This is a genomic window from Paenibacillus agaridevorans (genome assembly GCF_018604145.1).
Taxonomy (GTDB): domain Bacteria; phylum Bacillota; class Bacilli; order Paenibacillales; family Paenibacillaceae; genus Pristimantibacillus; species Pristimantibacillus agaridevorans.
The window spans coordinates 5,924,184-5,981,854 of the sequence record NZ_CP075889.1; the positions used below are offsets into that span (position 1 = coordinate 5,924,184).

The window sequence follows — 57,671 nt, forward strand, 5'->3', positions numbered from 1 at the left end:
TAATCGGCCGTTTCCCCAAATTATTTTTGGATCGATACCAACAGTTCATAAAGAAGTGAATGCCATGCTCTAAAGCAAATTTGATCTCCCAATCAATGATGGAAGGGTCCGCCTCATCATACCAACCAAGTACAGGCTTTCGATTTGCGAAAGGTTTGATTTTCTCCCATGCGGAAGAGCTGTTCCACAGATTGCATACTTGTGCCCCGACCAGGTATTTACCCGTTTCAATCCGAATAGGTTGTGTAGGCTGGCTGCTGTAATCCCGAATCCCGTCGCTTGCCAAATGTACCGCCCCCCTTATTGGGAGAACTCCGCCTTTTGTAAGGGGGAGTTCTCATTTTGCCTATCTTTATATGGAGGTTAATGACTAGTTAAGCTCCGAGAGGGCCTTCTGCATTTCCCCGTCCCAGAAAGTGTAAACCTTGTCAATCCCCATCTTCTCAAGTTCCTTGATGATCTTTGCTTTGTGAGCGCCGAAGTCATCCGCAAGAATCAGCTTGATGACCTCCTGGTTCAGATAATTGACGATACGGTCCGAAATCAGCTTAATCTCGTCCGGCTCGCTAGGCGGCAGCAACGGAGAAAGCTCCGCTATGCGTGTTTTGCCGTATTCTTGGCCCTTGGGCGGTATCTTGTTCGGAAATTCCGCATTGTAGTAAGAAGTAATTTCCTTTTTTAGCGCATTTTCAGGCTTTTCCAGCTGGATCTCCATGTAGGATTGATTATTTCTGAAATCAAGTGGATTCTTGGTGCCAGGGACGAATCCCGTAATATCCAGTCCGGATTGGTTCGCATATTTCCGATATCCGAACTTCAAGGCGTTTTCAGCGTCTTTCTCGTTTTCGAAATAAGTATCTGTATACTTATACTCACCGTTCTCGTTTACCCAATCCTGTCCCTCGATTCCATTAATAATCGTGAGTACGCCTTCAACAGAATAGAAGTAGTTGATCAATTCCATTGCTCTTTCCGGATTTTTTGAGTCTTTGCTGATGGCATACACAAAGTTCTGTCCTTTATTTTCCGTATTATAATAATAGTTTTCTCCACTCATAGGAATGGGGTTGTCTGCGGTCCAACCTTTGTCGTAGATCTGCTTGGATTGCAAATAGGAGTTTGATCCGCCAATTACCCAGTTAATATAGGTGGCAAGTACCTGCCCGGTATTATATTTCTGGACAGCCTGATCATACTTTTGCGTCCAACTGTCCGGGTCAATGAGCCCCGCTTTGTTGGCCTTATTCCAGAAATCAAGATCAGCCCAGAATCCCGAGTTTTCATTGGTATATTTGTTGAAGTATTCGAAAGAATCTCGGTCGATTTGAAGAATATTCGTCAGTCCGCCTATAACCTCTGCTCCTTGGCGTCTTACGTTCCAGTGATCGGCCAGTATTCCATAGCCCCAGTCCAACCATAATGAGAACCCGTGGTATGGCTTTCCATCCTCGTTATTAGGATGAAGCTTTTTCATCTCTGCGACAACCTTGATATAATCATCGGGCGTTTCGATTGCCGGGTAACCGAGCTCCTTGTAATAATCCCATCTTACATAGGGGCCCGCCCAGATCGTTTCAGGCAATACGGGGCCGTCCGTGCTAATTTCGGAACCAAGGAATTTCAATTGCCCGTCTCCGAACATTTCTTTATAATAAGAAATCGTTTCCGGACTGATGTTCTTTTTGATGTCTTGTCCATATTTTTCGAGAAGCGGTTCCATATCAATAACCAGGCTTTTCATTTGGTCAAAATTTTTCTTGGGAATAACCATAATATCTTTCAGATTGTTAGTGGCGAGAATGGCTGCCAGCTTCTCGTCGGATGGCTGGGTTTCCATATCGAGCTCGATATTAAACTTCTCTTCGATATGCTTCATGATCGGATCTTCCTGGCGTCCCGGCGGGGAACTGGCCCACAATTCCGCTGCCCAGAATGACAAGCCTACCTTTTCCCTCGGATTTTCCTGTGCGGCTGTCCCACCCTGATTCGTTGGCGCTTGTTTACCTGCGTTATTGTTTTTCTGCTCGCGATTGTTGTCTGAGCATGCAGTGTTCAATGCGAGTGCAGCAATGAGGATCACCGTTGACCATTTTCCCATTTGCCTCTTCATACCTATACCCCCAGTTATTTTTTAATCATGCTTATTGGTAACCTGCAAGCAGGCCAATAACGAAAGTTATCCTTTTACCGATCCCAGCATAATGCCCTTTACAATAAACTTTTGCATAAACGGGTAAACAAGTATGATCGGAAATACCGTTACCATAGTGATTGTGGTCTTGATCGAAAACGAATCAAGCTGCTTGTTGCTCGCAACATTGTCCAAATTGATATTACCCTGCATGGCTGCTCGGGCAAGAGACTCTGCCTGCTGCAGGTAGTTGTAAAGCATGAGCTGCAACGTTTGAAGATTCGGATTGGATACAAGGAAAAAGTTGTCCTGCCAGGCATTCCATTGACTCACCGCATTAAACACCGCTACGGCCGCGATTACCGGCAGACAAACCGGTGCTGTAATCCTCCACAAAATCGAAAAGTATCCGGCTCCATCGACTAGGGCCGACTCCTCAAGCGCAGTCGATATCGATTCCATGTACGTCTTGATCAATATAACTGCGAAAGGCGAAATCATGCCAGGCAGTACATAAAGCCAAAAGGTGTTGTTTAACGATAGAGTTTTCATGATAACGAACCAAGGTATGAGTCCGGCGTTAAAGAAAAGCGTAATCACAGTAGCTCTATAGATCCACCTTCTGCCCGGAAGAATATTTTTAGTTACCACATAGGCCAACATGATAGAGAAGAACAACATCAAAGCAGTCCCAATGATCGTTCTTGCGGCCGAGATACCGAAAGCCATCAAAATTCCGTCCAGCTTTAGAACACTTTTGAAATTATCCAGATGGAATCCGACCGGGAAGTAAAGCACCTCTCCCATAGCTACAGCGTGCGCATCGCTCACAGAAGCAATAAAGATGTAATAGAAGGGATAGATACACAAGAAAGCGAAAAACAAGAAAATGGTTGCATTGATAATTTGAAAGGTATAATCTCTTTTTTTCATCGTTTTCCCTCCTTGTTAAAATATCGACTGGTTTCTCAATTTCTTCGAAATATAGTTGGCACTGAACAGCAGAATAACACTGATAAGCGTCTTGGCCATTCCGATCGCCGTAGACATCGGATAATTATTGAGCGTGATGCCGAGCCTATAGACATACACATCCAGCACCTGAATCTTGGATTGGGTAAGTCCATTCTGAAACAGGAAGTATTGTTCAAATCCCGTATTTAGCAGCCCGCCGATATTCAACAACAGCAGCGTGATGAAAGTGGGAATCAGGCCGGGCAAAGTGATATGCCACATCCGCTTGAATCGACCCGCCCCATCCACCGAAGCTGCATCGTATTGTTCCTGATCGATCCCCGCAATTGCAGCAATATAGATGATGGCCCCAAAGCCAAGCGATTTCCATATCGAGATGGCTGTTTGAAAATACCAGACAATGTCGGGGTTTGCCAAAGGGTTAAGCGGTTTGGAGATCCAACCCAGATTGAGCAGTACTTTATTAAGAATGCCATCCCCTGGAGCAAATATAGCGTAAGCAAAAGAGAATACCAGAATCCAACTGATAAAATTGGGTAATGTGCTTATCGTCTGAATAAGCCTCCGTAGTCTGCTATTGGTCATCTCCATAAGGAAGATGGCAAAGATTACGGCAATCGGCGTAGATAACAGACTGAGAAAACTAAGAACAAGAGTATTGCGCAGCACGTTGGACAACTCCGGGTCGTCAAACGCGAACACAAACCACTTAAAGCCCACAAACTCGGTATCTAACATTTTGAGCCCCGGTTTGTAATCGAAAAATGCCATAGCCCAACCCGCCAATGGGAGATAAGAAAATACGACCAAGATAATAACGCAGGGAATCGCCATTAGCAGCAGGGTTATTCTTCCAGAATCCATCCCCTTATTTCTTTTGGCAACGTACACCTTCTGTTTATTGACCTGCAAGTTGTTTGTTGACATCTAAGTACCCCTAATCTATGATATGTTTAATTTCTGAAGTCCCGTAGGTTCATAGTAATACGTTCCCGTAATGAGATGCTATGATCAGAACTTTAGTAATTTGCAATAATTATGGACTCTTTGCCTGGAGGTTAACTAAACGATGATGTCACTATATTCCAGGTTTATTAAACGAAAATTTTTTAATCGTCTTCTTATCATTTACACGGGGATCATTATCCTTACGGTCATTCTATTTAGCATGTCCGTCATTCACAGTCTAAAGCGGTCCGCCGAACAAGACGGTCTATACAAAGTTAAAGAAAGCGCTTCCAATGCAATGAATTATATGGAGGAAAAATCTGAATCCGTAACTTTACTTACAAGACAGATTTATCTTAATCCGGTACAACACCAAAGTATGATGGACTTTTTGTCCCGTAAAATTACCAATTACAACGAAGCTGATTATATGGGAGCAACTGTGATCAATAACTACCTCAATGCGGTTGCATCCCTGGATAACGATATTTTTGATGCCGTACTGTATAAGAAGATCAGCAAAGATCTCATGTTTACCTCAAATTATTTGATCTTGAACAGCCAGAGTTTCATTGCGAACAACACATCCTCTTTCGGGAAAATGGACGATGATTTTTATGGTCTCTCGATAACTCCCTCCTATCTTCAAGACTATGCAACCTCAAAGCAATTGCGTATTTTTTCGATTTCATCGAACATCCGCGCGCCCTTTGCCCTTTCCGGCGGGGATAACACTTCATTGTACAACCGAAGCATCGCCATCCTGACCGTAAACTATAACGCGGAGCGAATTGTCCGCCATTTCGAAAAAATGGTTAGCGGTAAGTTTTCGCCTGAAATTATGGTATTAAGTCAAAACGGCGACGTGATTTTGGACACTACCGGCAACTATTACGGGAAGACATATCCTCATTTCCGGCCAGACAGTCCTACACCGATTAACTTGGAGCCATCCAGTCTCGTCAGTTCCTTGTATCATGAGAAACTCGGCTATTATGTCGTAGCTATACTGCCGCGCTCTCAAATGCTGGTTTCTATCCAGTCCTCCATAAACACGGTTGTACTTATCGCCGCAGTGTGCGCGGCGTTTGCCTTATGTTTCGGTATCGTCAGTATTCGATTATTTTCAAGAAGGGTTAATCTCATCAATAAAGCCATCCAGAAAGTACAGATGGGCAATTTGAATTACCGGATTCCCGTCAGTAAAAATCAGGATGAGATCAACAGCATAGCGGTTAATTTCAATCATATGTGCAATATGCTCAAGGATTATATCAATAAGATTTACATTTCCGATTTGTTGCAAAAGGACGCCCAGATCCATGCGCTTCAAGCTCAAATCAATCCCCATTTTCTGTACAACACGCTAGAAGTAATCCGAATGGAAGCATTGTCTTACGGAGATGAGAGTACAGGACATATGATCGAGCTTCTTGCCCAATTGTTTAGAAATAGCATCAAAGGAGAGTTGGTCGTTACGATCAAAGATGAATTGGAATTCTGCAACAACTATCTCGAACTGTATCATGTCAGGTATAGCAACAATCTCATATTCGACTTCCAAATCGATGAAAACATTCATCAATTCGGTATTCCCAAACATCTGTTGCAACCGATCATTGAAAATGCTTTGATTCATGCCGTCGATCATTCGAGACCGGAAAACCAAATAACGATCCAAGGTTATAGGCAAGAGCAGCAGATTGTGATTGAAATATCGGATGACGGGCAGGGGATGGATGACTCAACGAGGGATCAAATCAGAGAACAGCTCAGAATCACTAGTGAAATAAACCATAATAAAATTGGTCTTTCCAATGTTCATAGGCGTATTCAATTATTATTCGGCAAGGAATACGGAGTGGATATTGACAGCAAATCCGATAAGGGCACTACCGTACGTATCTGTATTCCAACAAAGAGCCGAGAGGAGATGCTGAACGATGTACAAAGTTTTGCTGGTTGACGACGAGCCGAAAATTATTCAAGGATTGCAGCGTTTGGTTGATTGGGAAGATTACGGCATGGAGGTAGTCGGCACAGTCCAATCCGCAGCGGAAGCGATGGCGATCATGGAAGGAAGAACGATTCACGTCCTGATTACGGATATAAAAATGCCTGAAGTGGATGGACTTCAATTGATCCAATGGACAAAGTCCTTCAATCGGCTAATCAAATGCGTCATTCTTAGCGGTCATGCCGACTTTCCGTTGGTCAAGGAAGCAGCTATGCTCGGAATTGAGAATTACTTGCTCAAACCGGTCAATCGGGAAGAGTTGTCCGATACATTAATTGGGATACATTGGAAAATAGAAAGCGATTTATCTGAACAAACACAATTGAGAAGCGATGCAGTCATTTTGAGAAATAATATTATCAACCGCTGGTTAGTAAATCGAATCAGACGCCAGGAGCTTGAACAAAGAGCCGATTTGCTAAACATCAAATTTGATTCTCCTTCTATCATCGTCAGCTTAATAAAAGTCTTATATAAAGATTCCGATACCGATCGCGACAGGGATTTGATTCAGTATGCCGCCGAAAATATTTGCTCAGAGCTTGCAACGTGGGCTGTCACAGTCTGTGATCCCTATGGATATATCGTATGTATTTTTCCTGGCGAATCCGAAGCTACAACCATGCAAATCCGGAGTGTTTTAAAGGACTGCTCCGAAGCCATTGCAGCCTATCTTAAACGCGATGTGTTTATTACGGTCGGGACCCGGGAAAAGGAGCTGCACGACGTCCATCTCAGTTATAAACGCGCACTGCATTTAATGGATTACAGCCTTGTACTGCCAACGAATACAATTATGGATGACTCGGAGCAGTCACCTCTAAAAAACATCTTTCCAATCAACATCGATTACAATCGATTACAGTCTTATTTGATCAACGGCAATGGCGCCGGTGTATTGAGCTTTATCGAGGAAACGTTATCCGAACTATCCCGTGCAGGAGGTGTTTCGCCTTCGCTCGTACAGAATGTCACGATTGAAATTGCCCACCATTTGCTTAGCTATACCCATAAAATAAACCCTGATCATGCGTTTCAGATGAAAAATCAAGGAAGTCTTGTAGCAGAGCTGCAGCAACAAAAAAACATGGATGAAATAAAGCTTTGGCTTAGTTCGCTAGCACAGACAGCTTTGCAGGCTGCTCATTTGAGAGACGATGATAGGAATCCGATCATCAAGCGCATGCTGGACTATGTCGATCGTCATTACATGGAAAACATTTCATTAAAAACCATATCCATTGCTTTTAATGTGAATGCGGCGTATATGGGACAACAATTTATTAAGGCCATGAATGATACCTTCTCCAACTATTTAAACATCAAACGTATCGAGAAAGCCAAGGAGCTGATTACGACAACCGATTTGCCTCTGCAGGAAATTGCGATCCGGGTCGGTTATCATAACCAAAGCTACTTTAACAATATGTTTAAGAAACATACCGGCGGTTACCCTACAAAATACAAAATAACGGCAAGATCCCTTCATTCCTAGGTACTGACATAATATTTGTAAGTATCAACCTAACATTCCCGAATTCGTTGCTTACGCATCCATTGCGTAGTCACCCATTTCTCGCCGCGGATAACAGGCTTGCCGCTATGTAGTGTAAGTTCATTTAATGCTTGATTACTATAAAAATATTCGAAGTAAACAGCAGAACCTTTAACCGGTTTAACCGTAATCTCTAAACTCGGGAATGTGGTTTCTCCTCCTTCTTCTACATCATTTAAATATATGATTAATGTACTCATTCGATTATTATCACTAGAGGGATTATTGGACCCAAAAAAATCATAATGCTCTTTAAATTCTTGTCCAGGTTCATACTTTAATACTTGCAACCCTTCGGCATGTACAATTGGCACATGCATCAAGCTTGATATGCGGTTCTCAATAATAGTAATTAAAGGGCTTTCATTTTCATCAAAAAACATTCCGCTGCTCGTACGAATTTGACTCACTTCTTTATTAGCCAACTTCGATTTTTTAAGACGAGACGCTGCGGAATCAATAAGTGCTTGGCATTCTTCATCGCTTAGCACACGATCAAACTTCATTAATAGAGGTTCTTCATTTAAAACTGTGGCAGTAATAATGTGATTGTCAATAGAATAGACAGATTGAATGGGTAAGATAGAAACTTCAGTTATCATAAATCAATCAACCTCCGTTATATTCTTTTATGATGACAAAAACATGAATCTCTAAATGAAGCACAGTGCATTCCGACTGATTAAAACGATATTGAAATCTATCAAATATTGGAATGCATTTCTTTGCATATTTTTTGGACTATGTGTATGAAGTAGGGAAATAGGACTTTTTATCCACTCGCGCAGACGGTAACTTTCTGCCAGTTGAATTTCAACTCTACAATTGTATAATTGTTATAACAGTTGAATGCATTGATAAGGAGGGAACTTAATGAACAGGATGGTCGAGATGGAACGAAAAGTGACTAAATTCGGCAATAGTCTAGGAATAACCATGACTGACGCTTTGAAACAAATTGGATTGGATCAGGGTGACATAGTTACCATCGATGTTAGCCCAGAAACAGGGGAAATCGTCATTAAGAAATCGACGAAAGTTTCCTTACCTGACGGAATTAGTACGGACTTCATGGATACATTGACAGATGTCATTGAGGAATACGATCAAACGCTTCGTGGACTTAAAGACAGATGACATCCATTCGATATCTATCCGTCCAAGAAGTGATAGCTATCAATGTAGCCATGATTCAACGTTATAGCCCGGGGGAACATATAGGAGTGAAAGAACCTGGATTGCTCGAATCGGCCATCCATAGGCCTCAATCTTCTGTCTTTGGCGAAGACGCTTATCCCACTATTTATGAAAAGGCTGCCGCTTTGTTCGAATCGCTAGGTCAAAACCATCCTTTTCATAATGCAAATATACGAACAGCTTTTACAGCACTGGTTATATTTCTACGTTATAATGGTCTTCGTTTTAAGATGGATACCAAGAAAGCCGAGGATTTTACGGTGGATATGGTGAATCATCGATTCGATCGTCAACAAGCCGCTGGGATCATTGAAGCCCACTCCACCATGATTCCAAGATCATAAAGTGCAAAAACCCCATCCTCTCCCGGATGGGGTTCTACATTTGGTGGAGACGAAAGCTTTCCCCATACTCTTCTAGCCATGCAACCCTCCCGTTATACGAGGGCTATGACGATAGGGGCCTACTGGGACTTGGATCAGGCTGGTTAATCCTTGCGAAGACATCTTGTAGATCTCGTCGCATAATCGGGCGTCAAAGCCTAGGAGCGGATGTCCCCCTAACCCGATAGCAGATGCTGTTAACAGCAATCGCTGTACAAGCATCCCCGCTTCCATCTGCTGGATGCGGTATCCCCTGTACCCCATCGTTGTTGTAAGATGATCCTTGGCTCCCGCTATATGAAAGCATAACGGTACTTGAAACAGGTTCACATTATCGGAAGGCATTCCCCGCTGCAGTTGGAGCCGATAATCCCCAGGATGTATCAATCGCAATGCATGAGCATCGCTGTCATAATGATAAGCACCTTCTGGAAAACCATCAACATTATACAGACATACGTACAGGGAGACGCGGGAAACGGAGTTCTCATGGCTTCCATCTAGATCATTCCAATACCTGAAGGAAGCCGCCGTCTCCTGCAACAGCAACGCCAGCTGCTCTTGGCTTACCTTGCTCATCATAAAATCACTGTCGGGCGAATACCGCTTCCGGCTCACAGATGCCAAATCATACATCAACCGCTTCATACGGGGCAGAGCTACCGCCGAATCCTCGCTGTCAACGATCTTCTCTTCCCTAATTCGCGGTATCGACGGAAGTGATTCGAATAGGGAAGCCTCGTTCATTCTGATTAGCATCGGAAATTCCTTGACCCTCCGGGACCGGATATAATGGTCATGCCGAACCGTTGGCAGCTCCCGGCACAATTCGCTAGCAGAGAAAATGTCCCCACTCTCATTCGAATTCGCAGCCCAATAAATCCCGGGCTCTATCGACAGCGGAATTACCGCATACACGCTTTCCTCTTGTTCAGATACCCCAAGAAGATGATTTACGGCTCGATCAAGAAACTGGAAATACACCCCCGATGCAAATCCAAACCGTTTGGCCACTTCCAAGAGCTGCCCCATCAGCGTACCCGCATCAAGTCCTTGCAAGCGATAGGAAAAGTTATTGTATTTAAAAAAGTTTTTCCAAAACATGCTCGATACAAATACGGCGCCAAAGCAAGCCGACACGTCATAACGATTACCAAGAGCCCTTGCCAAATAGGAATCGAAGTCGCCTTCTCGCAGCAACACCAAACGATGATGCGCTACATCATAATGATAGACCCCCGCAGGCAAATCCTCTACCTTTAGATACACATATAATTCATTCGGATATAACGCTCCCCCCGAAGGAGCAAACCGCCGATACAGCTGAAGCAGGCCCATGGTTGGCATCATGGAATTCGAGGCGAGGACTGCTTGGGACATTTGAGTGAGCCCAAATACGTACCAGAGAAAATGACCCATCTGGCGGAGGTCGGGCAACAGCTTCGCTTCACTTCCCTCGAGCGTCAGCGGTACTTCCGGAGAGAGCTGAACCACAGGCAAACCGCGATAAAGCTTATAGGCAAGCGGTCCGTCTTCCCAATCCACCGCCAAGTCGGGCGGTTTGGTCTTATCGATGTCAAAATGCAGATCGTGCAAAAATGCTTCCAAACTCATCCTTGTCCCTCCTTATATAACGAGGGTGGTCAACCACGCCGCATTTTTTATACTTATGGAAACGGATGCGGATAGGGATTGAGATCCTCTAGCTCAAGCGGCTCCTTTACGTACCCGAGCTCCGCAGGTACGCGGAGCACCCGCTCCAGCCCTGCCAGACGGGTAAACTGGTGCCCGAATGTCATCGGCAGCATCCCGGGGATCAGCACTTTTACGCAATGCAGACCATTTCGTTTAATTTCCGGCGCTGTTACATCTACCACAATGACATCGAGATGGAGCCGGCGGAATGTATGAAGAATGTCCTTCAGGTCATCCGTTAAATCAGTATGCCTTGCTCCCCGCTCGAATTCCTCTTCGAACGTTCGCAATGGGCGATTTTCATCCAGCAGGAAGTTCAGACGGTCCTGCGCTTGCGGCAATCCGTAAAGCAGGGAATGATCCTCCATCTGCTGCACCAGGGAGGAATCATGGAACATTCGAACATACGTCTCGCGGTTCGCCTCCAATTTCTCGTCAAGCGACTGCATCATGCCGGCCAACTCGAGAACCGCACCCTTCACGGCCCTTACCGGATCCGGATGAGCTCCGGCCGCACAGATGAGATTCACTCCTGTTTGCTTTCTGTTTTTCGCGATTCCCCATACACTTGGAATGCCATTCTCCATCGTCGAGTTAAAGAAATGTACATCAAACCCCGCCACTGCCTGCAAACGATCGATCATCAATCGCAATTCCGGGTCATTAGCTGAATTTAAGTCAAGGCGCGGGAGAGGCAGCCGAGCGTACCAGGTCATCAGAAACGAATCCCGCTCCACCACTTCCAATATGCCGTAAAAAACAGCCTCCTCCAAGCTCCCGCCTAACGCGCACCCGTTGGACGTTTCAAACACAAAGTGGTGCCCGCAGCCCGTGCCGTAGTAGGCGAGCTGCTCTGGAACCAAGATTGGACGCTCTTGCAAAAACGAATAGCCCCATACCCAATCGATCGGCTGATCGGGATTAAACGTTGTAAAAGAAGCCGTTGGCCGAGCATATTGCTCCTCTGTATGCACCCCTACGGTAACAGGGTCGAGCGCTTGATCTTTCAGGCTGCGGAAGCTGCCACGGACGACCGTCCGTTTGCTTCGGGGCGCCAAACCGCAGTACCGCTCGAGCCCCTCCAATATAGCGGTCAACTCGCTCGCCGCATAGGAATGAGATCGGCCCGCCGATCCCACATCCTCTCCGGGCAACGGCAGATTGACACTCACGTCGGCAAATAGCGACTTAAGGTTGGCCAATTTCAAATTCAAAAAGCCGGTTCGGTAATCCAGGTAGTCGTTGGTCAATACTTTACCCAACTCATCCATGGAGCGGCAGCGATAACTGTCTGCGCTAATCTTAGGGCTTGGTTGCAGCGAAATACGGGCTGCTGTCGAGGAATCATCCTGTAATCGACTGCAAAACGGACACAGCGGATCAGGAAGAATGCGGTGAAGGGAGCTCTCCAGCGTTTTTAAGTTGATCAAAAACAACTTCCCTGCCGATTGAACCGTTTTGCCTTGCAATAACCTTCCAGTCTCATCTGCCAGCAAGTGAGCGACCTGGAAAAGCCCCGTACGTGACGCCCATGCATCACGCGCAATCCCCCCATGCGTTCCCAACCTCTGCTTTAGCCCCCGCATCTCTTTGCGTTCACGCCCCGCCATGAGGCGCCGCGTGTCTGCACACTGGGAGCAACCTTGTATCCCCGGTTGAACCAACGGTCCGACTACGCCTTCACCAAATGAAACGAAACCGCGCAGCCAAGGAATGCCAGCCGGTTGCAGCGCCTCTTCCGCCTTTTGATGAACATAAGGATGCCAGGCATCGTGCAACACCAGCACCAAATCCGCCTTTTCAGGTACTCCTGCCTCGAAATCAATCTGACGAAAAACCTCAAATTCCGGTGACAGTTCCCCATACACGCAGTCTGCCAATACCCCTTCTCCCACAATCGCAATCCTAGCGCTCACCGGGATTCCTCCTCTCGCAGCACCACACCAAATACTCCTGCTATTTCCTCCTTCAAAAACGGTTCTACTGCCAGATCGAGAGCCAAGAGCCTCATACTGTTCGAATTCAAAACCTGCAAGGCGGCCTGAAGCACCTCATGTTGCGATGTCGCTTCACAGGCAGGGATCTCGACGAACCTTAATGGCATCCGCTCTTCCAGATGCACGGATGAAAACGCCAATGCTTGCGAATGGAGGCCATCCGGTTGGTTTTGTGCTGCTAGCAGAGCCTGTTGCAATGCCTTCCGCAAAGCTAATGTCACATTTAAGCCTGCATGTCCATACCAGCCATCCCTCATACCGACCCACATCACAGGAAATCCGCACACTTCCTCTCCCATGGCGATGGACGGCTCTCCCTTCATGCTCGTCAAGGCCTGCAGATAATAAGAGCAGTGTCGATCCTCTACCGTACCTAACTGTACCCGGGAGACAATGGATAACTGGTGCTCCCGCCGCGTGACCAATACTTCGTCCAAGCACCTTTGCAACCCTCGGCAAATCCCTTCCGCAACCGTTTCTCCTGCTCCTACGCCAATAAACTCCTGCGTTTCCAGAGCAACGGGCAAACCGGCCATTCTCGATACATAGGCTTCAAGCCCGGATAACCCCGCTTCCCGCCTTGCTTCCTCATGCGTCAGATCGGCACAGATGATGTCCGGTAGCAGACCGGCCGGTCCTTCCGTTATTGGATCCATTGCCTGAACGCGGCACTGAGATAGCGGCAGCTGCTTTAAATCCCCCTCTTCCCAAGCATAAAAAATCCCTGATTCCGCCGATGTCAGCCGGATGAAGTAAGGAATTAATCCGTTCTCGCTTTTGTTCGAGCTCCGTTCAAGCCGTCGATCCAAATCATGAATCCATTCAGGTGTGCGAAATCCGGTCACAAGCGGATGAGGGATAAACGAATGCCACCTTCCTTCCAAGGTCTCCAGATCCAATAGGTAAAACCGATTATTTTGTTCCGAATCGTCCGTTCCCGTCAACTTTTTAAATAATTCAAACACGATCACATTGGCCAACATCGCTCCTGCTGTAGAAGAAAAGGCATGCAATTGCGGATCTTTAGAAATCGCGGACTGGTGTATGCGACGCCATGCCGACTCCCAGCATCCCTCGGCATCCGGGCACACTAGCGGTCCCGCCATACCGGCTTGTTGCACGAATACAGCAGAAAGAAATACCTTTTTCTCCTCCCTGCAAGCGGCATGAAGAGCATGAAGTCCCTCGATATCGCCCTCTCGCGATACAAACAAAATCGAATCAAACGGCCTTACAATCTCCCGCCAGCCACTCTCGTCCTCCTTTGGCAAGGTAACTTCCGCCACAGCCACCTCGGAATCGGACTTACGGGCATGTACCGCTATTTCCGCCATTCGTTGCAGGTCAGTAGAATCCGAACCCGAGACCAGAACATAAAACCTTGGCAGCCCGGATTCCAGCAGCGCAGAAACCGCCGATATCAAGAATGGACCGGAACCGACCACCAATACGTTCGCCTGACGATAGGATTGAAACCGATACGCACCCGAATCACCAAAATGATCCAAAAACTCAATTTGAGAGGCATACTTTTCGAGAACCTCTTCCGGCAATTGATGCGGTGCATCTTGGCCTACATCCCGAACATAGCCATTGCGATACAAGACTTCTGCAATGTCATACACCTGGTTTCGGTGTTGGTCCGGCAATCCGTTTGTTAAATCCCCCAGTCTATGCTCCCCGTTGAATATCGGTATCAGCTTTTCAATCCACTTATCGATCGCCTCACCTTCCATGCGGAACGAGCTTACATTGTTTCGGAAATACACACCGCTCGAATCAGGGAGAAAAAACGTATCTCGTTTCACCTTTAGACGCATGGAAGGATTTAACTTTCTCATTCTATTCCTCCTCATTAGCTGTTCTCGATCTGCCCCAATACTTTACAAATAATTCTATGTCCAGCTCTTTGTCCGTCATGTCAGTAACGTTGTAACTTCCGTCCATTCACTCCCAACGCAAAACGCCCCCAAAATTAGATTAGATTGACCCGGGGGTTTCTCTACTATCTATTTTAGGGGCGTACATCAGATTGATTCAGTCAGTGGCCGTTCTCCGTCTTATCTTCCTCCATGTTGACAGTTATGGCAGTTATGACAGTTATGGCAGTTATGACAGTTGTGGCAATTTTGACAGTTGTGGCAGTTATGGCAGTTGTGGCAATTAAAGCAGTTAAAACAACTAAAGAAGCAATTTAAACAACTGAAGAAGCATAGACGAGCTGGTTGCTCGTTTTGCACGTTCCAAGGAGTCGCCTCGCTGGCCGTAATTGGGGAAACACTTAAATTCGATAAATCATTTTGGAAATTAGTCATATTCTTGCCTCCATTTTTTATATTGCTGGCAGCATAACCTCGCACTGGAATAAGATCAGGACCAACCTCCCCAATGAGTTCCGCCAATTTTAATGACAACATATGAATGGATCTCCGCACTTGTTACTGATTAAAATGCCTATATTTTGTTTTATCGTTCAGTCAAGTTGGAAATTGCGGTGAAACGCAAAAAGGAACTTGCCCCTTTGCAGTGACAAAGCTCCTTTTTCGTTATCGTGGATAATTGATTCTTCCTATTTAATCTACACAAGTGTACTATAGTACATATGTTCTTCTTTATATAACTATCCGACTAATGATCTATCAGACGATGAAAGATGGGGGATAATGTGAAATTTAAAATTGAGCAACCTAAAATCCTAGTTGAGTTACTCGAAACAAGATCCATTCACTCATTAGAATCAAAAGATGAGATCAGCAATGCAGTTATTGAAAATACAACAATTGAATCTCAGGATGCAATCAGGGTTTCCATGGATAAAATGATTTTTAGAAACGTAACCATTACGGAGTCTTCGTTGGAGCAAATCGAACTCACAGATATTGTTTTCGAGAATTGCGATTTTTCGAATGTTAATTTTTCAAGTTCATTTATGCATCGTATTGAATTTAGAAATTGCAAGCTCATTGGTACAAGCTTCTCTCAAAGCAGATTTCAAAATGTCCGTTTTCTGGACTGTTTGGGCGACTTTTCGAATTTTCGCTTCGCTACATTTAAACAGGCGGGTTTTGAAGATTGTTCATTAATAAGCGCCGACTATTATAATTCTACTTTTCAAAAAATATTTTTTACTCGTTGTCATATTGATCAGGCTTATATGATCGGATCAAAGTTAATGGGCGTCGATCTTAGCGATTGTACCTTTGACGAATTAAGCGTAGAGCTTCAAGATTTAGATGGATGTATGATTGCTAGTCATCAGGCCTCGACTTTTGTGGGACTTATGGGAATGATTATTCGATAATCGATACTCGGGAGGCGTTATTATGTTTCAATATAGTAATGAAAAATATGAAGGAGTTAATTTTAGCAGCCAAGATCTGAGGTATGGAGAATTGGTTAGTTGTATTTTCACACGTTGTCATTTTTCTAACGGGGCATTAGAGGAGATAATGACGAAAAACTGCCGCTTCATTGAGTGCAAATTTCAAGGGGCATCACTAAATGGCTCCATTCATACGGAATCCGCTTTTGAGAACTGTAACTTTAGTCAAGCAAATCTCTTTGTTTCAAAATTTGAAAATTGCAAAATGACAGGGTCGGACTTTTCAAACTCAAATATGGATGGGATCACGATTCTTCAAGGAGACTGGTCTTACACAAACCTTAGACATGCCAGATTAACAAGACAGGATTTACGCAGGATTCGTTTTTACGAGGCGGATCTCTCTGAAGCAAATCTAGAAAAAACGGATCTGAGGGAATGTGATTTTACTAGAGCGATGTTATCAAACGCGAAATTACAGGGGGCTGACATCCGTGGCGCTACAATGGATGGTATCGATTTCAAAGCATTTGCTCTAAAGGGTGTTCGAATGGATAGGGAACAATCTGTTTTGTTCTCGCGTTCTTATGGTGCTAAAGTTGATTGAACGTAAGCGATATTATGGATCCGTAATAAAACATGGTTCATCATACGGAACAATTTCATTTGGAGATGATGGTCATATGCGTGCAATAGCCATTTTATTTTTCTTCTTGTTATTAGGTACAATTTTGGAACGGCTTGCCGGCGTCCCGCTTCCTGGAAACGTGATCGGGCTTCTTCTCCTGTTTCTCTCGCTTGCGTTTGGATGGGTAAAGCTGGAATCAGTGGAAAACGTATCTGTGTGGCTGCTTAAAAATATGATGCTTTTCTTTGCCCCCCTCATTGTTGGCGCAATGGTTTTCTTCCCATTATTCCAGAAGGAATGGTCTGCTCTAGTCATGTCCTTGTTGTTTGGAACATTATCAGTCGTGCTCGCTACTGCGCTCACGGCAAAATTTTGGCCTGAAAGAAGGGAAAAGGAATGAATGCGCTCGATTCATTGTTGTCTTCCCCGGTTTTTGGCGTTACTGTGACGGTAGGATTCTATGTATTGTCCTTGCACTTGCAGCGCCGATGGTTGTGGCTTCACCCCTTATTCCTTACTTCAGGTGGAACCATCCTGCTGCTCATCCTCGCTGATATCCCTTATGAATCTTACGCCAAAGGCGGCGATATCATCACGTTCTTTCTCGGGCCTGCGACAGTAGCGCTTGCGGTGCCCCTCTATAAACGACGTTACGAGATACGCGAACATTTTATTCGTATCGTCGGCTCCATTACGGTTGGCAGTGCCGTCGGCATCGCTTCCTCTTGGTTTCTAGTTTTCACTTTTGGCGGGAGCTGGGACCTGTTAATCGCTTCTCTCTCAAAATCGGCCACCTCCGCCATTTCCGTCGAGCTTTCGCGCAGCCTCGGCAAACCGCCTGAGTTAGCAGCCGTCTTGACCGTGTTGACCGGACTGACCGGCAGTATGCTAGGACCGCCATTATTGCGACTGCTGCGATTGGATGGCGCCATACCTCTTGGACTTGCCATTGGCACCGCGTCACATGGCATTGGGACCTCGCGCCTGATGCGCGATAACGAGCAAGCTGGCAGTTACGCAGGCCTTGCGATGGGAATAACCGGGATCGTCATTTCCATCCTATTCATCCCGATAGTCTGGTGGCTTCATTAAAGGGGCGCAATAAGGCCGTTTATGCTTTCTTTACAGTGCTTCATATGTTGTCAAAAATCCAGGTGCGCTGCCATGTATTACTTTGACCCGGCGCAAGCTCCAGCTTATGAAAAGCTTCTACGCTTACTATATGATCTGCGCACCACATCGTCATGCCGCAGATATCAATCTCGTCCTTTACGTCCACACGGGCGCCGGAGGCTTCATTTATCATCGACCATTCGAATATTTGGGGGTTGCCTATTTGTATCTCTTCCAGCGGTACCTTTACAGAGGCAGGTGAAGGCGAATATTGCGCAAAGGTAAATCCATATCCATCACCTTTTATATGCCCGTTTAGCACGTCTTTCCCCATGTCTTTGATTGAATCCATTCGTATCTTGTAATCCGGCCCAAGGGCCATAGAATTTATGGTAAGAAAATTATGGCAATATTCGCGGATGCTTACCGGCTTTTCTCCCTCGTTCTTAACCGTGATTTGCATGATGAGCCTATTATCCTTAACCAATATATCTTTTTTTTGGCTTATTGCGTAACCCATACAAAGTCGCGGTTCCGTTATGAATCTGGCGCCGTCCTTACTTTCCTCGACACGAATGTTGTACGGCTCGGCATCGTATCTTTCCCAGAACTTGTACGGCGCGTCTTCGAACTTATTTAAAAGACCGACGCCGAATTTTGGGAAAGGCTCGCCTATCTTTGCCTCTGCGCTGACATCGAAAACATATTCGCTGCAAAGTCCACGTCCGCCGGAAGACGGATGGGAGAGATTATTAGGCTCCGAGGCGCAGAAACGATGCACCCCATCAAGCACGATTTCGGTTATAAATCCCGCACGGTCGAAACGCGTAGTTATATTGGGTACTTCGTTCGGGTGCGCAATCTCAACACGCAAACGATCTGATTTTATTTCAAACATCACTTCTGCTCCTTTTTATTTGGCTTTAGCGTTGATGAAACACACAACCCTGCTATAGCGAAAAATCGGTAACACCCTTTTTATAGGCATATTTCAGCGTATATGTTCCTAATTCTCCATAGGGCATTGTAGCAATTTTTATCCGAGTATAATCAAGCCTGCTTTCTCTTAAAACTTTTTTTACCAAGGCTATACTCCGTTCTTCTTCGGTAATGATACAAAATATATTTAGAGCATATTTTTTCGGGTCGGAAATGCATTTACCCATATCGAAGCCATCAACACAACCTAAGTTAGCATCAGCAAGAGATATGTCCAAGTACTCCGTCACTTTATCTCTTAACCAGATGTCACGTTGGCTGCCTTTTGCGCTTTTCAGAGGATATTGCACCACCAACCAAAATTTTTCACTCATTCTGACTCACCTGCCAATGTACATGTATTATATTACACAATTGCTTTTGTTCACCCTTCCCCTTCAGGGGGTTATATACTTCATTATAACAAAGAAACTTTGTAATCGTCTTAACGTGTAATTGATCCACAATAAAAACCCGATAATCAACTGCATTCCATTGTTAGACATCATCTAACAGCTGGAGTTTCAGTTTATTCTCGGGTTTTGCTCCATATAGCTAATTATATCATCTCTGCACGCTCTAACAATCGAACCATAATTACCGCAATTTGCTCTCTTGTAATCTGATCCTTTACAGATAGCTTTCCGTTATCGCCCATAATCATACCTTCTGCTACTGCTAATGCAATATGTTCTCGTGACCAGCTGCTAATTTGCGCTTGATCGCTATATCCACTAAGAATGCTTTCAACATCAGAAGCGGATAATGTGTGACTTGACCCAAGGTAGCCGAACACTCTTGCTACAATTACGATAGCTTCTTCCCTTGTAATTGGCTGTGCCGGTCGATAAGAACCATCTGGATATCCATTCATGAAGCCAAGCTCTGCCACTGCAGCTATTGCTTCATAATACCATGCTTCTACAGCAACATCGGTATACATCACGCTTCCAGATGTCTTCACAAGTCCCAAAGCCTTGCTGATCAAGCTCGCAATCTCCGCTCTTGTAATCGCACGTTTCGGTTCAAAGGTTGTTTCGTTCACACCATTGAGTATAAGCATGGAGGCTAATTGCTCAATTGCAGGAACCGACCAGCCCGAAACGTCAGTAAATGCTGGCTGCTTATGAACGACCGTATACGTACCCGATCCATATTGCGATACCTGAATCTGATAGCTTTGATCATCAATCATCATGGTTGCCAATATTGGACTTGGCTTCCCACGGGATAGAAACTTTAATACGGCTGTTGGTATTGGATTAGAATTAGTGGAGCTTAGTACAATTGTGCCAAGCTCTTCTAATTGCCGTGTATGAACTCCTTCACTCTGAGCAAATAATTTAAACGTTATAGGCACTCCGATTAATTGATAGGCTCCATTTCTTGCTTGCTCTTGTGCATGTGCAAGAAGCTCACCTGATGTTTTTTCTATACCGATCACATAGCTATCGTAATTCGTTGTGAGCATTTGCTTCAGCTCTTGGTTGCTCAACATAAATTGTAAGCCTGACGTAGTAAGCAATAAACGATTACCATTAGTCGCAAGCATATGCAGGGCTTGATTAGCTATAATTAGCTGGGCATTGGAGTATGATTCCGAGAAACGCAAATCCACTGGTTGATTCTCGTTTGCTTTACCTAACTGAGTAAGCTGCTCCTCGGTCAAATATATGTCAATGGAGCTTCCTTCAATATGAATTTGACCTGTAAACGCAACTTCAAGTCCATCTTCCCCAAGCTGAAGCATTACATTTCCTGAAGCTGGCGCGACTGGTGTAGATGGATTAGCTGGAGCGGACGTACTCACCGTATACTTGATCGTTACAGTAGCGAGATTTGAATAGTCCGTACCATCAAATGCACGATAAGTGAATGTATAGCTGCCATTGAGATTTCGATCCAGTGTAAAGGTAAACGCTCCTGTATGTTCATCCAGTACAACCTGACCTTCTGCTGGTGAATCGACAATATGGTACGTTAGTGAATCTCCTTCAATATCCGTTGCAACAAGGTTTCCTTTTGCCGGACTAAAGTTTGTTTGGGTTAATATAAAATCTTCTGCAACCGGCTCATCATTTACTGCTGCAACCTGAATAGTAACAATTGCATTCGTTGCTGCTGCAACACCATCTGCGCTAGCATGCCATTCAAGCTGTTCAACTCCAGACCAATTTAATAGTGGAACATATACTAGATTGTTCAGCTGATCGGCTGTCACAACCGCTCCTGCTTCAACCTCTTCTTCCTCCAGCAAAAGCACACCATGCTCTGGCAGCGTGAGAAGCGTATAAGAATCGAGCTCAATGTTATCGCTATTTGTATAGGTGAAATCCGGGCGTACAAATGAATACTGCTTATCCTCCGTCGTATTTACGGTATTATTATTCAACTGAGGAATGGATCGATAATGAATAACGGCACTTGCGATATCTGAAACATTACCAGCTTCATCTATAACTCGAGCGTAGACACGTTTTGCACCGAATCCATTGCTTACCGTCCACTGTTTACTTTGAGTATAGCTTTCCGCAGGTAACCAGTTCAAACCATCGTGAGACAGCTCCATCGCAAGCGTAACCGTTTCCTGCTCCCTGCCTGGATCAGATGCAGTTATCGTTACATCTACAATATCACTGAAGGTATACACTTCCCCGTCTTCAATAGCAACAGAGACGATTGGTTTTACAGTGTCTACATAAATGGAGCTGAATGTCGAATACGCATTTCCGGCCTCATCAATAAACTTAACATAAATCGTAACTGCACCATTGCCTGGTACAAGCCACTGCTTTGTGTTCGTATAGGCTTCAAGTGCCGACCAAGCCGTTCCATCAGTTGAGAACTGAACTCCCGCTAGTTCACTAGAATCAGGTGTTGATAGTGTGAGCTGAAGCTCAAGCGAATTGGAGTATAGCTCATTATTATTAATGATCAGTTGACCCGTTGGCGCTACGGTGTCCAGTACAATACAAGCCTGTGCCGTTCCAATATTGCCCGCGCGATCAATGAATCGAACATAGATCGTCTTGCTGCCATCGCCTATCGGCAGTGTGTAGCTCATGCTTGGACTGTACGCTTGCTCCGTTGACCATGTCAAATTGTCATTAGAAAACTGAACAGCTGCGACATCCGTTACATCTGCTCCCAGCGTGAATCCAAGCGTGACTTCTGCTTCTGTTGCAAACGCAGCTCCTCCATTAATGGTAACTGTTCCTGTCGGAGGTACCGTATCCAACGTTACGGTTGCGCTATACTCTGGAGATATGTGTTCTGCACCATCCATTAGCGTAACGGCAATCACTTTCTCTTCATTCGTGTTGCCTACATGAATAGTAAAGCTGTTCGTATAGGCAATTGTCGTTGGTGTTAAGCCGTTAATGGTGTATGTAATAAATGCGATATCGTTCACACCTGCATCTGGAGTTATATGAACGGCTACATTTGTATGATTCGTGTAAGAGTCTCCGTTATTAATTAGAACTGAAGCTGTTGGAGGAGTCATATCCAACAAGATACTTTCCTCAAGTATACCGATGTTGCCAAAGCGATCAACAAGTCGTACATAAACCGTCTTATCTCCATCACCTGGCGGCAATGTATATCCTTTGCTCGGGTTATAGCCTTCTGCTGAAGACCAATTATTATTGTCTGTTGAAAATTGCATAGTCACAATTTCATTAGCACTAGCATCGGGGGTAATAAGGATATCTACCTCTTGTTCCGTCGTATAGGCAGCACCACTATTAATCGTTACATGTCCTGTAGGTATTGTTGTATTCAATGAAAAATTCCAAAAATAGAGTGGAGAAATATTGCCCGCTGCATCAATTAACTGAACTCTAACCGATTTATCGCCATTTGCAAGTCCCACCCCAATTGAAAATTGTGAATAGTAGGATTGAGTAGTTGATATAGCAGACTCATTAACTGAATACCTCATACTAACGATATCGTTAACGCCTGGATCTGGTGTAATCCTTACCTCTACATATTGATGATTTGTGAAGTAGCTTCCATTATTAATTACAACGGTTGCGGTTGGAGGTGTTTTGTCTATTGTAAATTGAATGGTTTGTGTCTGGTTGCCTTGCGCTACCGTTAACGTATAGGTACCTTCATTTGTAATGATAGTACCACTAGTGAAAGGAGCTCCATTCAAAGTCGCCGTTCCAACATTAAAATGAGGCGTTACATTTGAGTTATAAAGACCTCCATCCGTTACACCTGTTATCTCAATATTGACAGTCTCAGAATATGTAATAATTAAATAAGGGCGTTCAGTCCCCCCCCTATGCGTTTCAGTTGATTGAATATAATGATCAAGAAATGTTATATTCGCAGCTGCTGCTTGCTCAGCAGTAAATGCTGATAAAATAAATGTTGCTCGAGGATTAGACTTGTAAATTTCGTCTGACACGTAGCTTGTAAAATCAAAGGGACCAATAACAGGCTTAATAGCTGGGGCATTCGCAGCTACAGATCTAGCTATTGTAGATCCCGCTATAGGAGACGGTAAAGTAGCTGAAGTTATCTCATCTTGAGTCCAGTTGTGATTCAAGCTGGATGAAGCCTTCAATGAAAAGCTGGCCGCTCCTTGAATATTACCTCCAATCATGGGGAAATAAAGATTGGCAGATTCTACCTCGTACCCTTCTGGAATTTCAGGTAAGTTATATTTCAGCAACACTTGAACCTCCAAAGGCGCGCCAAATGTTCCTTGATAACCAACATCAAGATATCCGAGGTTTCCATCCTCATACATAATCTTCGATCCACCGGTACCCTCATAAATAATTGTGGTGTCTTCTACCGCATAAATATGTGACGGAGCTACATTAGCAGAAACCGAGCTGTAATTATTAAAAATTACGATGTATACCATACCAATCATGAAAACTAGCAAACTCGCTAGAGAGACAACCTTCTTTCTAACCACACCATTCCCTCCAATGCTTATACATGTTCATACTTCTAACTCATAGTAACACTATAACCATTTCATTTTTGTGATTCATATTACAAAACTACGATAAAACTGACAACTCAGGCATATAGAAAGTAACAATACGTTCCGGGCTAATACCCTAATTATCATGCAGGGAGCGAGCTCAATGGATAAAAAAATGACCTATGACTACATCGTAGTCGGTACGGGGCCAGCAGGCGCCGTTATTGCAAATAAGAAATTCAACAGCCGCAGCGGAGCTTGAGGAAAACTATTCTGCCCAATATTTCTGGCAAGGCAAAGGAATCCCCCAAGAAGGGCTTGAAGATCGACCCTTTGAATGGACAACAGGAAGACTCGCAGGCGCAACTTCGATGACGGAAAAATTGACTACCGCGATAGAGAGAGCTACTGGATTTCCAAGAATCCTTGACTACAATGATCCCCATACTCCTCTAGGTCCCTTCACACGTTGGCAATTGTATCAGAAGCTTAGCGGAAATCGAGAAAGTGCTTCAACCGCTTTCTTATCCCCTCAAGTCGTATCACGTAACGGCCATGGAGTTCATGGGCGCAAACTAACCATCCGATTTCATACAACCATGCCTCCGAATATTATTTTCCCAAAGGCGTGCTATCGGAGTAGAATTCATGCAGGAAGGCAAATGTATAAGAGCCTACGCGCGCAAGAAGGTCATTATTAGTGCCGGAATCAATAGCGCCCAACTCTTACTGTTATCTGGTATAGGACCCGCTGATTCGCTGAGAAAGGCCAACATTCCCGTCGTCTCTAATAATCGGAATGTTGGCAACTCCTTAAGAAACCACACTCTTAATTTCGCCACCTTCTCGGCAAATCCTAACGATCGCGCCCTGCCACTAAACGATCCAAATGCTTTGTATTCAGGAGGAGCCTTTTTGCCTGATCCAACAGGAATTGCTCCGCATCGACGCGCAGTTCAATTGATCGGGTTAGGTTCTAACGGCAAGTTAACTATAGCCATCATCTACCTTCGACCAAAAAGTCGTGGAACCATCCGGCTCCAAACGAAAGATCCCCTTCAAATCGTTCTCGCGGATGAGGGATTCCTTCAGGATCCAGAAGATATGGAGGCCATTAAAAATACTTACCGAACATACATTAAAGATATTGCACATGAGTTATCCCTTATCGATTCATCCTATCAACTAATGTCGCCTGATATAGATACAATCGAAGACGATGCCAAACTTGAAAGCTTTATTAAAGAAAATTTTGATCATAATCATCATCAACAAGGTTCACTTCGAATGGCTCCTTTAAGCAAAGGCGGAGTGGTTGATCGCTTTGGTCGAGTGCATGGAGTTAACGATTTAATCGTTGCAGATGCGTCGATCATCCCTTTTACAGTTGATGGGAACACTTCCGCTTCCGCATACCTCATCGGTTATACCATAGCGAAACATTTACAGAAAGTCCCTAGGCGTAGAAAAATAACACAATATGTTTGGGATGAGTCCGAAGAAGAATAAATATGGTGGATGATTTGACTCTTAGAATTCAACATAAAAAGCGCAAGTTCTGGGGCTTCTATCCCCGCGAACTTGCGCTTTTTTGCTTCACTGCGTACTTCTTTTACCGATTCCGGATAATCGCGGGATCATCTTATCCGCATACCTTAATCCGAGCAGCTTTTGACTGGCATTATCAAAATGTGTTCCATCTCCTATAGAAGAAGTGCCGTTGCTTGAAACCCACTCGGATTGTTCAATATGCTGACCAACGGTTGTTAGCATCGTATTGAAAGAATCGCTCTTCCCAGGCAAAATCTGTCCTACTATAAGAGGTACGTCCGGCACGCCAAGATCTTCCCTCAGATTCGTAATAAGCATACTAAGACTGCTCATATACGTACTGACATGACGCACGTCTGATTCTCCTTGATGCCATAAAACCCCCTTTAGCGTACCCGACTCCATAGCCAAAAGCGTTCTTCTTACTGCTTCTTCGTAAAGATCGGTACCGCTACCTTTTTGCCATTCAGCCATACTTGTACCGCCTCTTGCATTGGAAATAATGCCCACACCGATGTCGGAAAATCGTTCCGTTATGGCTTGTGCAAAAGAGCTGCCCAAACTATATCCATTCGTTTTCGTCATAACCTCTACTGAAGAATATCTGTTTAATCCTTGAAGGGTATCGATACCCGGATAATTGGCTATAAGTCCCGCCCCGGAAGCTTCCCATTGATTGAGCCCGTTAAATAAATAGGTTCTATCCATAGCTGCGATTTCCCAGGGTTCGAAAGGCGCTCTGGAAGCCATGTTGGATTGTCCTATAAGCAGATACAGATGAAAATCTCTTTTCGGGAAATTCATTTTCACTTCTGGTCCGCCGTAATGATCAGTACGAACAATCATGCTTGATAAGCTAGAAATATTATAGACTTCAAGTTCATATATACCGAATCCATAGAACGCATCCGGAATGGAGAATTTTATATATCTGGCTGCAAGATTGTCGACGGTAATCGTTGTCTCTCTATTGGTCTTACTAGAGGCCGGAAGAATTTCGTTATGCACCACATTCCAACTGGCATTGTCATCTGAAATGCTTACCAGTAATTGATTAGCCTTCTGTTTATATTCAGTAAGGACAATCTTATTGAATAGCTGCAGAGAGCCTAAATCCAAAGTTACATCTACGGCTAATACCGAAGGCTCTCCGGGAGAATAGGATCTCCACATTGTGGTTGGGTCGCCGTCTGTTATATAGGCTGCATCTGTTGTTTCAAGCGTCCCGCCCTGGTTGATAACCGTCGTTTTTCCCAATGCCAAATTATCGGCATGATCCACATTCTCATTCATCTCTACAACTCCCAATTGATATTGGCGAAAACCGGAAAAAATAGTCTTTCACTTCAGGTCTAGGACTCCTCGTCGTCCTCCCCCAAAGTATAGGTTTGCAGAACCAAACGTGGTTGTTCGCTTGTCTTTTCCTTGCTGTAAATTGTAATATATCGTGCCTCCCCTTCCTGCAGCACAACAAAGCTAAAGATCTGCCCCGCTCCTGTTTGGCCTGCAATTCCGGTGCTTACGTTGGCTTCCTGCCACTTCCAACCCGGATCGATATTCAATGAATCCATGTAGCTGCCCGCTGCAGGCTTGTTACTCCACGTTATCTCATCCTCAGTCCAGTCATTGCTTGTCTGATACACTTTATTTTCCTTCACGCCGCCCTTGCCATCCGAGTTCGTAGCCCACAGCTTAAACGATGCGGCGTATATCTCGTCTTGGACTCCGGATAGATCAAACTTAAAATAAGCTTGCCGAATACTATTCTTATTATTAGTAACAGGCAGTCCTCCGGCGCTTCCGTAATTTTGATTAGGTAAGTTGGAGTCGACATAACTATCGGCGATTGGTAATACTTCTATTGTTTTTAGCCCATCTGCCGTTGCTATAATCACTATATCCGTTGTTTTGGTAATTTCGTAAAGTGTAGCTGTAACTGTAATCGTACTTTTCCCAGTCTTCACAGCCGAAATATTCCCTTGAGTATCAATCGTCACTACGCTTGGTTTACTGCTGTTATAAATGATATCAGCTTCAGCCAGATCCGTAATGGAAAGATCCTCCATCACGCCTTTAACGGTCAGCGATGTACCCGTCCCCACTTTAAGCACGGTTGCTCCGGGCACCGTGGCATGAATTACCGATAATCTTCTATCAGCTCCTTCAGCAGGAGGAGTATCGTATGTTTGCAGTACTAGTCTTGGTTGTTCACTTGGCTTCTCTCTGCTAAAAATATTAATAAAGCGAGCTTCCCCTTCTTGAAGCACTACAAAGCTTGGCCTGCGATCTAATTCCATTTGATCGACAATAGCGGAGGTTACAACTGCTTCCTGCCATTTCCAGCCCGGATCAACATGTATCGAGCCAGCATAATAGCTTGCAGCAGGCTTGTTGTTCCAAGTAATAGCGTTTTCTTCCCAGCTATTGTCTGTTATATACACCTTGTTTTCTTTCATTCCACCTTTGCCATCCGTGTTTGTGGCCCATAATTTCAGCTTCGCAGAGTAAATCTCGCCTTCGATCTGACTGAGGTCAAATTTGAAGTAGGCTTCACGGGCTTGAGAACGACTATTTGTGACTGGAACTCCTGTAGCGCTTCCATAATTCGTATCTGGCGTCTTTTCGTGCACATAGCTGTCAGCCTCTGCCAAAATCTCTATCGTGCGCAGGCCATTAACTGTTGCCGCAACCGATACATCTGTTGTTATCATTCTGCCATCAAGCGTAACCGAAATCGTTATTGTGCTCCTGCCTGCTTTTATCGCGGCAATATTTCCTTGGTTGTCTACCGATATTATATTGGGATGGCTGCTTACATATGTGATGTCGCCTTCCGTCAGATCCGCTAGTGTGTCATCCTCCATCCTTCCCTCAATAATCAGCCTAGTGCTTGTTCCAACCTTTATTACGCTAGGACCCTCTAGCGATGCCTCAACCCGATCAAGCTGTGCACCTGTGAACAGATAGGATGTGATGAATAAATAGGGCCGATTATCCGGATTATCCGTTTCTTTGCTATAAATATTAGAAATCAAATCTGATGCACTTTGCTTTATGGCAAAGCCTGCCTTACGATTTTCATCAAGTTGCGAACGGATGTAATTCGTCACATCCAAGCTTGCCCAATCCGCGGTTTCGTTGGCTGTAAATACTCCCAGCTCATTCCCGGTCAGTGGCTTATTGCTCCAGGTAACACCTGCAGATCCTGTTTCAATCCAATCATTTTGAATTACTTCATGAACGACATTTAATTGACCTTCGCTTGGCGAACCCGTTGAAATGGCTAGCAGGTTTAATGTCGCTGCATCTATTTCTTCATTTAGAGATGGAAGGCCGAATCTTAACAATGATTCACGGGTAGCGTCAACTTCAAGCCACGCTTCTGAGCCAAAGTTTAATTCAGGTTGAGTACTATCGACATAAGCATCTGCTTCAGGATACAGTTTTTTCACAGGATTCATAAGCTCAGGGTCGTAGGAAAGCTTAATCGTATGCGAACGCCCCATAGAGCCGGCAGTATTAACAGCAAATTTTATAGGTGCGGTCTCTAGGATCGTAATCGTCGGATCCTGGCTTATTACATTCGTCGCCGCCTTGCTGAGCTCAATAATTACTTTATCTTGAGCATGCGTAGGATCTGACACAGACACACTGAGCTGCCCTGCATCTTCTTGGACAATAACAGAAGAGGCTTGATAACTTTTTATATATTCCACGCGGCCCGGATTCCAGAAGTTAACTCCCAATATTCCGAGATCACTCTCGCGCACCGCTTGAACTTCTTCTGTATTTTTGACAATTTGAATGTTCGGATTTTCACTATATTCCTCTGTCTGTGCAGCAGTCTTGTTCGGCAATAATACATAGGCATACTCCGCGTTATTCGGATTAACACCGTGATCAAACCATAAATTGAGAAAATGATTGGTGATCAAATCGGAAGAACCTTTGGACTGATTTATATCGGACCATGCCCCAGTCCGCACTTCTCTCAAGCCCTCAACCTTTTCGCTATTAGGAAAGAAGTAACCGATATCCGATTTCGCTGTCACTCCGGATAAATGCGCCCATAACGTATCATTCATCGTTTCCTGCGAACCTGTATTAACCATCCTAACTGCGCCGTCTACCGTTAATAAATTATCCCCGGTTCCGCTTAATTTCCTATTTTCAATTATGGTTTCGATTGTTCTGTTTTCATTACTGGAAATCCCCGCGCCTAATGCAACAATTTCATCGTCGAACATGAACCATGATTTTTTCGCCTTCAAATCGCTTCCTTCTGCATCAAGCTCCATGCCCGAAATTCCATATACGTCGTCTAGTACAGTTCCGCCTGCCCATTGGTTTTTTGAAGTATAATTGGAAGCATTACCGGCAATTCTTTCACGGGTATCCACAGTCGTGCCAGGAAGACGATAGGGATTGACCGTGGCCCAGAAGCCGTCGCTATACTGCGACAAATCTCCGTTGTATAAATAGGTCATGCCATCCGACGTGTACCAGCTCTTCAAATTTTCATTGTTAAGCGCCTCATACTTATAGGTTCGGTTAGAGGATAAACTTAAGCCAACAGCAAATCCCTCACGGTGATGAACGACCCTATCCATAGATGAGAATGCCTTGTTCACAACATACTCGTCCCTGGCCTGGACATCACTATTCTGGAGCAAAGCTTTGGCTTGTCCTATAACGTTTAAACTAGCGTAGCTAATATAATCACGATAGTGATCGTTTATTATCCAATTCTTAGCCATACGTTCAAACCTTAGCTTATTTTCTGAATCAGCAGACCTCGAGAGCATTAGAATGGCGGAAATCGTCTGATGACCAACAACATGACTTTCCGCGTACTCACGTGAAATTTCTCTTCCTCGAACCATGTCCATTAATGCTCCGTTGTAGATGAGCGGCTCGAACGAATCCGTCACCCAACTATACACATTCTGTATATTCGGATCTGTAACCTCCCATGCCGAATCCTTCAACAAATAAATAATGTTGGCAATGGTGCCTAGCAACGCCTTTCCATACCCTCCATTATACGGATGCTTGTTATGCTGGATGAATGAGCCATCCTCATAAAATCCGTCTCCATCATTCACATAAAGTAATACATCGCTAATTCCATCACGCGCTTTAATGAGAAGCGCTGCATTTTGATTCAATACACCGCTTAATCCAAGAACGGACACACGCCATAATCGGTTTGCTCCCGTATCATTGTATTTAATGTCGGGAGAAAATTTTAGAACAGGACGGCTGAATCTCTCGACCTGCTCCTCCGTCAGATCATCAAACATGATCGTCATTATATTGTTCAGTTCCAGCGGGATACCCAGTTCCCAGTCCCACCAGTTATCATAGGAGGCCGATAGCTCGTTATAGCGATTGGCATACATCCATTCCAATGCTCCAATAATATCTTCTCGCAATGATGCATTCTTATAATAGGTCGAACCTATTGTCCCGTAAACTCTTGACATCGCCATAATTCGATTATAGCTGCTTGTAATTTGAGGTGAAGAAATCGTACTCGCCAGGTCTTCCCAAAGAGTCGTCCGTTCCGCATTTTTATTCATCGTATCCCAATGTCCAGTAGCTTCATCATTCGTTATGATGGATAATTGAGCTTCAATGATCGCACTAACATCCGGATCATTCGGATCGTTCCATGCGCCCCCGGTCAATACTTCATTCCATTTCGATCTCATTTGATCAAAATCGCTAGTAGATTCAGCGTGCACTGCTTCTATTTCACTTCTTACTGGAAGGTATCCGAAAAATATTGACAATATAATGATTAAAGCGCTTACAACTTTAGTTGTTCTACTCATTATTTTTGTCCTCCTTCAGCTAAATTAGCAAGATTGACCCGTAGATTACATCCAGTAACCGCTAGAAAGGGGATTAAAAGTCCATCTTCTAATCCCCTGCCTATTAAGCCAGATTCACTTTATTCGTGAATGATCACTTCACATTGTTATAACGATCGAATGCGGTTTGATAAATACCTACGTATTCATCCATCCCCATATCCTTAAGCTGCTTCAGGTAGCCATCCCAATCCTCGTCGATTCCGCCCTTAACAATCCATTTGGCATACATGCTGTTGGCATACGTATTGAGATCGGTGCCGACTGTAGCCAGCTTCTGGGATTCCTCTTGGCTAACAAAAAATTTCGGGAATCGATTTACCGTATATCCTTCATATAGTTTGTCATAACCCTTTTTTTCCACCATATGAGATGGAATATCTAGAAAACGATTTGCATTGCTCCTAGTCATGAAGCTAAATCCCGATGAGCTTGAAGGAGCAGTTAAACTCTCGCTTGGGTTATTCCAATCCAGATTTCGAAGGATTTTGATTTTGTTGTCCGTCATCTTCTCGATCGTATCTCCAAATCGATAGGAGAATGCCATTCTTAAACTGTTGTCATCTGAAAGCAGGTTATCTACCCATCTCATGAGAAGCTCTGGTTTTTCAGCTTCTTTAGTAATGGCGAAAGAACCATGCGTTGTTAGACCTGTTAGATTTCTCATCCACATTTGATGTCCGTCCGGACCCTTTAGCGGACCTATAGCAATATAATCGCCAGCTTCTTCCGCTGTATTTGCCCAAGCCGTACTGCGCCAGCCTTGAAATGCGCCTACGATTCGTGGTACTGTTTTGATTTTGGAGCCCATAACACTTCCATCCTGTGTAAATGACTCGTTATCAATCAGACCCTGGGAATACAATCTATGGAAATATTTAATTGCGTTTTTATATTCCTCAGTTGCTGCCGTATAGAATACTTCGTTGTCTTTATTGTAAATATGAGCACCGAATTGATTGGACCCTGTTGGATAATAATCAATAACACCGAAAGCACCGAAAAGCTGAGAGAAAAAGTTATTGCCCGGACCTGTAGTAAGTGGGATAACGGCCGATCCTTCAACAGTCTTTTTCTGCTCTTTAAATGCGAGCAGCATTTGTTCGAATTCATCCGTAGTTACCGGAACCTCCAGGCCTACATCCTCCAACCATTGTTTGTTTACGAATAGTGGATAACCTACTTCCGGAACAACGCCATCATCGAAGGTTGGGATACTATAAATATGTCCATCCGGAGCTGTTAATTGTTGCTTTAGCTCAGGGTATTCCACAAACGCTTTATTCAAATTCGGTGCATACTCCTCAATTAACTTTTCAAGCGGGATCAACTGGCCTTGTGCTCCATAATTCAACAAATCAATTTCACTTAAAATGGCATGTCCTACAAAGGCATCCGGCAGCTCATCGCTGGCGAACAGCAGCCCTTTCTTCTCATTCCATTGACTTTGAGCAACATCTTGAAACTTAACGCGGACATTCGTCTCCGCTTCTATGTCTTTCCAATAAAGGATTTCTGAGCTTGCAGGCTTCCCATCGAGAACTACTGTAACTATATTAACCTCTTCCAGTTCCTTTGATAGAGGCAGTCCTTCCCTAGGTACTGCATTTTCATTTGTCTCTTTGTTGTTTGTAGTCTCGCTCGGTGATGAAGATGGCTTATCCCCGCTTGTCTTTCCCCCGTTGTTGCTCGAACATGCTGATAATAAATTACTGCTAAGCAGCATGATTGCCAGCAAAAACACTAGCTTCTGACTTATTTTCATTGCTAACCCTCCTGAATTTTTATCAATCTATGCTAAGGAACGCTGCAGACATTCCAGATAGCCAACTTGACGATTTCATAGGACACCTTTCATGCTTTAACCGCTCCGATCATAACACCTTTGACAAAATATTTTTGAAGGAAAGGATATACGATCAACATAGGCAAGCTTGTCATAATAATAAGAGCATACTTAAGCTGTTCCATTTCCCTCTGACGGCGAACAGCGTCTTCAGCTCCTGCCACAAGATCGGATTGTACAGCGCCTTCAATTAATATGCCTCGCAAGACCAATTGCAGCGAAAACAAATCTTTGTCGTTCAAATAAATAAGAGCTGTGAAAAACTCATTCCAATGATCAACGCCGTAATACAACACCAATACGGCGATGATAGAACTGGAAAGAGGTAGAATAATCCGAAAAAAGTAGGTGAAATGATTGCAGCCATCTATTTGAGCAGCCTCGTAAAGTTCCTCAGGAATGGACACCTGAATAAAGGTACGGGCGATAATCACGTTGAATATACTTACTGCTCCCATAATAATCATGATCAATGGTGTGTTGTACAGTCCAAGATCCTTCACAAGCAAATACGTCGGTACTAGACCGCCGCCAAAAAACATAGGGATCAAAATAAATACAATCAACGCTTTTTTTCCAACAAAGCTCCTGCGCGACAATGTATAAGCAATGCCCATTGTCAATGCTACGTTCAATGAAGTTCCGCAAACCGCGTATAAAATCGTGTTGCGGAAGCCGATCCACACATCCTTGTATTGGAACACCTTCTCGTAGCCCAACGTCATCCACCCTACAGGCCACAACAACATTTTCCCGTTGTTCACATATGTTGGATCGGAAAATGAAGCAATAAAAATGAAATATAGCGGATAAAAAATGATCAATAAAATGATGCTTAATATTACATAATTAACAACATCGAAGATTCGGTCCCCTTTGGATAGCTTAATCGCCTTCACTGCTGTTTTCCCCCCTTCAACCCTTTACCACAGGCTTGTGTTTGATGCGCGCCTTGCTACTTGATTGACAGTAATAAGCAGGACCACATTAATAATAGAATTAAATAAATTAATTGCAGTAGAATAGCTGAAATCGGAATGAATCAAACCAATCTTATAAACATACGTACTAATAATTTCTTGCGATGCGGCGGTTAATGGCGTCTGCATCAGAAACACTTTCTGAAATCCAACATTCATAATTTGTCCGACTTGAAGGATGAGCAAGATGGTTGCTGTAGGCATAATACTCGGAAGATCGATTTTCAAAATCTGCTGCCATTTATTCGCTCCATCTACCTTGGCTGCCTCATACATCTCCGGACTAATCGAAGCTAGCGCAGCCAAATAAATAATGCTCGACCATCCCATATTTTGCCACACACCAGAAAGCACATAAATGGTTTTGAAATAGGCAGGTTCGCCCATAAACAACATTCTCTCACCGCCGAAAGCGGCAATCACATGGTTTACAAGACCTGATCCCGGAGATAGGAAAATAAAAATCATACCAACAAGTACAACTATCGAAATAAAATGCGGCGCATAAGTAACCGTCTGCACAATTGACTTAAAGCGCTTATTTCTCGTTTGATTAAGAAGCATCGCCAGAATAATCGGAATCGGAAAACCTACCGCCAATTGGTATACGCTTAAAATCAGCGTGTTTTTTATGATGGGCCAAAATTGATACGATTTGAAAAATCTTTGGAAATGTTCAAATGCCACCCATTCGCTTCCCCAAATCCCCAATACCGCGTTAAATTTTTTAAAAGCCATCAGTACGCCATAAATCGGAATGTAATGAAAGATGAGTAAGTAAGCGATTGCAGGTAAAGCCAAAACATACAATTGATAATCTCTAAAAACTTTTGTAAGGACTCCTCTTCTCTCCTTTACCGTTTCCATGTTCCACCTCTGCTGTTTTCATTGTTCCGGCAGATCCAAGCTATACCTGCCTTTCCATTTCACAATATCCGAGGGGCAATCATTTTGTAAATTTACAATTTCTCAAGCTCATGCAATTTATTAGTATTCACCCTTAAACCTGCGCCCGCTAGCGATTTACCGGCTGTTAGTTACGAATTGTATATCCAAAATAATTTGCATATCACACAAAATAGAGCGGCTCATGCGCGGTGCAATAAAAATAAGAGGGGAATACACTCCCCCTCTTACCAATCATGATTTTCAACTAGACATATACTTGCTGTTCTGCTTCCTATATTCTCCTGGAGTTGCTCCAGTCACTTGCTTGAACCTGCGGATAAAGCTGGTCACATTATAATAGCCTACTTCTAACGAGACATCCTTAAGAGGAAGCTTTGTAGAACTTAACAGTTGCTTCGCTTTTTCCATCTTTAGAAAAGTATCATACTCCAATATCGTGGATCCTGTCTGCTCTTTATAATATTGACTCAAGTAGGCTTGCGACATTTGAAAAACCTCAGCCATTGAAACAACACTGAAATCAGGGTTCGTAAAATTCTCTTGAATGTAAGCGGTCATACTTTCGGCTGGAGTTTCTTCTTTCTGTTGATTTTGCCTTTCAAGCAGGTCGCTAATTTCCCGGCTAATAGATTTAACAATTTCCACAAGTTCATCAATCGTTTCAAATTCCTTTAGAAGAAGCGCATTAGGCAAAGCTGCATTGAAGGAGTGGCTGGATCTGTTAATTTCATCAAATGCTCTTACTGCTGTATGAATAATATCGAAGCAAACCATTCTCACGGCAAATAATGTCGATTGTTTATTTTTGATACTGATAATCACATCGTTCAACAACAACTCGATTTGTTCTTGATTACTCTGTTTAATATAATGACCGAGCTTCTCCACGATCTGTGCCGAATTAAGAACTAGCAGTTGATCGCCTAAATGGTTATCTTCAAAATAGATCGATTGTCCAATCCCTTTAATTAGTCGATAATCAATCGCCGACATAGCTTCTAAATAAGACTTCGGAATAGCTGTTGGAGAACCATAAATCCCACTTACTCCCATAGTGATATAGCTGTTGCTATAAGCCTGCAGCTGCTCCTTTGATCTCTCCAACAACTCTTTCGCTTCCACAATAGCCTCTTGATCGAAATTGATTAGCATAATTAACTTTTGTTGGTCTAGATCATCTCTGACATAGCTTAGCACGGACTCAGAATCCCTTACCTCCAATAGAGCTTTCATCTTTGCATAGTTCAGGGCGGATTGCCCGTTTAGATGAAAATAAAAAATGGCGACTTGATAGGATGATTTATCTAATCGTAAGCCGACTTCCAGCTGTTGCTTCTTAATCTGATCCTCTGACATGTTTGTCCCTTTAAAAAGATTAAATAAAAAGTAATCCTGCGCCAGAACAGACTGATCCAGCAATTGAACATTTAACTGTCGGTTTTGATGGCTTAAATAATCAAGCGCTTCCTTAACAGCATCGAGCTCATTTCCGTTATTTTTGCTTCCGCCCCATAACATGTCGGAATACTTCTTTAAATTATAAATAGGGCTGTAATTTAGCCGTATCGAGGCCCAAATCACACATGCGCCAAAAAGGAGAAGAATAACCGCTGTATACAGAAATACAAGTTTGGCGTCATTAATTTTGTGCAATGCTTCTTCCTTAGGCACTATCGTTATATATTTCCAATTTGTTTGATCAGATTTTATATAGGAAAGAAGGTAAGCATTATTATTAAGTGCCACTGTATCGTTAATGGAATAACGATCCTCCCCGAACGAACTCACCAGTTCCGTAATATCCAGGGCAGGGTCAGAAAGCAGCGATGCAACTACTTGATTTTCTTTGTCCAGCACGTAAGTATTTCCTGTATATTCATTATTAGCATCCCGCAACAGCTCTGTTAACGCTTGTTCAGAAACCAGAACCATTAAAGTGCGATCGGCTGTAAAGCCGTCACTCGAGAGTGGATATAAAAACGTAACGACCCGGCTTTTCACTTGGTTAGAAACCAATCCTTCGGCAGCTCGTACCTTAGGGTTTTTTAATGAGTTCAATTCACTCTTGATCGCTTCAAAACTCCATGAATCGTATTGATATAATTTTTTTTCGAACAATTGAAGCGGAATAGAGCTTGAAGAGGAATATATGTAATCATCCCCGCGATGATAAAGGAACAGCTCATAGAAAAATCGATCCGTTACCAAATAATTGCGCAACTCTTTTGAAGCATTAAGAGCATTCAACGGATCGTCGGTAAAATGAAAATAGCCAAGATCTCTCCGCAAGGAAATCTGCATGCTAATATTATACAATTGCTGCAATTTATCATCTGTTATGCTGCGCACCTGATCCAGCTTATTAAGATTTGCCGTAAGAATTTCATCTTCCAGACTATTAATAAAATGCAAATTAATAAGCCCGCCCAACACTATAACTGGCAGCATTAACAGGATCATATAAGAAGCAAGATGCTTAAAGAAAATCTGATGCAAATTTGAAGCTAAACTTTTCAATGCTTTCCCTTCCCTCTGAGTCCTTTTCTTGGCGATTTGAATACGTTTACAACTCAGGGCAATAATTCGACGAATAGCTTGCCATTGAGCGAAGTTTCGGAAGCCCTCGACGGCTTCTTTTTTGTTGGTTTAATAACTCATTATAATTCTTTTCAAAAAAAAGAGAAATACGGCGTTTTGAAAAAATGCTTATTGCTGCATGAATCAACAAAACATATATATAATTTGAGTACTCCGTTCCGATGTCTACCGATTGTCTACAATATGTAGGCAAAACAAAAGCCCGACCGCATGAGGTCGGGTTTTTCATATTGGTGGAGGCGAGGGGATTTGAACCCCTGTCCGAAGATCACGCCACACGGCTTTCTACGGGTGTAGTCACGAATTTGATGTCACCTGAGCAGACGCTTCGTAACCAGCTTCCGTTCAGGTCAGCCTGATTGTCTTCTTCAGCACACCCCAGGCGGAGATGTGACAGCGTATCCCACTAAAGTTGGGCCCTCATCCCGGTACATGAGCGATACAGAGCGAGAGCACGCGAGCAGGTTATTACTTGATTCTCCACAATCTAATCTAGCATACACTCCTACTAAACTACAAACGTGATTGAATATAATCAATCGCATTACGGAAATTGGGTAGGTATTTGCACTGATTCGACTGTAGCTTTTCTACAATCTCCTCTTGATCAAAGTCCTTCCAGTTTCGACTGACAAATACTTTTTCTATCCCATAAGATTGTCTATTAATGTCAGCGATAATAGATGCATAGATAATGGCATCTTGCGGTGATAATCCTAGTTCTTCTTGGTAATGAATAGAATCATCAAAAATAGCTGAGGTAATATCAATCGTTACTCCAACTTTCAACAATCGACTCAGAGTTTTTTCCAACATATCCATCTCTTTAACTTCAACATCAATTATTGTCTTTGTTAACGGCTGGAATACCGAAACAAACTCTTGATTATATACTGATCTTTGTAACTGTTCCAATTCCCTATTCAATGATTGTTGGATACTTTTTCTTTGCTTACCTCGGCCTTGTATCGTCCAAAATGGTTCCATTATTGAGAACGATGGAAATACTAGATTTATTCTATTTTGTTCGGCAAGGCAAAGGATCTGATCAGCTGAGTTTGATTCTTCCTGGGCAAGAACTAACTCAAGAATAAAGTTAGATTCTACATATACAATCATGTTCGCACCTCTGAAAGAACAGTAGCACCATGAATTGTTTCTATAAAGCCGCCTTCAACTAGTTTTTTTTCTGTTTCAGTTGTAAAACTATATCCTTCTGTAGTTCTAACTAGATCATTTATCCATTGTGTGACAATCATTTCTAATTCATTTTCTCTAAGACGATTCTCGTGAGTATTCAACCGTTTATAATACCGACTTACAATGTCTTGCATTGAAAAGGATATTAGTGGGTCATCCATCAACTGATAGGATTTTTCATTGTCCCACAAATAACCAAACTCTTGCGAAACTAATACGAAATACTTTGATTGTAAGCTATGGTGAACCATAATGTTTCTTCTTACCTTCTTAGCATCCTCTGTATTTAAATTTTTGCGATTTTTCACTTCAATAACGGCTATGTTGCCATCATCATTTTTAATTAAAATATCAAAGGGATTCGAACCCATATGCTCACCACCTCATTAAGCTTTTTCTTAATTATACACGACGTCCACTTCATTGATACATATCTGTTTCAACAACCCATCAACTAACAGCGTAAAATAATTTAATTACCCGTCCATACCAAGAATCTCATCTGCTGTTATGCAGAGAAGGTGATCGTATATACCGAACATGTGGAACTGATACTGAAGATAAGACGGAGGAAAAGCAAAAACCCGACCTCTCGAGGTCGGGTTTTTCATAGTTTGGTGGAGGCGAGGGGATTTGAACCCCTGTCCTGCACTTTTCACTACGTTTTGCGTTATTTTATTTAATCCCGGGAGGCCTTATCCTATTGGGCTTCTCACGATTTAGAATGTTATGCAATCCCGCCCTGTTTTACCCGTGTTTAGTACTTGTTAGAGCGTTTGACTACATCGTGTCTACACATTTCGGACAGGATATCTTATCGAAATCCGGTATAAATTAATACGTATTACGAAATGTTTGATACGATAACCATGTTGATTTTTGGGGTTGCATCCTATGAGCAGGCCTACACACAGGGGATGCATCCTTTTCCTTTTCTTTTTCCTTTCCTATGTTACCGATTAGTCTTCAGCCATAGGTAAGGCAATGAAGCATTTATCTATGTCCCCTTGTCATGACATTATTAAAAACTCAACAAGTTCTTTTTGCCGATCCTCCAAAACTTTCGGCGTCCACACGGAATTCTGCTCCGCTGGGAGTGTAACAATAGGTAAGATTGCTAATAGAAGGATTGAACTGGATAGCAATCCGGCTGCCGGTACATGACTTGCCATATCTCCATGACCGTGCCCCTTCTGGTCCTCCGATTATATGAAAAACTTGCGTTAATCCGTATATTAACGCCGATAAAGCTGCAACGCCAGGGGCAAGAAGCAACATTAACCGTTTTTTTGTTCATACATGATTTTAAATAACTTCCTCTCAAATAATCTGAATTATATCACATTGCAACAATAAATTTTATACCTTAAAAATGAACATTATCTAAACCTTTACTCACACACACGGATTCGTATCCGCCCTAGCAGCCACTTAAGGAATAACGTAAAAAACCATGCCAATGTTCAGGAACTTCCTGCATTAGCACGGCTTTATGATCGTATTATTGATTGTACAATTCGATCTCGTTCACTCGGATAGTATGAACCGAAAACTGTTTATGCAATGATACCGATTAGAGCCAAACGACAATTGGTACCAGTGCAGTTGGGTAAACAGCCATGTACAACTTCCATTTCGAATACATGCAAGCCGCTAGTTAACCTTTCTGCGATACTCAGCATCCTGTACCAGCCATCATTTCCGCACCAGTCCGGTCGATCACGCACCGTGGTCTCCCAAGGTCCGCCATCTAGTCGATATCGGATTTCCGAGGAGGTTTTGCCGAAGTCAAATCCCAATGTCAGTCCACGACCCTCAAAAGTGAATTTCAACTTCGCACCGATAGCCGCCGTTTCAAGCACCTGATCGATCCATTCCACATGCGGCCAGCGTCGGATGACCCAAGGCCCTTCGGTTTCCACATCAGATAAACGCAGCGTAAACGCCTTCTCCCAGTTATCCGGATCCAACGGTTCCGGCAGCGGCAATGCTTCTGTTTGTACAACGGATGGATTTAACTCTGTTAACTCAGCTTGCAGAAATGTAATTACGCTGTTGGCATAACTCAAGCTGCCTCTCGACGTAGGATGCAAGCCATCGGGCAGCCACTCTTCCCAACGCATTCTTCCCAATTTTATTTCTTCAAATGCATACAAGCCCATTCCGATCGATCCGATTCTGTAATGATCCGCCAACCTCTCGAAATCGGCAATGGATGCAGGATTTTCATCTGCGCTCATGTTGGGATAAAATTCATGTCGATACGTATAAGCGAGCACAACATCCCTGTGACCATCCGCTAATAACTTACGCAAAAGCCCTTCCCTTGTACGCATTCTGAACTCGCTATCCATCTCATTGTCATTGACGGCATAGTCCACGAATACGAGATCGCAGCCCCGCTCAATCAAGTCATGCTCCGCGCGGAATACAGCCAGATCACTGCTTGTCGCGCCAATCGCGGCATTCTCAACGAACAATTGCACTTGCGGATATTGCTCCTTAAACCATGCAATGACCGGCTCTGGCCAATTATGGCGAGGCCTGGCATCCGTTATCGATCCTCCTATAAAACCAAGTCGCAGCTTGCCTGCCGCAATCGCATTTTGCGTATTCCGTAGTGATTGTCTATGCTTCCATATCTGCTCATCCTTCATCTTCGTCTCACCCGCCTTTCTCGCCGAAATGACTAAATCTTATGACAGGCAACTGATAATCCCCAGTAGTGTCTGGGCGATCTTCGGTCAGTAGCCCTCCCCCTTGTTTGAGCCTGCAATGTACTTTTACGATCATACTCTCACCGGGGAACAAGGTCTCAAAGCTGCGATCTGCCTCCATCCAATAACAATTAGATAATTCCTCCGGATAAATATGCAGCTTAGCTGTTTTACCCGGATTGCGAATGGTGTAGCTGCATTCCAACATCGGATCGCTGCTATCTCGATCGAAGGTACCAGCCGATTTCCACTCCCCTGCCGGAACGATCTCCAATGGCTCATCCATCAATTGAAGCGCGGAGGCGTAGATCCTTTCACTGCTCCTAGAGAAAACATATAGATTGTCCCCTTGCTCTCCAGTCGATGAACTGACCTTTAATTTCACGAAGAAGAGCTCGCGCGGATATTCACTTACATGAAAGGATAAACGTCCAATGTGTAAAACTTGCTCTGCTATCGATCGCCCCTTGAACTTCTCGATCATATAAACATGACCGTGAAAGTCCATCACTTCCGCTTGTACCTCCAGCACTGTTCCAGCTTGGTTGTGAGTGTGAACGTATATGTCTTCATCAAATAGTTCACCTATCGAATAGTTAAGCTTCTGATAATTCATAGAAACATGAAGCGGTGCATACGCTTTACGAATCCAATGATAAACCATCTTCTGCTCACCGTAATAATCCAGCAAGCTTGTACTAGAGACGTTAGGCCATGGCTCGTTAACTTGCCAAATAATGCTTCCGCTGTTCTTGAACTTCCGTCTACGATTCGCTTCAACAATGTAACGCAAACCTTCTGCTTGAATCCACTGACTAGCTTGGACGAAGCTACTGATCTCGTTAAGCTCCCCAAATAATTCTTGATCACGATCGAAGGTATCCCACCACTCCCCATGATGTCTCCATACAAGATCATGATTCATAGAGCGTGGAGTCAGCAGCGGCTCCGGCATAAACTTGCGTAGGCTCCTTAAAGAACTCATTCCATCCATGCCAAATTCGCTATGGAACAGATGATCTACATTGCCATAGAGCTCATAGTGCCCAGGATTTCCACCATACTTCCAATTTCCATGAACGTCGTGGGAAATTCCCTTTTCCAATGTGATAAATTCTACCGGACCGGAAGCTGATGTCGGCAAGAACATCCGGGTAGGATCATATTTTTCTACTAATGCTTTAAGCAAGGCAATGTTTTCATCTTCATAAGTTGAAGGTCTGCCGTCTTTGTCCGTAAGCTCGTTGCCTCCACTCCATACTGTTAACGATACATGATTCCGGCGTTCCTTTAATGCAACGACAGCAGATTTCTCCAGCAATTCAAGAAAGCCTGGAAGCTTTGATGGAATCGAATCTACCCCGGAGCTTGACTGTATAAATTCCTGCCAAATCATAATGCCATGACGATCGCAAAGGTCATAAAACAACGATTTCTCAATGATACCGCCGCCCCACACTCGCACAAGGTTGATATTTGCCTTTTTCATTAAATAAATGACCCATTCGTATTGAGTAGGTGTTACATTTCCGTAGAGCAGATCTAGCGGAGTCATATTGACTCCCTTAATGTAAATTTTCGTGTCATTTATCATAAATGTATACGGCAGTGCATCCTCTGGGCTATCGACGTTATACGTATAACCAAGTTTTCGAATGCCAATTGAGCGTTCCTGAATATCGTATACATGCCCATCCGTGTTTACAATTTGCAGTTCTACTTCATAAAGCGGCTGATCGCCATATCCATTCGGGTACCAGAGCTGCGGATTATCCATATTTATAATAAATGAGTATTCGATTTGCTGGGCCAATATCTTATGTTCGCTGGTATCAACGACCTGCCCACCGGGAGCTTTGCAAGTGACCATTAATTTTACATCACCAAAATCACCAATATCGCCGGAATTGTTCTGCTTCAAGGTAATCGATCCACTTACAGTTCCACAATTCTGCACGACATCAGTCGTTAAATAGAGCTCATCGAATCGGATTTCCTCATTTATTCTGAGCAGGATGTCATCCCAAATCCCCAGATTGACCATTCGCGTAGAAAAGTCCCATTTGTAATTGAAGCGGCTCTTCTGGGTATGCGTCATGGACGTCCTGCCGATCTGGGCCATCTCTTCGGGAGCATTCTCGAACAAAATTTGCAGCTTGAGCGTTTCCCCCGGGATGGCGAACGAAGTAATATCGAACACTGCTGGGTGAAACATGCCTTCATGCTGACCAAGCTTAACATCATTAAGAATAATGGTTGCGCGATAATCAAGCCCCTTGCACACGAGCTCTACCTGTTTCCCTTCCACTTCCGGACAAGCAAAAGTGGTCTCATACAACCACCAACGGTTCTCCACCCATTCGCATTTTAAGCTGTTCATACCATGATGCGGATGCTCAATATATCCCGCTCGATACAAATCGTAATGTACACCGCCAGGCACAGTAGCAGGTACCCAATCCGTAACTCCCTTTAAAGAAATTCCCGTTTCCAGACTATTACCCAACAAGGGAACCCAGGGATGGAAACCCATAAAGCGCCAACTCAAACCATTTAGTAACTTTTCCACTTCTCTAACCTCCACATGTAGGCATAAACACTAACCTTTGACTGCCCCGCTTGTAACACCGCTAATAATAAACCGTTGCAAGAAGAAATAAAGTAGAACCAATGGAGCAGCTACAAGAATGATTCCCGCAGATAGCACAGTCCAGTTCGTACTGTACTGACCAAAGAACATATATAGACCAGAAGTTAATGGTCTCATTTCTTTATCTGTAATAAACAGATAAGGGTTGATAAAGTCATTCCAGATCCCAATGGCAGAAAGCATGGCAACCGTTAGAAACGCTGGTTTAATTAATGGGAATACAACTGTCAAAATATATCTGAAATACCCGCAACCATCGATCGCTGCCGCCTCATCCAATTCTTTAGGAAGGCCTTTAACAAACCCTACAAGAATAAATATGGCAATCGGCAGTCCGTAGGCTATCTTCATCAAAATAAAACCGTAATAAGTATTGGTAAATCCCATAAACTTCATGATGAACAACAGGGGGACTAATCCACCTGGCAAGAAAATGGCAGAAAGAAATAGCAGATATATGAGATTCGAACCTTTAAAATGTTTTCTTGCTATGGGGTAGGCTGCTAAAGTAGCGATTACACAGGTGCCCAAGGCACCAAAAATCGTATAAATAAAGCTGTTCTTAAAATACACCTTCATCTCAGCTTGAATCCACGCTACCTTGAAATTGCTCCAATTCAGGGTCTTGAAAATCGTTACAGGATTATTAAGAAACTCTTCGGTCGTCTTCATCGAAATATTAAGGATAAGAAACAAAGGACCGAGTATAAGCAGACTCACAATAATTAGAACCAGGTTAGAGGCTATCGACTTTCCATTTATCCTCATAGGTCTGCCTCCTTGCGACGAAGGTAAAATTGAACAATGAGGACAACAACTAGCACGATGAAATAATGAAGTATGGAAAGTGCGGCTGTGTAGCCCTGTGAGCCAGTAGACAAAGATTTGAGGATATACAGTCCAAGCGTCGTCGTTGCGATGCCTGGGCCACCGTTCGTCAACACAAGAATACTTTCATACATCGACAAGGTTCCAATAATACAGATCAATACGTTAATCGTAATCGACGAACGAAGCAGAGGAACCGTAATATAACGAAAAGCACTCCAACCGGAAGTCCCATCAATTTTACCAGCTTCATATAATTCTTCAGGTATATTCTGTAAACCAGCCAAATAGAGGATCATACCGTAACCGACATTCGACCAGATCGTTACGGATACGACAAGTGTCATTGCCAACTTTGGATCGCCCAATAAAGCGGATTCGATTCCCAGCTTCTCAAACACAAGGTATATCGGCCCATTAAAGGGATCAAAAATCAACACCCAAACGATGCCAATGACGATAACGCCTAACATATTAGGCATAAAAATAACGGATCGATAGAAATTGCGTAGTTTGAGCTTCATATTAACAAGAACGGCTAATAGGACGGCAATTATATTTTGGAAGACTGTAACAGAAATCGCGAAAAGAATCGTATTTTTAATAATGGTGCCTAAATTATCGAAATCAGAAGTGAGCGCTCTTTCATAATTCCTGAAGCCAATCCAATTCAACGGTCGGTTAACGTTTCCGGTAAAATCAGTAAAGGAGAAAAAGATGTTGCCAAGTGACGGCAATAGCAAAAATAAGATATACAAAAATAAAGCTGGCAGTACGACTATAATCGGCCAATAACGCGAGAAACGACCACTAAATACCATATCACATCTCCTTTATTAGAAATGGACCCCCCAGGGGAGGTCCATTTCCGTATCCCTTTATCATTTCCACTCTGGTTTAGAATCGATATAATCCTTTTGCATTTTTTCTACTATGTCTTGTGGCGTAATATCACCTAGAATCATTTGCGTTGCATATTGAGCATAATTATATACTCCACCAGGCGTTTGCAAGCTTTCCCAAATGGGCATTTGATTGGTCAGCGTAGGCGTAACCTCTTGGATGATTGTAGAGCTGCTTGTCACTCCTTCAATCGTAGGAAGCATTCTCACGAGATCGTTGTACTTTTGATAGTTTTCTTTCGATGTCATAAATTCCAGATATTTAATCGCAGCATCTTTGTTCTTAGAATCCTTGTTTACCATCCAGCCGAAACCGAATTTTGTTGAAGCCACCTGATTGGCTACCGGATCATTGCTTCCCGGCAGCAAGAATGCGCCTGTTTCAAAGCTTGGATTAGCATCCTCAATTTGAGCAAGGCTCCATGAACCGTCAATCATCATCGCTGCTTTGCCTTGGGCAAACAACGCTGGTGCTTGGCCATAATCCAGGCCAGCGTAATTCTTTTGGAAATACTTGCTCAATGTTTGAAGCTTCGTAAACACTTCAAGCCACTCAGCATCCGTAAACTTTTTCTCTTCTGTTCTCATCTTTGAATAATAGTCCGAATTGGCTCCAGCAGGACGAATGATACTCTGCTCAAGCTGAGCAATGATCATATTGATCGGCCACTGATCCTTGCCGCCGAACATAATCGGGGAAATACCCTTCGCTGCAAGCGCTTCAGAAACGGCAATAAGCTCATCCCAAGTTGTCGGAACAGAAAGCCCGTTATCAGCGAAGATCTGCTTGTTATAGAAAGTAACCATGGACACTGTACTGATTGGCACAAAATATTGTTTGCCCTCATATTGCCCCGCTTTAAGCGCATCCGGCATGAAGTTGTTCAGAAACTCCGCACCTGTAAGATCAGCCAACGTTTCTCTTGTATCCTCTGCCACGATCTCAGCTTCGGTGGCGCTTGCGATCAAGTCAACATCGCCGGTTGTCATTCTTGCTGTTCTCAATTGCGGATAATCCGCAGTAGGTACGGCATCATACTTGACCGTAATATAGGGATAGGCATCCTCAAACGCTTTATTTAACTCGTCAAAGTATGCTTTATCTTCTACGCGGAAGCTAATGATTTTAAGCTCTACTTCCTTCTGCTCTTCCGTCTGACCAGCCGGCTCGCTGCTCTCAGGACTCTGTGTCGCACCGCCATTGTTTGAATTTGAACCGCAAGCAGACAATACCATGCTGGAAGCCATAATAAGTGCTACACCAAATTTCAACTTGTTTTTCTTCATTTTCGTTCCCCCTTGTCAATTTAACCGCTTTCATCGTCTACTATTTTAATTATAACGAATCATCACTTTATGTCAACACATTTAACGAAATTTGTTTACTAATAATAATAAACTTTTCACTGAAGGCCTGCCCCATTGTTGTTGACAGGACAGACCTTCAGAATCGACTAGAAGTGCGATTTCAAAAGTTCGGATTTCAGCTTTGTTCCATTATCCTCAGGAGAACGGCGACCACTTCTGCTCGAGTCGCAGTAGCGTTCGGATTAAAGACGTTTGCACCTTGCCCCTGCATAATTCCAGATTCTCTAAGCGCTGCCACAGCCGTCTTCGCCCAAGTTGGAATATCCGCGTCATCCTTGTATCCTGTAGCGATCACGGAATCCATAGAAACACCTAATGATCTCGCTACGATGACCGCCATTTCTGCTCTTGTAATCTGCCCGCCCGGCTTGAAGCTTCCATCCGCATAACCATAAATCAAACCTGCGCTCACTGCTGCTTTAATGGCTGGCGCCGCCCAAGCCGCGATCTGCTTACTGTCGTTAAACATACTTATATCCCCGACGTCGTGCAGTTTAAGAACTCTCATTAGCATGACCACAAACTCAGCACGGCTTGCTGTTTTGTCTGGCATGAAATCGCCGCTTGGATAACCGAATACAATACCGTCCGCTGCTGCTTTGCTAATGAGCTTCTCTGCCCAATGTCCAGCTGTATCCGTGAAATTGTGCTTAGGATCCACAGATTCCTCGGGCTCATTCCCTGGATTTTCTGAATTACTTGGATTTCCTGTATTTCCTGGATTCGAAGGATTTGTTGGACCTTCAGGATGGGTTGGGTTGTTGGTGTCCGTATTGGCCGGAATCGTAATGCTGCTTAGATTGGAGTAATACTGATTCCAAGTCCCCCCGTCCGCTCCATCTCTGTCTATTACCGTAAGCTCGAAGGGGATTCCCCCCCCTGAAGCTGAGAAGTATGGGGCCGCACCATCAAATTCCGAAATTTTCAACTTAACCTGAACGATCCAGCCCTTTTCGGTTTGCGCACCGTACGCTTCAATTGCGTTCATCGCCTTGGTGTAGGCCTGATCATTTTCCATACGGTAAACATTAAAGCCTGCTTGGTTAGCCTGAACTCCATCTGCATCCAAATAATCCGGACCGACAACCACTTGATAGAAGCCTTTGTTGCCCTCGCTTGTATTGTTAAAATTGAAATACATTTCTACACCGTCCGCATCCCATATCGAGGCAATTGGCCGCTTGTTATACATGTAATTATCAGTTGCATTAAACGTGAAATACAGATATTCATCATCGTGAATAAAGGCAAACTTCCCGCTAATGTTAGTCGGGTCGTCCAACTTCTTCACCGAGTACAGGTTGAAGTCATTCCAATGTGCAGTCTTCCATACTAATGCTTCCAAATTGCCATCCAATGTCACAGTCTGGTTCGCAACACGTTTGGCTTCAGGTTCGGGAACGATAACAACATCCCCAACCATAATATTCAATTCAGATTGTACAACGCTGCCGACAGCTTGGTTGACAACAAATTCTTTGCTGCCTCCATTCGCCTTAATGGTCGCATTCGCTCCCGCCAACACTTCGACCTGCGCGGGGAACATATGGAAGAAAGAGCTTTGCAAGTTCAAGGTGCCGCCCGCAACCTTCATACCGCCTTCACGCGCCGTCCATTGTTCAATATGAACCGTGCCATCGCCCTCAAACAAATTGCCCGCTTTGGTTGCCCATGCAGTGGCGTTATAAATATTTAACTCACCTGTAAATGTAGGCGATGTATAGATATAATATTTGTTGAGATGTCGACCTGCAACGTTGTCGAACAGACCTGTTCCAATTGACACCGCCTGCAGGTTGTAGAAATTAATGTTACTTCCCGAGCCAGTCAGTCGTACAACATGCCCGGAGTTATCCGCGCCATAGCCATAGGCATCAATATTGGATGAGTTGCCGCTGATTACCAGTGGATGACCGAAGCCGAATACAAAGTTGCCCAATAAAATAACGTTGGATGAGTTATTGATTTCTATATTTGTTGATTGCGGGAAGCTTGGCGTTACCGTCCACAAATCAGATGGAGGCGCGTTATCTTCTCTGGCACCGTCTTGCCAGTCTCCCATAGTGTTCTGACTATCTTCCAGATAACCTCCCTCAGAAACACCGTCAATGACAATCCCTTTGCTTAATCCCGTTATTCGGCCATACTTCAAATAATAATCTTTTTGCTTGAATACAATCCCTGTATAAGAGTTAGGCAACGTAAGGAATACAGCATAAGCGCCTTGACCCGCTCCTTCGATCGTTGCCGGATATCTCGTCATATTTGAATAGCTTTGGTTGGGATAGAAGATAGATAAGCCATTAACGCCCGCATCATCCAGCAGTGTAATAAACGGATCTCCATTCGTATCGTTTGCGCTCCCGGTTGCCAACAATACGGTTCCTTTCGGTGCTGCACCGAAATGCCTTGGGCCGTCATTCACTCCCCTTAGCTCCGTATTTGCAGGAATGACCAAATGTCCTTCGATCAGGTATCTCCCCGCAGGAACATAGACCGTTCCGCCACCTTCGGCTTCGGCAGCGTCGAGCGCATCCTGAAATGCCTCTGTATCGTCGGTCTCGCCATCACCCGTTGCCCAAAATGGCTCCGATTTCACATTTACCACATAATCGCTGGTCGGCTTAGGCTGTGGCTTCGCAGCTGGCGTATCGCGAAGTGGAATCGGGACAATCGTCGCTTTGCCAGTTGTTTCTGCTCCAAGCTTGATATCCCCGAAGCTTTCGTTCAGGATTGGAGAAGCGTTGGCGTATTCGTTCTCGCTAATCGATGCCGAAGTTACCCTGGGCGCCAGATGAATACTCTGATCATCCTGCATAAATCTGTTGCCCGTTGCAATCAGCGTCCCCTTGGCAAGATCAATTGCGCTCTTGCTCGCGCCCCATGACTCGAATGTAGAATGAACAACGTTAATTACCCCTGTACCATCTTGTTGCACGATGGCTTGCTCATCCTCAGACGCAAAGATTGTTGTGTTAAAATTCAACGATTGTGGATTTTTGAAGTCATTTCCTGTTACTACAGCAGGCCCGACCGTGCGAATCGAGCTGTTTGACACCATCACTCCGATATCATTGACAACGTCCGCTCGAATTCCCGTTATTCCTTTCTCAATGACCAGGCCCCATATCTGTCCATTAAACGGACCCGCGTAATCCGATTTCATCAAAATTCCTGTTTGATAGCCTTCAAAGTACAGGTTGTACATATACTCCCAATCCGAACGCTCAATCACGATGGCTGTTGCATTGGACTGCAGGTAAGAGAGAATATCCGAATCGCTCGGAGAGCCAGCCAATCCGGATTCAGCCCAGTATCTCGGAGCAAAATTTACATTGTGCTCCCTGCCAATATCCCAAGTGTTATCAATCGCAATCCCTAACTTAAGCGGGGTGCCATAGATGTTTTTAAGATAATGTACGGAATGTCTATCTTTTTCGGCATGGATGCCTTTATAGGAATTAATTAATGTAACGTTATAGACGTTCGGCCCCCATACACCTATGCCTTCAATGGTCCAAGGAAAAGGCTGGATATTGTCAATATCATCTTGCTCCGGGTACCAAATGGTTAAGTTGCGCACCACCGAATTATCGTCAGTTGTAATGAAGGAGGCGCTATTCTCGTTGCCTCTGCCCGCATATGCTTGAAGAATCGTACCTGCAGCAGCCGCTGATGACTCCGGATTTTGCCAATCCCCACGCAAGGTAACACCCTTAGGAATATTTAACGTACCTTCAATCTTGTAACGACCGGCAGGAACGAATACGACTGCTCCTCCATCCTTGGAGGCTTTATTCATTGCCGTTCGGAAGGCTGGACCGTCATCGGTCACACCATCCGCCTTGGCGCCGAATGCCATGACGTTAAGGCTGGCGATCGGAAGATCCTCGGAATCCAGTGTAAGATCCATGACCTCCGCACCTAATCTGCCAACATAGGATGAAACCTTGCTTCCCGAAATCTTAATATTATCAATATAAGAATCGAAGGTTCCGGAATCTTCGGCATGATCATATGCAACCCAGATTCTCTTAATCGTTTTACCGCTATTCGATACGCCTATATCGCTTTTGACTAACGACCAGGTGTTTAGCGCTGTGTTGCGTACAGCACCAGGATGCATCGATACTCCATTCTGATCTACAGCTCCGCTTTCTCTTAAAGAGCTTCCATCCGAAAACTCCAGATCAATCCCGGTAAATCTTCCGAGCGCATTTAAAGGTTTGATGTAATATTCAAGCACCGCATTCGGGGCGACATTAATATTTACATCAAATGACTTAAAATACACAAAACTCGGATTTCCCGCATCAACTCCTGATATTGTCAATACTTTGTCACCCTCATAGCCAACTGCTTGAATAGGTTCATTGACGTAATTCGTCACATTTGACGGCAACCAAGCATACGTATTCACATACTGGGGCTGCGGATCATGTTCTTCGAATCCTGTATAAAACAAATCCATAACAGGTCCGAGCTCTGGCTCTGGTTCAGGTTCCGGCTCTACCACCGGGATCTCCGCTTCACCATTCGTGAATCTGACATCATCGAGTTTCGTTGTAAATGCATCCGTTCCTTGCATCAATATTCTAAACCAATTCACTTTTGATAAATCCGGGTCTCCCCTTTTTATGCCGTCGCTTAATTTCAGATGCACAAGGTTCCAACCCTCAGTCAAAGTCAACTGTGGGACCACATTATCAGCAATAGACCATGTATATCCATCTTCCCCCCATGGACTGCTGCCCACTTCCACTTGACCTGTGCCATTAAACCTTAATAGATCAGAGACATAAAACCAGAATTGGATATAGCCCGCATCCTCAGTGACTCCTGCAGCGATGGATTGATCACCTAGAAAATAAACAAATCTTTGTTCATCGATACCCGTGCTTTGCAGAGCCGCAGCTCCCTCTTTTTTATCCACAAGGTCAAGCTGCCGTCCATTATTCTCCCACCAACCTTCCGTTGCATCCGCATTGTTAAAAGATCTCGGCATTAGGAATGACGTATCCGAGAAAACAATGTTATCCAATCTTGTTGTCAGATATTCGCTGCTCCCTGCTATGACAAAGAATCGGAACCAATCCAGCTTCGATAAATCAGGAGCAGATCCTCCAGCAGGAATATGCGCCTCGCTCAGCGGCAGCGATAGATGATTCCATCCATTTCTCAGATAAGGGGATACCTGCGTCCCGAAGTCCCAATAATATTGGGCAGTACCATAGACACCGCCGCTGCCAATCTCAATACTGCCCGCTTTTCCCGCTAACTTGGAGACATCCGAAGTGTATACCCATAATTGAAGATAGCCAGTTGCGTAATCGCTTGCATCAAACTTTACAGCACCCGACTTGTTTAAATCAATGACGCCGCCGCCTACAACTTCAATGCTTCCGGCCCCTTCTTTCTTGTCAACTCCGTTGACTGCAATGGCTTGATCTCTAAACCACCATCCCGCGCCATTAGAAACATCGCCGCTGTCATACACCTTGATGTTGGGAGTAGCCAGCTCGGCAGCGTGGGCTTTAGGAATGAAAAGCCCAAAATCAAATAAACTCAACAACAACACGATAGCAGTAAACATAGAGCAGAGTTTTTTCACTTACGATCCCCCTTAAAAATTTTGATAGCGTTTGCATTCAGATCATATAACCTATCGAATGTTTTGTCAACTAATTAATATAAACTTGTTAACTAATATGTTTAAACTAATTCGAAAAAAAAGCTTGTGTTCGTACAAAATATAAATGTGGCTTCTTAAGATATTGGCTGGCATTACATCATCCCCTACAGTCCCTTTACTCCAATTGAGATATTTGTTTACGAAATTGTTGAAATTTCATATGTTTACAGCTATGCTTAACTTAATATTCCATTATGACTATTCGAGGAGCAGGTTTATGAAAAAAAAGGTAACCATGCAAGCCATAGCCGATGAGCTCAAATTATCCAAATCGCTTGTATCCAAGGCGTTAGCCAACCAAAGCGGCGTTAGTGAAGAAACAAAAGAATTGATCCGACTGACCGCCATGAAATTAGGCTATCGGATCAATTCCTCTAATAAATCCATTGCTTCCTCCAAAACTGGAAATGTCGTTACACTCATTCCGCGGGAAGATCTCTCTGATTTTGAATATTGGGGGAAAATTGTACGCGGGATTGAAGAAGCTTTAAGCGAGATGCATTTCAGCATGATTCTTTCGGGAATTGACATTTCATTGCCGACATCGGATGGTATGCCAACCAGTGTCTCCGATCGTAAAGTCGATGGCGCGATCATTCTCGGGAATATACCACCCGCGTATATCCTGGCTGTACAGTCAACCGGAATCCCCGTTGTCCTAATTGATGTACATTACAATCAGCTTAAATTGGATCATGTACTTGCCGAGAATTACTCTGGTGGTTACGATGCCGCTCACTATCTGATCGATTATCAACATCGCAAAATCGGCTTTGTTGGCGACATTTCATACTCCTATAGCTTTACACAGAGATTTCATGGATTTAATGCTGCAATTAGTGAGTTTAATTCGAGGGAAAACAGCGGTATCGAAGCCTGGCATTTCATCGGCAGCCGTCAAAATCACCACACCCCCTATTCACCTGAGGAATTGGAGGTTGCATTAACCAAGCCCGATCGACCAACTGCGCTTGTTTGCGGCAATGATCCAATCGCCTTTGATGTCCTTCAGCAGCTTGAGAAGCTGAACATTCGTTGTCCAGAAGACATCTCGATCATCGGCTTTGATAACGTCCAGAAGTGTGATTGGGTAACGCCGGCATTAACCTCGATCGATGCTTGCAAGGATCAATTCGGAATTCGAGCTGTTCAAATGCTATTTAGAAGAATGGACAACCCTGAAATCCGCTCGGAGCACACCATGATTTCAACCGAGATTATAGAACGAAGCTCAGTCGCGTCTTTACAATCGTAAACGTTATCCAAGTAGAGTAGACGACTAGTGAGTTACTATCCAAAAACAGCAATTTTTAAATCGCCCCTCTCAGAACGAAGCGTGCAAGTTTCCTGTGCACTCCGCTCGCCAGTGATTAACTTCCACGTCTCCCTTCGTAGTACTTTGGGTACATTTCGCCTCCGCAATGGGCACAGGAAAATTGCGGAGGTACACTCACATTCCCATCATCCATTCGATCATATTCCTGCACCACCCCAAGCGGAATTAACTCTGTTTGTTCGCATGTCAATCAAACACGGTTAACTATCTGGTTGTTTTATACTATTTAAATTAGTTTCTGGATAAAACGAAATTTGTTTATCGAAATACGTTGACATTTCACAGGGCGGAAGTATAATGATAACGAAGCGTATTGAAAGCGCTGTCTTTTATTCTACTGAGGAAAGGATTTGTTATGATGACTCGAAACAACAACATGTATTTGCTCTCTTTACTCTGTTTTGCATTGTTAATCTCTCTACTGGGTAGATTGGTGTTGCCAGGTGGAACAATCCATGCGGCTGGAGGTATTGTTACCGTTACAGATGACTTGGATGATTGGACAAAATCTTATTCCCACTCTGCGAATTGGCGGCTCGATACGGTAAGCTCAGCACTGTATTTCGAGGGGGACGCTTCGAGGGCGACCCGAACAACGAATACTGTCGAGAATATCGTCTATCACTACAGTAATATTGCTGCTTTCACAGCCAAAGTGTATTATCTCAGCAGTATCACAGGCAACATCCGGTTCTTCACCTCTCCAGATGGCATCATATGGACCTCCCTCGCTGCTGAACACGATACGCCAGTAGCGACATCTTCCGGCTTTTATCGTACTTTGTTCAAACCTTCCGCTTCCGTACCAGCTGGAGCCCATTATCTCAAAGTTGAATTTTTAAATGATTCCAATATTTGGAGTCCTCAATTATCGCAAATGACCATTTTGACAGATCCTCCTGCCCCAAACCCGACGGTAATGACCACTTCGCTGAGTACAGAGGATATCCCAATTGCCAGTTACAATGTAATCGATTTTGGTGCGACACCGAATGATGCCACAGATGACACTGCAGCATTCCAGTATGCGCTGGATATGGCAGGGGCACAGGGCGGTGCCGTCGTATTCGCTCCGGCTGGCAAATATACATTCCGCGGCCACCTGTCCGTTCCAACTAATGTTACACTTCGCGGAGATTGGAAGAGCCCCGAAGATGGCGGATCGGGTCTTGGAACGATTCTTCAGCCCTATGAGAATAAAGACAATCCTTCAGGCACACCTTTTATTTCCACGAGAGACGCTTCGACCGTCAGAGACTTAAGCATCTGGTATCCTGAGCAGAACGATATCAACAATGTTCACGCTTTTCCTTTTACCATCGCCACCGACCACAGCACCTATATGGGACCAACGCTCAAGAATATTACTTTGTACAATTCTTATCAAGGGTTCGATCTGTATTTGGCTTCCAGCGGTTATATCAAAAATATATACGGAACCATTCTCAAACAAGGGATCAACGTTGACCGAATTGGAGACATCCTCCGCTTAGAAGCCATCTCCTTCCGCCCCAAGCACTGGGCGAACAGCGGTCTTGGCACTCCCCCGTCCGAATCCGCCATCAAAGCTTATACACGGACGAATACGATTGGCATCACGCAGAAAAGGAACGATTGGGGCTATATGTACGACGTTTATCTTGAAGGGTACAATATTGCCCTGCTCATCGAATCCAGTAGTTATGGTGCATACACAGGACAAATTCAAAAGCTGCATACGGAAGGTGGAAAAATCGGTATCCAATTAACTAAACCGTCCCGTTTGGGCATTATGGTCAGCAACAGCACCCTCAATACGAACGGCAGTGATGGCATTTCTGTATATGCACCCGGCACATTCACTTCTGATCTCACTGTAACTTTCAATAATACCAGCATCGGCTCGCCAGACGGCATCCCTGTCAAAATGGACGATGTTCCGAATGATCCGAATACAACCGAGAATCCCGATCATGCCGGCGTATTGAGCTTCGTGCACAGCTCCTTCACCAGTTGGGGAACCGGCCACCGTGCCATCGAAGCTGCCGACGGCACGCTGATCGTGGAATCGTCCCAATTTCTGGCCAACAAACCTGATGTTCTATTGGGAGCGGATGTCAGCTCCGCCACCATGGTAGGGAATACCTATTATAGCAACACACCCGATATTTCCAATTCCAGCACCGGGGATAGCAAAATTAATACAGATCCAGCCTTCGGATTATCATTCGCACCACAAATGCCGACAGCTGATCCGTCACGAACTGCCTTTCGCAAACCGTCATCCAATAATTTGTTTAATGTAAAATCGTCCGCTTATGGAGCGACGGGCGATGGAATCACGAATGACACGGCAGCTTTTCAGGCTGCGATCAATGCCGCCGAGACAGCTGGCGGCGGAACAGTCTACGTGCCAGCCGGACGCTATAAGATCAGCAACCACTTAAGCATTGGTAACAATGTGGAACTCCGAGGCGTCAACGACGGCCCCCGGCATTATGGAACATCGCCGCGAGGAAGTGTACTGGTTGCGTACGAACATCAGGGCAACGCGTCAGGCACCCCCTTTATTTCCCTGGCTCTGAATGCAGGTGTTCGGGGGTTGAGCATCTTCTATCCCAATCAGAATTATTTGACGCCTAGTAGCTATCCTGCAACCATTCAAGGGAATAGCACTGGCAACTACGTGATAGATGTAACGATGCCGAATGCCTATACGGCTATCAAAATGACTCAGGGTAATTATTACATTAATTACGCTCGCGGAATGGGCCTAAATACATTCATTGACTTGAGCGGCATTACCGGTACCGGTTATATCGAGAATATTATGAATACAGTGGGCGACTGGCAGGATATGACCCGTGAGGCCAATGCGCCTAAATCGGACTGGTGGCTGGATACCCCTTCCTCGCTGGCCACAGGTATCAACATAAACAACACTTCGAATGTGAATCTGTTTAACACATTCACATTCGGAATCGGCTACGGTGTGCGGATCAGTGGCAATTCCTCCAATATTATTGCCCACGGCCATGGAACAGACAATGCTGAACATGCCATTGAGCTGTTAGGTACGGGAACAGGGATCAACTTTATCAACACACAGCTTGTTGTGATAGGGGCCGGCGGCAAAAGATACATCTATGCTTCCCCTGCGTTCTCCGGAAATGCCAAATTTTTTAACACCAACACCTGGGCATCCACGGGAATCGGATCGGAGTTCAACGGGACGGGTAACATTACTTTACAGCAATACCTCGATAATCCAAACCCTGGTATTGCAGCCCGGATTGCCCAATATGGTGGCACATTAAAAGTAGATGCCTCTGTCTTCCGAGTCGCACCG

At 44.1% G+C, this 57,671-nt stretch carries 35 protein-coding genes, 1 other RNA gene and 1 pseudogene (2 of these 37 cut by a window edge); 11 read left to right on the plus strand and 26 right to left on the minus strand.

Annotation, left to right across the window (positions count from 1 at the left end; genetic code table 11):
• From KJW29_RS23675 to KJW29_RS23690, 4 genes are all read right to left on the minus strand, one after another.
• Positions 1-286, minus strand: the beginning of a protein-coding gene (locus KJW29_RS23675) for a glycoside hydrolase family 99-like domain-containing protein (RefSeq protein ID WP_214626480.1). Its footprint begins 797 nt before the window's first position; only the first 286 of its 1,083 coding nucleotides appear in the window; it begins with the start codon at positions 284-286; its stop codon lies beyond the left edge, outside the window.
• Between the two features lie 84 nt (positions 287-370).
• Entirely contained in the window at positions 371-2,110 is a 1,740-nt protein-coding gene (locus tag KJW29_RS23680; RefSeq protein WP_214626481.1) for a type 2 periplasmic-binding domain-containing protein, read from the minus strand.
• 66 nt (positions 2,111-2,176) lie between these two features.
• On the minus strand, positions 2,177-3,064 hold the full coding sequence (locus KJW29_RS23685; protein ID WP_214626482.1) for a carbohydrate ABC transporter permease: 888 nt from the start codon (positions 3,062-3,064) through the stop codon (positions 2,177-2,179).
• 15 nt (positions 3,065-3,079) lie between these two features.
• The gene (locus KJW29_RS23690) at positions 3,080-4,033 is read right to left on the minus strand and encodes an ABC transporter permease subunit (RefSeq protein ID WP_246608351.1); all 954 of its coding nucleotides are present in this window, start codon (positions 4,031-4,033) and stop codon (positions 3,080-3,082) included.
• 328 nt (positions 4,034-4,361) lie between these two features.
• Here KJW29_RS23690 and KJW29_RS23695 point away from each other — a divergent pair, with 328 nt between their 5' ends.
• Complete coding sequence (locus KJW29_RS23695; protein ID WP_214626483.1) at positions 4,362-6,020, plus strand: sensor histidine kinase; 1,659 nt, start codon at positions 4,362-4,364, stop codon at positions 6,018-6,020.
• Complete coding sequence (locus KJW29_RS23700) at positions 5,998-7,566, plus strand: response regulator (RefSeq protein WP_214626484.1); 1,569 nt, start codon at positions 5,998-6,000, stop codon at positions 7,564-7,566. The genes KJW29_RS23695 and KJW29_RS23700 overlap by 23 nt, the downstream gene beginning before the upstream one ends.
• Before the next feature lie 29 nt (positions 7,567-7,595).
• Here the strand turns inward: KJW29_RS23700 and KJW29_RS23705 are convergent, their stop codons facing one another.
• Positions 7,596-8,228, minus strand: coding sequence for a 2OG-Fe(II) oxygenase (locus tag KJW29_RS23705; protein WP_214626485.1), 633 nt, complete (start codon positions 8,226-8,228; stop codon positions 7,596-7,598).
• Positions 8,229-8,499: 271 nt separating this feature from the next.
• Here KJW29_RS23705 and KJW29_RS23710 point away from each other — a divergent pair, with 271 nt between their 5' ends.
• Entirely contained in the window at positions 8,500-8,763 is a 264-nt protein-coding gene (locus KJW29_RS23710; RefSeq protein WP_214626486.1) for an AbrB/MazE/SpoVT family DNA-binding domain-containing protein, read from the plus strand.
• Positions 8,760-9,167, plus strand: a complete 408-nt coding sequence (locus tag KJW29_RS23715) for a type II toxin-antitoxin system death-on-curing family toxin (RefSeq protein ID WP_214626487.1) — start codon at positions 8,760-8,762, stop codon at positions 9,165-9,167. The genes KJW29_RS23710 and KJW29_RS23715 overlap by 4 nt, the downstream gene beginning before the upstream one ends.
• A 72-nt stretch (positions 9,168-9,239) precedes the next feature.
• On the opposite strand, the gene KJW29_RS23720 is transcribed toward KJW29_RS23715, so the two are convergent.
• Genes KJW29_RS23720 through KJW29_RS23730 form a run of 3 tightly spaced genes read right to left on the minus strand, consistent with a single transcriptional unit; the run spans position 9,240 to position 14,739 of the window.
• Positions 9,240-10,820, minus strand: a complete 1,581-nt coding sequence (locus KJW29_RS23720) for a SagB family peptide dehydrogenase (protein WP_214626488.1) — start codon at positions 10,818-10,820, stop codon at positions 9,240-9,242.
• 53 nt (positions 10,821-10,873) lie between these two features.
• Positions 10,874-12,817: a TOMM precursor leader peptide-binding protein gene (locus KJW29_RS23725; RefSeq protein ID WP_214626489.1), complete on the minus strand. Its 1,944-nt coding sequence runs from the start codon at positions 12,815-12,817 to the stop codon at positions 10,874-10,876.
• On the minus strand, positions 12,814-14,739 hold the full coding sequence (locus KJW29_RS23730) for a putative thiazole-containing bacteriocin maturation protein (RefSeq protein WP_214626490.1): 1,926 nt from the start codon (positions 14,737-14,739) through the stop codon (positions 12,814-12,816). The genes KJW29_RS23725 and KJW29_RS23730 overlap by 4 nt, the downstream gene beginning before the upstream one ends.
• An 824-nt stretch (positions 14,740-15,563) precedes the next feature.
• On the opposite strand from KJW29_RS23730, the gene KJW29_RS23735 reads away from it, so the two are divergent.
• The 4 genes from KJW29_RS23735 to KJW29_RS23750 all read left to right on the plus strand — a co-directional run bounded on the left by KJW29_RS23735 (position 15,564) and on the right by KJW29_RS23750 (position 17,940).
• A complete protein-coding gene (locus tag KJW29_RS23735; protein WP_214626491.1) occupies positions 15,564-16,199 on the plus strand; it encodes a pentapeptide repeat-containing protein in 636 nt (211 codons plus the stop codon).
• Positions 16,200-16,221: 22 nt separating this feature from the next.
• Positions 16,222-16,827: a pentapeptide repeat-containing protein gene (locus KJW29_RS23740; RefSeq protein ID WP_214626492.1), complete on the plus strand. Its 606-nt coding sequence runs from the start codon at positions 16,222-16,224 to the stop codon at positions 16,825-16,827.
• 76 nt (positions 16,828-16,903) lie between these two features.
• Complete coding sequence (locus tag KJW29_RS23745; RefSeq protein ID WP_214626493.1) at positions 16,904-17,248, plus strand: CidA/LrgA family protein; 345 nt, start codon at positions 16,904-16,906, stop codon at positions 17,246-17,248.
• Entirely contained in the window at positions 17,245-17,940 is a 696-nt protein-coding gene (locus KJW29_RS23750; protein WP_214626494.1) for an LrgB family protein, read from the plus strand. The genes KJW29_RS23745 and KJW29_RS23750 overlap by 4 nt, the downstream gene beginning before the upstream one ends.
• Positions 17,941-17,980: 40 nt before the next feature.
• Here KJW29_RS23750 and KJW29_RS23755 read toward each other — a convergent pair whose 3' ends face one another.
• From KJW29_RS23755 to KJW29_RS23765, 3 genes are all read right to left on the minus strand, one after another.
• A complete protein-coding gene (locus tag KJW29_RS23755; protein ID WP_214626495.1) occupies positions 17,981-18,859 on the minus strand; it encodes a hypothetical protein in 879 nt (292 codons plus the stop codon).
• A 52-nt stretch (positions 18,860-18,911) separates the two neighbouring features.
• Positions 18,912-19,274, minus strand: coding sequence for a hypothetical protein (locus tag KJW29_RS23760; protein WP_214626496.1), 363 nt, complete (start codon positions 19,272-19,274; stop codon positions 18,912-18,914).
• Positions 19,275-19,498: 224 nt separating this feature from the next.
• Entirely contained in the window at positions 19,499-23,878 is a 4,380-nt protein-coding gene (locus KJW29_RS23765; protein ID WP_214626497.1) for an S-layer homology domain-containing protein, read from the minus strand.
• Positions 23,879-24,053: 175 nt separating this feature from the next.
• On the opposite strand from KJW29_RS23765, the pseudogene KJW29_RS23770 reads away from it, so the two are divergent.
• Positions 24,054-25,399 (plus strand): annotated as a pseudogene (locus tag KJW29_RS23770) (GMC oxidoreductase).
• Positions 25,400-25,486: 87 nt separating this feature from the next.
• Here KJW29_RS23770 and KJW29_RS23775 read toward each other — a convergent pair.
• From KJW29_RS23775 to KJW29_RS23845, 15 genes are all read right to left on the minus strand, one after another.
• Positions 25,487-26,734, minus strand: a complete 1,248-nt coding sequence (locus KJW29_RS23775; protein ID WP_214626498.1) for a sialate O-acetylesterase — start codon at positions 26,732-26,734, stop codon at positions 25,487-25,489.
• Between the two features lie 59 nt (positions 26,735-26,793).
• Entirely contained in the window at positions 26,794-31,278 is a 4,485-nt protein-coding gene (locus tag KJW29_RS23780) for a CBM96 family carbohydrate-binding protein (protein ID WP_214626499.1), read from the minus strand.
• A gap of 133 nt (positions 31,279-31,411) precedes the next feature.
• The gene (locus KJW29_RS23785) at positions 31,412-33,082 is read right to left on the minus strand and encodes an extracellular solute-binding protein (protein WP_214626500.1); all 1,671 of its coding nucleotides are present in this window, start codon (positions 33,080-33,082) and stop codon (positions 31,412-31,414) included.
• Between the two features lie 89 nt (positions 33,083-33,171).
• On the minus strand, positions 33,172-34,053 hold the full coding sequence (locus KJW29_RS23790; RefSeq protein WP_214631288.1) for a carbohydrate ABC transporter permease: 882 nt from the start codon (positions 34,051-34,053) through the stop codon (positions 33,172-33,174).
• Positions 34,054-34,086: 33 nt separating this feature from the next.
• Positions 34,087-35,010: an ABC transporter permease gene (locus tag KJW29_RS23795; RefSeq protein ID WP_214626501.1), complete on the minus strand. Its 924-nt coding sequence runs from the start codon at positions 35,008-35,010 to the stop codon at positions 34,087-34,089.
• A 282-nt stretch (positions 35,011-35,292) separates the two neighbouring features.
• Positions 35,293-37,569 carry a helix-turn-helix domain-containing protein gene (locus KJW29_RS23800; protein ID WP_214626502.1) on the minus strand — a complete coding sequence of 759 codons (2,277 nt, stop codon included), beginning with the start codon at positions 37,567-37,569 and terminating at the stop codon, positions 35,293-35,295.
• Positions 37,570-37,892: 323 nt separating this feature from the next.
• Positions 37,893-38,170: a transfer-messenger RNA gene (gene ssrA, locus KJW29_RS23805) on the minus strand.
• Complete coding sequence (locus KJW29_RS36895; protein WP_425517449.1) at positions 38,164-38,769, minus strand: PIN domain-containing protein; 606 nt, start codon at positions 38,767-38,769, stop codon at positions 38,164-38,166. The genes ssrA and KJW29_RS36895 overlap by 7 nt, the downstream gene beginning before the upstream one ends.
• Positions 38,766-39,221, minus strand: coding sequence for a hypothetical protein (locus KJW29_RS23815; protein ID WP_214626503.1), 456 nt, complete (start codon positions 39,219-39,221; stop codon positions 38,766-38,768). The genes KJW29_RS36895 and KJW29_RS23815 overlap by 4 nt, the downstream gene beginning before the upstream one ends.
• A 1,185-nt stretch (positions 39,222-40,406) precedes the next feature.
• The gene (locus tag KJW29_RS23820; protein WP_214626504.1) at positions 40,407-41,507 is read right to left on the minus strand and encodes an SGNH/GDSL hydrolase family protein; all 1,101 of its coding nucleotides are present in this window, start codon (positions 41,505-41,507) and stop codon (positions 40,407-40,409) included.
• A 7-nt stretch (positions 41,508-41,514) separates the two neighbouring features.
• Positions 41,515-44,136, minus strand: coding sequence for a glycoside hydrolase family 2 protein (locus KJW29_RS23825; RefSeq protein WP_214626505.1), 2,622 nt, complete (start codon positions 44,134-44,136; stop codon positions 41,515-41,517).
• Positions 44,137-44,166: 30 nt separating this feature from the next.
• Positions 44,167-44,985, minus strand: coding sequence for a carbohydrate ABC transporter permease (locus tag KJW29_RS23830; RefSeq protein WP_214626506.1), 819 nt, complete (start codon positions 44,983-44,985; stop codon positions 44,167-44,169).
• Positions 44,982-45,866 (minus strand): carbohydrate ABC transporter permease, encoded by an 885-nt coding sequence (locus KJW29_RS23835; RefSeq protein ID WP_214626507.1) that lies wholly within the window; start codon positions 45,864-45,866, stop codon positions 44,982-44,984. Before KJW29_RS23835 ends, KJW29_RS23830 begins: the two co-directional genes overlap by 4 nt.
• 60 nt (positions 45,867-45,926) lie before the next feature.
• A complete protein-coding gene (locus KJW29_RS23840) occupies positions 45,927-47,234 on the minus strand; it encodes an ABC transporter substrate-binding protein (protein ID WP_214626508.1) in 1,308 nt (435 codons plus the stop codon).
• Between the two features lie 196 nt (positions 47,235-47,430).
• Positions 47,431-52,926: an S-layer homology domain-containing protein gene (locus KJW29_RS23845; protein WP_214626509.1), complete on the minus strand. Its 5,496-nt coding sequence runs from the start codon at positions 52,924-52,926 to the stop codon at positions 47,431-47,433.
• A 298-nt stretch (positions 52,927-53,224) separates the two neighbouring features.
• Between KJW29_RS23845 and KJW29_RS23850 the strand changes: the two genes are divergently transcribed.
• Both KJW29_RS23850 and KJW29_RS23855 read left to right on the plus strand, forming a co-directional pair.
• Positions 53,225-54,262, plus strand: coding sequence for a LacI family DNA-binding transcriptional regulator (locus KJW29_RS23850; RefSeq protein ID WP_214626510.1), 1,038 nt, complete (start codon positions 53,225-53,227; stop codon positions 54,260-54,262).
• 436 nt (positions 54,263-54,698) lie between these two features.
• On the plus strand, positions 54,699-57,671 hold the 5' portion of the coding sequence (locus KJW29_RS23855) for a glycoside hydrolase family 55 protein (protein ID WP_214626511.1). The gene runs 123 nt beyond the window's last position; only the first 2,973 of its 3,096 coding nucleotides appear in the window; its start codon is at positions 54,699-54,701; its stop codon lies beyond the right edge, outside the window.

Coding starts and splice junctions, on each gene's coding strand:
- KJW29_RS23680 (WP_214626481.1), bottom strand. CDS start 2,110: ATGAAGAGGCAAATGGGAAAATGGTCAACGGTGATCCTCATTGCTGCA.
- KJW29_RS23685 (WP_214626482.1), bottom strand. CDS start 3,064: ATGAAAAAAAGAGATTATACCTTTCAAATTATCAATGCAACCATTTTC.
- KJW29_RS23690 (WP_246608351.1), bottom strand. CDS start 4,033: ATGTCAACAAACAACTTGCAGGTCAATAAACAGAAGGTGTACGTTGCC.
- KJW29_RS23695 (WP_214626483.1), top strand. CDS start 4,362: ATGGAGGAAAAATCTGAATCCGTAACTTTACTTACAAGACAGATTTAT.
- KJW29_RS23700 (WP_214626484.1), top strand. CDS start 5,998: ATGTACAAAGTTTTGCTGGTTGACGACGAGCCGAAAATTATTCAAGGA.
- KJW29_RS23705 (WP_214626485.1), bottom strand. CDS start 8,228: ATGATAACTGAAGTTTCTATCTTACCCATTCAATCTGTCTATTCTATT.
- KJW29_RS23710 (WP_214626486.1), top strand. CDS start 8,500: ATGAACAGGATGGTCGAGATGGAACGAAAAGTGACTAAATTCGGCAAT.
- KJW29_RS23715 (WP_214626487.1), top strand. CDS start 8,760: ATGACATCCATTCGATATCTATCCGTCCAAGAAGTGATAGCTATCAAT.
- KJW29_RS23720 (WP_214626488.1), bottom strand. CDS start 10,820: ATGAGTTTGGAAGCATTTTTGCACGATCTGCATTTTGACATCGATAAG.
- KJW29_RS23730 (WP_214626490.1), bottom strand. CDS start 14,739: ATGAGAAAGTTAAATCCTTCCATGCGTCTAAAGGTGAAACGAGATACG.
- KJW29_RS23740 (WP_214626492.1), top strand. CDS start 16,222: ATGTTTCAATATAGTAATGAAAAATATGAAGGAGTTAATTTTAGCAGC.
- KJW29_RS23745 (WP_214626493.1), top strand. CDS start 16,904: ATGCGTGCAATAGCCATTTTATTTTTCTTCTTGTTATTAGGTACAATT.
- KJW29_RS23750 (WP_214626494.1), top strand. CDS start 17,245: ATGAATGCGCTCGATTCATTGTTGTCTTCCCCGGTTTTTGGCGTTACT.
- KJW29_RS23755 (WP_214626495.1), bottom strand. CDS start 18,859: ATGTTTGAAATAAAATCAGATCGTTTGCGTGTTGAGATTGCGCACCCG.
- KJW29_RS23760 (WP_214626496.1), bottom strand. CDS start 19,274: ATGAGTGAAAAATTTTGGTTGGTGGTGCAATATCCTCTGAAAAGCGCA.
- KJW29_RS23775 (WP_214626498.1), bottom strand. CDS start 26,734: ATGAATGAGAATGTGGATCATGCCGATAATTTGGCATTGGGAAAAACG.
- KJW29_RS23780 (WP_214626499.1), bottom strand. CDS start 31,278: ATGAGTAGAACAACTAAAGTTGTAAGCGCTTTAATCATTATATTGTCA.
- KJW29_RS23785 (WP_214626500.1), bottom strand. CDS start 33,082: ATGAAAATAAGTCAGAAGCTAGTGTTTTTGCTGGCAATCATGCTGCTT.
- KJW29_RS23795 (WP_214626501.1), bottom strand. CDS start 35,010: ATGGAAACGGTAAAGGAGAGAAGAGGAGTCCTTACAAAAGTTTTTAGA.
- KJW29_RS36895 (WP_425517449.1), bottom strand. CDS start 38,769: ATGATTGTATATGTAGAATCTAACTTTATTCTTGAGTTAGTTCTTGCC.
- KJW29_RS23815 (WP_214626503.1), bottom strand. CDS start 39,221: ATGGGTTCGAATCCCTTTGATATTTTAATTAAAAATGATGATGGCAAC.
- KJW29_RS23820 (WP_214626504.1), bottom strand. CDS start 41,507: ATGAAGGATGAGCAGATATGGAAGCATAGACAATCACTACGGAATACG.
- KJW29_RS23830 (WP_214626506.1), bottom strand. CDS start 44,985: ATGAGGATAAATGGAAAGTCGATAGCCTCTAACCTGGTTCTAATTATT.
- KJW29_RS23835 (WP_214626507.1), bottom strand. CDS start 45,866: ATGGTATTTAGTGGTCGTTTCTCGCGTTATTGGCCGATTATAGTCGTA.
- KJW29_RS23840 (WP_214626508.1), bottom strand. CDS start 47,234: ATGAAGAAAAACAAGTTGAAATTTGGTGTAGCACTTATTATGGCTTCC.
- KJW29_RS23850 (WP_214626510.1), top strand. CDS start 53,225: ATGAAAAAAAAGGTAACCATGCAAGCCATAGCCGATGAGCTCAAATTA.